The organism is Actinoplanes utahensis, from assembly GCF_016862455.1.
GTDB lineage: Bacteria > Actinomycetota > Actinomycetes > Mycobacteriales > Micromonosporaceae > Actinoplanes > Actinoplanes utahensis.
Map to the genome: position 1 here is coordinate 57,191 of NZ_BOMZ01000109.1, position 45,794 is coordinate 102,984.

A 45,794-nucleotide genomic window follows, 5' to 3' on the forward strand; every position below is an offset into this window, starting at 1 on the left:
TGCCGTCCCCTTCGGGCATCCGGCGAGACGCGCTCTCGACGACTGGCTGCGGCTGGGCCGGCCGGCGTTGATCACCCGCGCGAGCCGGGACGCGCTCTTCCTCGGTGCGAAGGGTGGCCGTCTTCAGCAGACCGTGGTCCGGCGGATCGTGGCGAACGCGGCACGCGCGGCGGGTCTGCCGCACACCAGTCCGCACGATCTGCGGCATTCGGCGGCCACCCATCTGCTCGACGGCGGGGCCGACCTCCGGGCGGTGCAGGAGCTGCTGGGGCACAGTTCGCTGGCGAGCACCCAGATCTACACCCATGTGTCGACCGAGCGGCTGCGTGCGGCTTTCAATCAGGCGCATCCACGAGCCTGACATCGTACGATCCAGAGCATGACCGCCCCGGTGAAGCCGCATCCGATTCCGGGAGCACGGCTCCTGTTCTCCCTCGACCCGGCGGTGTCCTATCTGAACCACGGCTCGTTCGGCGCGCTGCCGATCAGTGTGCAGCGCGCCCAGCAACGGCTGCGCGACGAGGTCGAGTCGAACCCGCTGCGTTTCTACGGCACCGGGCTGGTGGATCGGATCGTCCATACCCGACGGCATCTGGCCATGTTCCTCGGTGCGGATCCGGACGGCAGCGCCCTGGTGCCGAACACGACGGCGGCGGTGTCGCTGATCCTCCAATCGGTCCGGCCGGGGCCGGCGGACGAGGTGCTGCTGACCGATCACGCCTATGGCGCGGTGACGATGGCGGTGCGCCGCCAGTGCCGGCGGACCGGGGCGACGGCGCGGACGGTGGCGATCCCGTTGGGGCTGTCCGGGCCGGAGGTGGTGGCCCGGGTCCGGGCCGCGTTGCGGCCGGGCCGGACCAGGTTGCTGGTCGTCGATCAGCTCGCCTCGGCGACGGCGTCTCTCTTTCCGGTACGGGAGATCGTCGCGGCCGCCCGCGAACATGACGTCCCGGTTCTGGTGGACGCCGCGCACGTGCCGGGGATGCTGCCGGTGGACGTGTCCGCGATCGGCGCCGACTTCTGGGTGGGGAACCTGCACAAGTGGGGCTGGGCGCCGCGCGGCACGGCGCTGATGCATGTGGCCGCCCCGTGGCGCCGCCGGATCGACCCGCTGGTGGTGTCCTGGGAGCACGAGGAGGGTTATCCGCTGTCGGTGGAGTTCCAGGGGACGATCGATTACACGTCCTGGCTGGCCGCGCCGGCGGGGGTCTTCGCGTTGCGGACGCTCGGCGCGGAGGCGGTCCGGGAGCACAACGCGACGCTCGCCGCGTACGCCCAGCGGGTTGTCGGCGCGGCTCTCGGCCTCGCGCCCCGGGATCTGCCGCAGCCGGGCGGACCGGGGGTGGCGATGCGGGTGGTGCCGCTGCCGGCGGGTCTGGCGACGACCGGACCGGAAGCGTACGACCTGCGGTTGCACATCGCCGACAAGCTGGCGACCGAGGTGGCGCTGAACGCGTGGGGCGGCCGGGGGCTGCTGCGGTTGAGCGCGCAGATCTACAACCGCCCGGAGGAGTACGACCGGTTCGCGGAACGCCTTCCCGCCTTACTGCACGCCTACCGGGGTTAGCGGCAGGAGCCGGACCCGGCGCGGGCCGAGCAGCAGGAGCGGATCGAGGTAGACGTCGCCGCGCCGCAGGCCCCAGTGCAGGCAGGCGGTCACCGGGCAGCCGGGATGACCGGTTTCGAGGGCGCCGATCGGATCGCCGGCGGCGACCGTGTCACCGGCTGCGACGGTGGCGGTGACCGGCTCGTAGGTGGTCCGCAGCCCACCGGCGTGCGCGACGCTGACCACGCCGCGCCCGGCGAGCCGCCGCGCGTAGACCACGACGCCGCTGCCGGCCGACCGCACCACCGCACCGGGTGGGGCGCCCAGATCGACTCCGCGGTGCCCGGACAGCCACGGCTGGGGCGGCGGCTGGAACGGCCGCGCCACGCTCGGCGGCTGCACGGGCCATTGGTACAGCAGCAACAACGTCAGGAACGCGGCGAAGGCGGGCATGCCGGGAAGCGTGCCCGCCGGAGGACCGGCCCGCGACCGGCCCTGTGGACGACGGCCGGCTGTGGAGAACCGGGAAGGAGCGTCAGCCGCCGAAGTTGGCGTCGTCCGGCAGCGAGATGTCCGGTTTCTCCAGCTCCTCGACGTTCACGTCCTTGAACGTCATCACCCGCACGTTCTTCACGAAGCGGGCCGGACGGTACATGTCCCAGACCCAGGCGTCGTGCATCTCGACCTCGAAATACACCTCGCCGTCGGAGTTGCGCACGTGCAGGTCGACCTGGTTGGCCAGGTAGAACCGGCGCTCGGTCTCCACCACGTAGGAGAACTGGCGGACGATGTCGCGGTACTCCCGGTAGAGCTGCAGCTCCATCTCGGTCTCGTACTTCTCGAGATCCTCTGCGCTCATCGTGTCTCGCCCTCCATGGCCTTATCTTCCCCCACCGACGGCGACGGCTGAGGCTGCTCGCCCGACGCCACGCCGACGGTACCCTCAGCGGTCCCGGGAATCAGCAGCGGCTCGGTAACGGATACATCGTCGAACAATGACGGCGCCGTCGTGGAGACGGGACGCCGGGCCCGCGGCGGCCGGTTGCCCCGCCCGGAGGCGGCGGCCACGTTCACGTACGAGAAGCGGTGCTCGGGGCACGGGCCGTGCGCGGCCAGCGCCGTGCTGTGCTCCTCGGTGATGTAACCCTTGTGCACGGCGAAACCGTAGTCCGGGAACCGGTCGTGCAACTCGATCATGAGACGGTCCCGCGTGACCTTCGCCAGGACGCTGGCGGCGGCGACGCAGGCGGAGACCCGGTCGCCCTTCCACACCGCGAGACCGGGGACGCCCAGGCCGTCGACCGGGAAACCGTCGGTCAGCACGTACTCCGGGCGGACGGTGAGGGACGCCAACGCGCGGCGCATCGCCGCCAGGTTGCAGACGTGCAGGCCACGGGTGTCGACCTCGGCCGGCGGGATGATCATGACCGACCAGGCCAGCGCTTTCGCGACGACCTGGTCATAGACCCGCTCCCGGGCGGCGGCGGTCAGCAGTTTCGAATCGGCCAGGCCGGGGATCTCGCCGCGCTTGCCCTCGGGAAGGATCACGGCGGCCGCGACGAGCGGTCCGGCACAGGCGCCACGCCCGGCCTCGTCGGCCCCGGCCACATGCCGGAAGCCCCGGCGCTGGAGCGCCTGCTCCAGCGCGTAGAGCCCGGCCTCCCGCCGGACCACGGTGCGTGGTGGGGCGAGCATCACCGCGAGCCTTCCGGGACGGCGTCGACGGTCACCTGCCGCAGCAGGACCGCCAGGTCGCGGGGGAAGATCTCCTCGCTGCTCGCCTCGATCTCGGCCACCGACCACCACCGATGCTCGGTGATGGTGAGGCGCTCCTGCTCGTCCATGCCTGCCGTGTCGACCTGCCAGTCGGCCACCCGCAGCAGATAGAAATCCTGCTCCTGCCGGTAGTCGCGGCCGTCGAAGGAGAACTCGGCGATCTCGTGCCGCACCGGCTCGCCCAGGTCGCCCGGCCGCGCCCGCAGCCCGGTCTCCTCCAGCAACTCGCGGGCGGCGGCGTCAGCCGTCGTCTCCCCCGGCTCGAGACCGCCGCCGGGGGTGAACCACCAGCGCAGCCCCGGGCGCGCGGGGTCACCGCCGTGCAGCAGCAGGACACGCCCGGCCAGATCGACCAGGAGAACCCGGCCGGCGTGGCGGTCAATCACCTCGGTCACGGACCAAGCCTATTGCGCCGACGTCACTTGCCCGACTCGGGGATCGCGTCGAACTCGTCCGGCACGGACAGCCAGGTGGCCCGGCCGGCCGGCCAGAAGATGGTGAACGCGCGGCCGACGACCGAGTCGATCGGGATGGTGGCCTCGGCGATCTTGCCGGCCTCGTCGCCGCCGGCGCTGTCGCCGTAGTGCTGGAGCGAGTCACCGGACGCCTCCCGGTGGTCGCCCATCACCCACAGCCGCCCCTCCGGGACGACGATGTCGAAATTCTGGCTGGCGACCTGGTTGCGGGTGCCGTCGACCTCGGTGAAGATGTACGGCTCGTCGAGGGACACGCCGTTGACCTTGAGGCGCTGCTGTTCGTCGCAGCACACCACGTTGTCACCGGGCTGGCCGATGATGCGCTTGATGAAGTCCTCGCCGTCGGCGCCGGAGGACCAGCTGGTGGGCGCCTTGAAGACGATGATCTCGCCACGGCGGGGGTCACGGAAGTCGTAGACGAGCTTGTTGACCAGCACCCGATCCCAGCGCTCCAGGGTGTGCTCCATGGACTGCGACGGGATGTAGAAGGTCTGCAGGACGAAGGCCCGGACCAGGACGGCGACGAGGATCGCCACGCCCAGGAGGATGGGGAGTTCGCGCCAGAAGGATCCCTTGCGCTTTTCGGTCTGCTCGTCAATCACGCTCGGAGCCTACGTCGTCGAGTCACGAACGACATGCCGGAACGCGCGGATAAAACCACACCGAGCAGCAAGGGGAACATCTCCGCCGCAACGGCCGGCCGCGGTTCGCGCGCCTTCACCGGATGCGCCGCGGCCGCCGCCGGGTACTGCTCGGCGAACTGTTTCCACACGTCCGGCACGTCCAGGCCGGTGAAGTGCTCGCTCGGCCAGACCACCACGAAAGCCCGGCCGATGATGTTCTCGATCGGGACCGGACCCTGGCAGCGGGCGTCCTGCGACACGTTGCGGTGATCACCCATCACGAACATCTGCCCGTCCGGCACGGTCACCTCGGCGAAGCGGCGGCTGCCGCACTGGCCGGCGGCCGGCTGGAGGCTGAGATCGGAGTTGAACCCCTCGGCGATGTACGGCTCGTCGATGCCGACGCCGTTGACGGTTATCCGACCTCGGCTGTCGCAGCAGGCGACCTTGTCACCCGGAAGGCCGATCACCCGTTTGATGAAGTCGCGCTCGCCGGGACGACTGACTCCGACCAGGTCGCCGACGGTCCGGCCGAGCTTGGCGAGGAAGGTGTTGCTGACCGCCTCGGTCGTCTCGGGGGCCCAGTTGTCGGTGCCGCGGAACACCACGATCTCGCCGCGCAGCGGGTCGCGCATGTCGTAGACGACCTTGTTGACCAGCACCCGGTCCTTGATCTCCAGGGTGCTCTGCATCGAGCCCGAGGGGATGTAGAAGGCCTGCACCAGGAAGGTCCGGATCAGCACGGCCAGGCAGAACGCCACGATCAGCAACAGTGGAAGCTCTTGCCAGAGCGGCATCTCCTTCCGCCGCATCACGGACCGCCGCCGTCTCGCCGGCCGATAGCCTTCCATCGGATCCACGCTTCGCATCTCCCGCCGCCGACCGGCCCCGGATACAGCACTACCGCCCGAGTTTCCCGGCTAGGGGAAGTTACGAGCGGTAGGGCTGGAAAGGTTCACCTACAGCGCGCCAGGGGCAGGCGCAAGCGTAGTTCGCCCGCGCCCGTTCCCGGCACACCGCGTGGATCAGACGGTCTGCTTCTCCCGAAGCTCCTTGATCTTCGCCTTCTTGCCACGCAGCTCACGCAGGTAGTAGAGCTTGGCACGGCGCACGTCACCGCGGGTGATGACCTCGATCTTGTCGATCGCCGGGCTGTTGAACGGGTAGGTCCGCTCCACACCGACACCGAAGCTGATCTTGCGGACCTTGAAGGTCTCGCGCAGGCCACTGCCCTGGCGGCCGATCACGACGCCCTGGAAGACCTGGACACGGGAACGGTTACCTTCGACGACCCGGGCGTGCACCTTGAGCGTGTCACCGGCCCGGAAGTCCGGAATGTCGGTGCGCACCGACTGGGCGTCAAGAGCGTCCAGCGTGTTCATCGCTGCATCCTCGTACTAGAGCGCACCGGGAGTTCGATGCGCGGGTGGGTGATTCTGGCCCTCCACGACCTCGGAAGGCCCTCGCCTCACCCCACGGCGCGGGGTGGAGACGGCAACCTCACTACTCTGCCACACCCGCTGGAGGGAGCGGTAATCCGGCCTCGGCCAGCGCCTTCCGGTCCTTCTTGTCCAGATTCTCCGGCGGGTACGCGGCGTACATGTCGGGACGGCGGGCGGCGGTACGCAGCAGGCTCTGGTCCCGGCGCCACCGGGCGATCCGGCCGTGATCGCCGGAACGCAGCACGTCCGGCACCTCACGGCCGCGCCACGACTGCGGCTTGGTGTAGACCGGCGCCTCCAGCAGGCCGGCGGCGTGCGACTCCTCGGTGAGCGAGTCGGCGTTGCCGAGCACCCCGGGCAGCAGCCGGGTGACCGCCTCCATGATCACGATGACCGCGACCTCGCCGCCGAACAGCACGTAGTCACCGAGCGAGACCTCACGCACCGGCATCCGGGCCGCCGCGTCGTCGATCACCCGCTGGTCGATGCCCTCGTAGCGGCCACAGGCGAAGACCAGGTGGTCCAGCTCCGCGAGCTGGTGCGCGTCCGCCTGGGTGAAGGGTTTCCCGACCGGCGAGGGTACGACCAGGGTCGCGCCCGGCGACACCACCGCGTCCAGCGCCTGGCCCCAGGGCTCCGGCCGCATCACCATGCCGGGACCGCCGCCGTACGGGGTGTCGTCCACCGTCCGGTGCACGTCGGACGTCCAGGTCCGCAGGTCGTGCACGGTGAGGTCGAGGGTCCCGGTGGTCCGCGCCTTGCCGATCAGGGACAGGTCGAGCGGCGCGAAGTAGTCCGGGAAGATCGAGATGATGTCGACCTTCACAGCAGAGCCGTCACAGGTCGAGCAGACCTTCCGGGAGGTCGACGACGATGCGGCCGCCACGCAGGTCCACGATCGGCACGATCGCGATGACGAACGGGATCAGAGCCGTCCCGCCGTCCTTCTTGGCGAGCACGATCAGGTCCGAGGCGGGTGCGTGGTCGATGCGCTGCACCGTGCCGTACTCCACGCCGTCCCGGGACTCCACGCGCAGCCCGACGAGCTGGTGATCGTGGAACTCCTCGGGGTCCTCCGGCGGCGTCAGCTCGGAGCTGTCCACCTGAAGGAAAACGCCCTTCAACGCCTCGGCGACGTTGCGGTCGTGGACGCCCTCGAAGACGGCGATGCCGCGGCCCTGATGCCAGCGGATCGACTCGAGGACGAGTTGCTCAGGGACTTCGAAACGAGCACCGGGAGCGGGAGCGCCCGCCGGGCCGGCGCTCACCCGGCGGTCCCTGGGGACCTCCGTGATGAACACCGCCCCGGCGGTGAAGCGTTCCTCGGGCTCGTCGGTCCGCACGACCACCGAGACCTCGCCCCGGATGCCGTGCGGTTTACCGATCTGGCCGACGACGAGCAGCATCGATCAGTACGCGTCGACGATGTCGACCCGGATGCCACGACCGCCGATCGACCCGATCACCTGACGCAGGGCCTTGGCCGTCCGTCCGCCCCTGCCGATGACCGTTCCCAGGTCCTCGGGGTGCACACGAACCTCGAGCCGCTTGCCGCGGCGCGAGTCGACCAGCCGAACCCGGACGTCGTCCGGGTTGTCGACGATGCCCTTGACGAGGTGCTCCAGCGCGGGCCGGAGCGCCCCGTCAGTTCGCGTCGGCGCCGGCACCGGCCGGGTCCTGTGCGGTCTCGGCGACGGCTTCGCGGTTCGGCTCGGCCGGGTCGGCGGCCTTGGTGTCGGCCGGGCGAGCCTCGGCGACCTCCGGAGCGGCAGCCTTCTTGCTCTGCTTGCTCTGGGTGGCCGGCTTGGCGTCGGCGATGCCCGCGGCGGCCTTGGCCTCAGCCTCGTACACCTCGGTCTTGTTCTGCTTGGCCGGCGCGACGAGCAGCGGCGGCGGAGCCGGCAGGCCCTTGAACTTCTGCCAGTCGCCGGTCTTCTCCAGGATGCGCTGCACCGGCTCGGACGGCTGGGCGCCGACGGAGAGCCAGTACTGAACGCGCTCGGACTTCACCTCGATGACCGAGGGGTGTTCCTTCGGCTGGTAGATGCCGATGTACTCGATGGCGCGGCCGTCACGCTTGGTGCGCGAGTCGGCGACGACGATGCGGTACTGCGGGTTGCGGATCTTGCCCATCCGCAGGAGCCGGATCTTAACGGCCACGGTTTATTCGCTCCTGATGACTGCGTGGTTGAGCCGACCGGAACCCACGTGGGGATTGCGGGACCGATGGTTCGTGGACTGGCGTCACGATCAGGGGTTAGAGGGCGCCTGTCGCATGCCGGATACCAACAAGCCATTCTGCCAGACGCCATGCGGGAAGTGGCAATCGGCCCCGGGAGAGTCGCCGGCCGCCGGAGTGGACGACTCCCGGCCGCCGTTCACACCCGGCAGTCGCCTACTAGCGGCGGGCGACGACCGGACGGTCCCAGCCGGATGGCAGTCCGGACGGGGTCTCCCACCCCGGATCGGGCCGGAAATCGGTCCAGGTGCCGTCGAACGGGAACTCGCCCGCCTCGATCTTCTTGATCACCCGGCGGCCCTCGTCCCACACGGCCTGCTCGTCCGGCACCCAGTAGAGGTCGGGGTGGGCGAGGCGCTCGGCGAACTCGTCCTCGTCCTTCCACTCCCAGGTGCCGTCGGCGTGGCCGACGATGTCGAGATCCTGGTCGATCACGTCGATCCCGGCCGCGTCACCGTCGTCCCAGCGGACCGCGGACTCCTCGAGATTGACGTAGTACTCCTTGAAGGAGTCGTCGTCGTTGCGGAAGAGCCAGACCGAATGGTTCTCCCCCACCGGGAAGAACCGCAGCACACCCGGGCCACGCCAGTGGATGAGCCGCGACTCCCGCTCGGCCGCCATCCACTCGGGGAACGTGAACTCGCGCGGAAAGCGCCCGTCCGGCGTCGCCTCGGTGGCGATCGCCGAACCGCGGGCCACCCAGATCAGCAGCCCACGGTCGTCGTCGGAGACCACCCGGCCGGGATGCACGAAGGCGATCCGGCCGCGGTGGGTGTCCCGGTGCAGAATCAGCCGACCCGGTGCGAACCTCATGCTCAGTAGGAACGACCCAGGTAGGCGATCAGGTCGGTCTCCTCGTCGGACTCCGGCATCGAACCGTCCGGGCGGGTCAGGCAGCGGACCGTGACGGCCTTGCCGTTCGCCTCCTTCTCCCCGGCCTCGCCGACCGCCGACCACGGCACCCGGGCCCAGCCGGTCTGCGACGCCTCGATCGCCTCGCCGAGGGTCTTCACGTCGACGGTGCGCTCCTCACGGAACGCCAGCGCGTCGTCGTAGAGGCGCTGCTGGTCGGTCTTGAGCGCGGCCACCACGGCGTTCGCCACCTCGGCCAGGGCGATCGGCGACTTGGTGCCGTCGATCCGGCGGGCCACCACGGCGTTGCCGTTCGCCAGGTCGCGCGGGCCGACCTCGATCCGGATCGGGATGCCCTGCAGCTCCGCGTCCACGGCGCGACGGCCGAACGGGATGTCGGCACGGTCGTCGAGCTTCACCCGTACACCGGCGGCTTTCAGGTCGTCGCGCAGCTTCGCCGCGGCCTCCGCGACGCCCTCGCCCGCCTTGACCACCATGATCTGGGCCTGCACCGGCGCGAGGCGCGGCGGAAGCCGCAGGCCGTTGTCGTCGCCGTGCACCATGATCAGGCCGCCGAGCATCCGGGTCGAGGTGCCCCAGGAGGTGGTCCAGGCGTGCTCGACGGTGCGCTCGGCCGACGAGTAGGTGATGTCGAAAGCCTTCGCGAAGTTCTGGCCCAGCTCGTGCGAGGTGCCCATCTGCAGCGCCTTGCCGTCGCGCATCATGGCCTCGACGGTCATCGTGTTGGTGGCGCCGGCGAACCGCTCACCCTTGGTCTTGCGGCCCGGCACCACCGGGATCGCCAGCATCTCGGTCATGAACGCCTCGTAGACATTCTTGTGGATGTCGCGGGCGTGGTCCCGCGCGTCCTGCTCGGTGGCGTGCGCGGTGTGCCCCTCCTGCCAGAGGAACTCGGTGGTGCGCAGGAAGGTCCGCGGACGCAGCTCCCAGCGGACCACGTTGGCCCACTGATTCAGCAGCAGAGGCAGATCACGGTACGAATCCACCCACTTGGCCATGAACTCGCCGATCACGGTCTCGCTGGTGGGGCGCACCACCAGCGGCTCGGCGAGCTCCTTGCCGCCGGCGTGGGTGACCACGGCCAGCTCCGGCGAGAAGCCCTCGACGTGGTCGGCCTCGCGGCGCAGGTAGTTCTCCGGGATGAAGAGCGGGAAGTACGCGTTCTGAACGCCCTGCTCCTTGATCCGGGCGTCCATGTCGGCCTGCATGCGCTCCCAGATGGCGTAGCCGACCGGCCGGATCACCATCGTCCCGCGCACCGGGCCGTTGTCGGCGAGTTGCGCCTTGGCGATGAGATCCTGGTACCAGCGGGGGAAGTCCTCCGCACGGGGAGTGAGCACGCGAGCCATGACCCAGCATCCTAGTCGCGGCCCGGCTGCAACCGGCCGGGTGGGCATCCCGTGTCCCTCAACGGAGAGGGAGGGAGTGACGGACGGATTTCGATCGAGACCACGCCGGTCCGGCTCGCCGACGCCCCAGGGGGACGACCGAGGCCCATCAGCGTGTGGAGCCGGGGCGCATATGCCGGCCGACTGTCAGCCGCCAGCGTCGATCCCTTGGTGGTCACCGCCATCAGCGTGTGGGGCCGGGCGCACATGACGGCCGGAGTCCACGCGCGGGGTTGTCTGTCGCGGCATCACTTGATGACGGCGCCGCGCAGGACGATGCGGCGCGGGGCGCGGACCACCCGCAGGTCGGCGCGGGGATCGGTCTCGTAGACCACCAGGTCGGCGAGGCCGCCCTCGACCAGGCCGGGGAAGCCCAGCCACTCGCGAGCCTTCCAGGAGGCGGCGGCCAGCACGTCGACGGCCGGGATCCCGGCCTCGTGCAGGTAGAGCATCTCCTCGGCGGCCAGGCCGTGCCGGATGCCGCCGCCCGCGTCGGTGCCGACGTAGATCGGCACGCCGGCCTCGTGCGCGGCGAGGACCACGGACGGGAAACGGTCGCGGAGAGCGATCATGTGGTCGGCGTAGCCGTCGAACTTGCCGCGGGCACTGTCGGCGATCTTCCCGAACGTCCGGATGTTGATCATCGTGGGGACCAGCGCGGTCCGCCGCCGGGCCATCTCGTCGATCAGGTCCAGGCTCAGCCCGGTGCCGTGCTCGACCGAGTCGACGCCCGCCCGCACCATGATCTCCACACCCTCCTCGGAGAAGGTGTGCACGGCGGCCCGGGCTCCGGCGGCGTGCGCCGCCTCGACCGCGGCGGCCATGGTGGCGGCGTCCCAGCTCGGCGCGAGATCACCGACACTGCGGTCGATCCAGTCGCCGACCAGTTTCACCCAGCCGGTCCCGGCTTTCGCCTGCGCGGTGACAGCGGCCGCGACCTCGTCGCCCGCCACCTCGACGCCGATGTCCCGCAGATAGCGCCGCGGCGCGGCGACATGCCGTCCGGCGCGGGCGAGGCGGGGCACTCCCGGTTCGTCGTCCAACTCGGGGTACGGGAAAGGGGAACCCGCGTCCCGCAGCGCCAGCACACCCGCGTCCCGGTCGATGACGGCCAGCTCACGGGCCTGACCGACGCTCTCGATCGGCTTGGCCCCGAAGGCGATCCCCAGATGGCAGTGCGCGTCGACGAGCCCCGGCAGAACGAACCCGCCGTCACTGATCGTCTCGGCATCGGCCACCGGCTCGAAGGTGACCCGATCCCCCACCAGCCACAGATCCCGGACCTCACCGTCCGGCAGAACCGTCCCACGCACATGAAACGCCATGCACAAGTCCTACCGGATGGCTCCTCACGTCGTGCGCCGAGGCCGCCCGAACCGATCACGCCGCTCGGTCAACGCCGGAAGATCCAGCGTGATCTCCCACGGCCGCGTCAGCGTCACCAGTTCGTCGGTGCGTGCACCCTGGCGATAGACGCCGCCGGAACCGAGCACAAACTCGGTCAGAGTAACTTTCTCTGCGAGCGGATCGATGACCCAGCAGTAGGGGCCTCCGGCATCGGCATAGACCTTCAGCTTGTCTTTCCCATCGGTGACCCGGGAGGGCGGGGAAACGATCTCCGCAATAAGGATCACGTGGACCACGTCGATGGGAGAGACGTTTCCGCAGTCCACATGGACCATCACGACGTCGGGCCGCCGCTCGTTCCGGGAATCGATCTAGCCTCTCAGCAAGCTGAACCATACCTACTTGCTCAGTGTCACCTGCATGTGCGCCATCCGCAGGAAGAAACGAAAACGGGGCGGCAACCTCGCGGCTGCCACCCCGTACCGAAGACATCGATCAGTTGTTGTCGTCCTTCGGCGGCTTGCTCAGCTTGTTGAAGTCGAGCTTCGGCAGCTTGAAGCCGCCCGGCAGGCCGCCGCCGCCCAGCGCGTTCGGGTCGAGGCCCGGCGGGAGCTGCGGCATGCCGCCCGGGAAACCGGCCGGCATGCCACCGCCGGGACGGCCGCCGACGCGGGGACGGTTGCCGCCCTTCGTACCCTTGCGCTTGTTCTTCTGGCTCTTGGTGGCGCTGCGCCGCGAGCCCGGCAGGCCCATCATGCCGGTCATCTGCTTCATCATCTTCTGCGCTTCGGTGAAACGGTTGAGCAGCTGGTTGACATCCATGACGGTGACGCCGGAGCCGTTCGCGATGCGCAGCCGCCGGGACCCGTTGATGATCTTCGGGTTGGTGCGCTCGCCGGGGGTCATCGAGCGGATGATCGCGGTGACCCGGTCGAAGTGGCTGTCGTCGAGCTCGTCGAGCTGGCCCTTGAGCTGGCCCATGCCGGGCATCATGCCGAGGATGTTGGCGATCGGGCCCATCTTGCGGACCGCGATCAGCTGGTCCAGGAAGTCCTCCAGCGTGAACTGCTCACCACCGAGCAGCTTGCTGGCCATCTTCTCCTTCTGATCCTCGTCGAAGGCCTGCTCGGCCTGCTCGATGAGGGTCAGCAGGTCGCCCATGTCGAGGATCCGCCCGGCCATCCGGTCGGGGTGGAAGACGTCGAAGTCCTCCAGTTTCTCACCGGTGGAGGCGAAGAGGATGGGCTGGCCGGTGACGTGCCGGACGGACAGCGCGGCGCCACCGCGGGCGTCACCGTCGAGCTTGGAGAGCACCACGCCGGTGATGCCGACGCCGTCGCGGAACGCCTCGGCGGTGCGCACCGCGTCCTGGCCGACCATGGCGTCGATGACGAAGATGACCTCGTCCGGGTCGACGGCGGCGCGGATGTCGGCGGCCTGCTGCATCATCTCGGCGTCGATGCCGAGGCGGCCGGCGGTGTCGACGATGACGATGTCCTTCGCCGTCCGCTTGGCGTGCTCGATCGAGTCGCGGGCGACCTGGACCGGGTCACCGACCCCGTTGCCGGGCTGCGGGGCGTAGACGTCGACCCCGGCCCGCTGGGCGAGCACCTGGAGCTGGTTGACCGCGTTGGGCCGCTGGAGGTCACAGGCGACCAGCAGCGGCTGGTGGCCCTGGCCCTTGAGCCAGCGGGACAGCTTGCCGGCGAGCGTCGTCTTGCCGGAACCCTGGAGGCCGGCCAGCATGATCACGGTCGGCGGCTGCTTGGCGAACTGGAGCCGCCGGCCCTCGCCGCCGAGGATCTCGATGAGCTCCTCGTTGACGATCTTGATGATCTGCTGGGCCGGGTTGAGGGCCTGGGAGACCTCGGCGCCCCGCGCCCGCTCCTTCAGTCTGGCGATGAACGCCTTGACCACTGGAAGCGCGACATCGGCCTCCAGCAGCGCGAGACGGATCTCGCGCGCGGTGGCGTCGATGTCGGCATCAGTGAGCTTCCCCTTGCCGCGGAGCTTGCCGAAGATCCCGGAGAGGCGGTCACTCAAAGTGTCAAACACGGTGCGCGCGTCCTTAAATGGCCGTTGGTCGTAAGTGCTGGCGTTGACCGCAAGCCTAGCCGTAGCGGAACGACCTCACCGGTTCCGCATGCGGTACGTCCGGGCGGCCGCCTCGATCCGCCGCTGAGTGCGGGTGCCGGGGGCGATCGAACGCTTGACCCGTGAATAGACCCAGGCCCCGCCGCCGATCGCCAGCGCGCCCACGAGCAGGTAGAAGAGGAACGGGCCGACCAGTGAGCTGACGACCCAGCCCACCACGACCACGCCCGCGATCAGTGCCACCAGGTATGCGATTGCCTTGCCCATCTCCGGCCTCCCGCCGTCGTGGTGTCGACGCCTTCCACCATGCCTCCCGCGCGCAACACCCGCATCGGCGAAAACCCCTAGGGGCCTGGAGCCACTAAAGCCGTATAACGCCCATATAGACCGCAACTTCGGTGTCGGCGGGACGTTGGACGAACCGGATGTGCGGCGAAAGGACGACGGCGTGGCCCTGCGAGAGATCCTCCGGCTGACCCCATGGTCGGTCCGGCGACGGATCTTCGCGACGGTCCGGGCGCACGTCCTGCCCCGCGTGGCCGAGGAACGGCGGCTGCCGATCGCCCGCGCGCTCCTGCCCCTCGGCTCCGGCCGGGCCCGCCGGGCGGACGGCGCGGTGCTGCGGGTACGCACCCCGGCCGGCACGGTGACCGCCCGCGTCGACGCCGGGACCACACCCGCCGAGGTCCGCCGCCGCAACCTGGACCGGGTCGTCCGCGCTCTCGACGAGGCCGGCGCCGACTGGTTCCGGGTCCCCCACGACGATCCGATGCGGACCGCCGTGGCCGTCCCCGAGACCGCCCGCGCCACCGTCCTCCCCCTGTTGCGCCGCCTGACCGCGGCCGATCACGGCGCGCTGCGAAGCCACCCGGCCGCGACCGGGCACGGCGCGCTGCGGGAACGGCGGCGGGAGGCCGGGGCGGTGTCGGTGTGCTGGCCGGTCACCGATCCGGGCGGTGATCTGGTGCTCGGGCACGACCTGGCCTGCGAGGTGGAGTTCTGGCGCGAGCAGGACGGCGCGCTGGTCGCGCCGCGCGGCAACCCGGTGGCCGCCTCGATCCCGGCCGGTGAGCCGCCGGCCGTCGCGGCGGAGCCGGTGTTCGGCCCGTTCTGCGCACCGGACGACGCCACCGCCTACCGCACCCGGGCGATCTTCGCCGCGGCCCGCCCGGACCGGATCGATTTCGACATCGACGTGGTCTGCACGGGGACCACCGACCTGCGGCACACGCTGCGCGCCCTGCACTGCCACGCGCCGTGGGTACGCCGGGTGTTCCTGGCCACCGGCGAGACGCCGGACTGGCTGGACCTGTCGCATCCGCGGCTCACCGTGGTCGCCGGCGCCACCCGGCCGCACCTGATCGCCGACCTGGCCGAACACTTCCTGCACTTCGGCGACGGCATGCTGCTGGGGCGGCCGGTCACGCCGGACCTCTTCTTCACCTCGGACGGACTGCCCCGCTTCTTCCCGCCGGCGGACACCGGGCCGGCCGGTCCACGGCCGGCGGACCGGACCGGGAACGACCGGCGGCAGATCGGCGAGGCGTTCAGCCAGGCGCTGACCCGCCGTCTGCCACGCGTGCCCCAGCCGTCGCGGCGGGGTGTGCTGACGGAGCTCGAGAGCCGGTTCCCGCAAGTCGGCGACATGGTTCTGGAGCTTTACGCGTACCTCACCGGAAAGGCCGTGATCGGGGACATCCGTCACCGGGCCGTGGACCCCGACCCGCTGGATCTCGCCCTGCTGCTGCACAGCCGCGACGCCGACGCGCTCCACCTGGACGCGAGCGGCCCGGCCACCGATTTCCTGGCGGCGTACCTGCCGTTCGTCTCCCCCTTCGAGCTGCAGCACCGGAACACCCGGGCGATCGCCGCTCCCCGCAGGCCGGGCGACCGCCCGGTCCCGCCCGATGTGGCGCTGCCGCCCGTCGCCTGACCGGCGGATTCCTCGTGAGAAGGAGACTTCCTTGAGCTACGACGTGGTCATCCTCGGACTCGGGTACGTCGGGCTGCCCCTGGCGCAACAGGCGATCCGGAGCGGCATGTCGGTCCTCGGCTTCGACATCGACGAGACGGTGGTCCGCAGCCTGGGCGAGGGCCGCTCGCACGTGGACGACCTGAGCGACGCCGACGTGGCCGCGATGCTGGCCGGCGGCTTCCAGCCGACATCCGACGAGACGCTGATCGGGCAGGCCCGGACCGCGGTGATCTGCGTGCCGACGCCGCTGTCCGAGGGCGACGGGCCGGACCTGCGCGCGGTGCTCGGCGCGACCTCGGCGATCGGCCGCAATCTGCGTCCCGGGATGCTGGTGGTGCTGGAGTCGACGACCTACCCGGGGACCACCGACGAGGAGGTGCGGCCCCGGCTGGAACAACTCTCCGGGCTGACCGCGGGCATCGACTTCCACCTGGCGTTCTCGCCGGAGCGGATCGACCCGGGCAACGAGAGGTACGGCGCGCACAACACCCCGAAGGTGGTCGGCGGGTACACGCCGGCGTGCACGGACACCGCGGAGGCCTTCTACGGCAGGTTCATCGAGACGGTGGTGCGGACCCGGTCGACCCGGGAGGCGGAGACGGCGAAACTGCTGGAGAACACGTACCGGCACGTCAACATCGCGCTGGTCAACGAGATGGCGCGGTTCTGCCACGAGCTGGACATCGACCTGTGGGACGTGATCCACGCGGCGTCCACGAAGCCGTTCGGGTTCCAGGCGTTCTACCCCGGCCCGGGCGTCGGCGGGCACTGCATCCCGATCGACCCGAACTACCTCTCGCACAACGTGCGCAGCAAACTCGGATATCCGTTCCGGTTCGTGGAGCTGGCCCAGGAGATCAACACCACGATGCCGGCGTACGTGGCCCGCCGGGCGCAGAACCTGCTCAACACCGACGGCCAGGCGGTACGCGGGGCGACCGTGCTGCTGCTCGGCATCACCTACAAGGCAGACATCGCCGATCAGCGGGAGTCGCCGGCCGCGCCGCTGGCCCGGCACCTGTCCGCGCTCGGCGCCACTGTCGCCTACCACGACCCGCATGTGACGACCTGGGACCTGGACGGGGTGCCGGTCTCCCGGACCGAGGACCTGGAGGGCGCCGCCGCCTCCGCCGACCTGGTGATCCTGGTGCAGAACCACCGCGAGTACGACGCCGATCACCTGGCCCGGATCGCGAAGCGGTTCTTCGACACCCGCGGCGCCACCACGATCCGCGAGGCGCACCGGCTCTAAGCGGCGGTGATCCGGGCGGTGAACCGGGCCGGCTCGGTGAAGCCGTCCGGGGTGTCCCCGCCGAGCGCCTCCAGGTAGGCCTGGCGGCGCACCTCGGCGGGGGTCAGCGCGCGCGTCGCGACGGTCGCCGTCACCAGGAGGTCCACCCGGGTCACCGCGCCCGCGGTGATCGTGACGGTCCGCACGAACGGCTCCGCGTCGATCTCCGGCACGGTCACCGAGGTCCGCGGTGGCCGGGCGGTGACCACCAGCTCGTGCTCGCCGGCGGGCAGCCGGTAGCACCAGGTCCGCCAGGAGAACGGCCGCGGCGTCCCGGCCACGGTCAGCTCCGGCCACGGCACCCAGGCGCCGGCCTCGCCGGTCGGGTCGAGGACCCCGTGCCCGTTGATGGTGAGCGTCCGCCGCAGCGCGCCGGTCACCACCAGGACGCCGTGGTCGCCGGCGAGACCGTCGGGCGGCGAGCCGTCACCGAGGAACCAGCCGGGCGCGTCGTCGCGACCCGCCTCGGCCGCCTCGGTGGACGCCGCGACGCGGTAGCGGTCGTCGGCGCGGCGCTTCGACCGGGCCCACACCAGGTATCCCAGCACGGGGACGGCGAGGGCGGCGAGGACGAACGGGGCGGCCCGGCCGGCGAACACCATCGCGATGAGGCCGGCGGCCATGAAACCGAAGACGACCGGGTTGGACGGCCCCGCGCCGATCCGGTGCCGCACCGGCTCCGGCGCCAGCACGCCCTCGGCGGAACCGAGGGTCGCCGGCGTCCAGAACTCCAGCCGCGCCATCTGCCCGTCGGCCACCCGGACCCGCCGCATCGAGGCGACGCCGAAGCGGTCACGGATCTCGACCAGGTGCTCGCCCGGCCCGGTGAGCACGACCATCCGGCCGAGCCCGTGCCACATCGGCCGGTCGTCGACACCGACCGCGTAGATCTTCGGCCATCGTGGCTGGTCGCCCTGGCCGGTGCGGACCCGGACCGCGATGCCGGCCGACCCGGCGGGCAGGTCCGGTGCGGGGGCGCCGTCCGGCCAGGGCAGCACCGGCGCTCCCGGATAGGCCCTCGCCGGCCTCGACTCGCCCGTGCCCAACCGTCCACCTCCCACGCCCGACGCCGTCCCACGATCGGCGTCGATCATAGAGGCGTCAGGCCAGCAGGTCCGGGAGCGTCGGTGGGCTGTCCGGGTCGACGAAGAGGACGTGGGCCGCACCGTGCTCGGCGTACAGGCGTGACAGCCGGTCGGCGAGCACCTCGTCCCACCGGCGGTCCGGGCGGTGCCGCTGCCACGTCTCCCGGTCCGGCAGGTACTCCAGGATCAGCCCGTCGCCGCGCAGCAGCGAGAACTCCGGGTGGTCGGTGAGCACCACGGCCCGGTGGTCGGGGTCGATCAGCACCCGGCGGCGGATCGTCCGGGCCAGCTCGGTCAGCCGGGGCAGGTCGAGGCCGATCGCCACGTACAGGCGGGCCGGCAGCGGGCCGCCCACCGGACCGCGGCGCGGCAGCCGGCGGCGCCGGATCCGGTTCACCAGCCGCAGCGGGTCGCGGGCCAGCAGCACCAGGCCGCGGCCCAGCCGGTAGGAACGGCTGCGGCGCAACCGGCGGACGGTGTCCCGGTGCCGGTCCCGCTCCCCGGCCAGACCGGCGCACCGGTCCCGCCAGGCGTCCCGCTCCTGCTCGACCGTACGCAACCGCACCAGCAGGGACTGGGTCCCGTCGTCGTCAGGCATGCGCCACACTCCCCTCCCACACGAGACCGGCCAGCCAGCCGGCGGCTTCCGCGGCGCCGTTGTCCAGGGCCACCTCGGCACAGCGGCGGCGCAGCGCGTCCCGTACGTCCTGGCGCACCGCCTGCCGCAGCACCTCGTCCAGATCGTCGCCGCCGGGATCCTCGACGATCAGCGCGGCGCCCGCGGCGGCCGCGAACCGGGCCCGGTTCACCTGGTCGTCCAGGGCCGCCCCCGGGTCCGGCACGAAGACCGCCGGCACCTCGAAGCCGATCAGCTCGTGGAACAGGTCGTAGCCGGACCCGCTCACCACCAGGTCGAACCCGCGCAGATAGCGGCTGATCGGGTAGTGCCGCACCTGGTTCGGGCCGGCCGGCACCACCTGGAACCCGGCGCCGCGCAGATGCCGGGCGATCCGCCCGGCCGGCGTCGAGATGTCGTCGAGGTCCCCGTCGCCGACCTGCACCAGGGCGGCCGGGCGGCCCGGCGCCAGCCCGAGAGCGGCCCGCGCCTCCTCGGCGCCGGCCAGCTCGGCCCGGTCCAGGTAGGTGATCGGCCCGACGACCCGCACCCCGTCCCGGTCGGTCACCGTCACGCCCTCGTCGGCGGCGGACGCGAACTCGCCCGGCTCCAGCACGTGCCGGAACACCCGGCGCCGGTCGAGCCACTCGTGCCCGGCGCCGCGCCGCCACATCGACCGGCGAACCCACACCCAGGTGATCCCGGGCCGGGCCTCGGCGGCGGCGACGATGCCGTCGTGCGGGACGCCGTCCACCGCCACCACGGCCGGGCGGTGCAGGTCGATCAGGTGCTCCAGGCGGCTGCGCAGCAGCTCCGACCAGGGCTCGCGGGGCAGGCCGAGCACACCGGGCGACGGGATGTACTCGGTCAGGAAGCCCTCCCGGTGGGCGACCACGGCGCCGTGCGACTGGGTGGCGACCACCACCGGGGTCCCCTCGGGCAGCCGCCGGCCGATCGCCATCAGCCGGGACAGCGAGCTCGGGCCGGCGCCGTTGTCGCTGACCAGCAGCACACCCCGGTTCGGGGCGGTACGCGATGCGGGCAGGGCGGGCGACGGCGAGGCGCCGGGACGGACACCACGGTCGGCGAGGCGGGCCAGATGGGCGGCGGGACCGTACCTGATCCCGGCGAACTCCCGCCCGCGCAGCCCGATCGCCCGATGGTGCTCCCGGTTCCCGTACAGCCGGTGGACCAGCTCCGGCACGCCCGCCGGATCGCTGTAGAACGCGGCGTCGCCGAACATCGGCCGGAACCGCTCGTCGACGATCACCGGAACGCCGGCGGCCATCGCTTCCAGGACGGCCCGGCCGGACGCGCCGGGCCGATCCGGGTCCGGGAAGTGCACGAAGAAGTCCAAGCCCGCCAGAGAACCGGCCGCCCCGGGGTCAGCGAGCACACGGACCTGGAGATCCGGCGAATCCGGGAGCGACGAGCCGGAGGGGGCGTGCCACCCGATCACCGGAACGGGGCCCCGCGGCACCGGCTCGCCCTGCCGGACCGGCCCGTCGACCACCTCGTGCCAGTCGGCCTCCGCCAGCACCCTGCCCGGGTCGGCACGCAGCAGTTCCGCCCGGACCAGCGGGCTGACCGGCGCCCACTCGATCCCCGCCCCGAACAGGCTCGCCACCCGCCGCCGGACCTCCTCGCCGGGCTCGGTGTCCAGCACCACCACCGCCCGGCCGGACCGGACCCGTGGCTCGGGGGCCGGGTCGCCGGCCAGGACCTCGGGCCTCCGCACCACCAGCAGCCGGGCCGTGACCGGCTCGCCCTCGGCGGCCAGATCGGCCGAGCCGTCCCGGATCAGCCCGGTGATCACCGGGTCGAACGGGTGATCACCGGCCAGCAACGGCGACCGCACATGCACGAGCGTGGTGCCGAGACCGGCCCGGGCCTGGGCACGGATCTCCGCGGCGACGCCGGCCGGGGCGTCGCCGGGAAGGCGGAAGTCCGAGAGGATCGCCACGTCGTGGACGGTCGCGGTCATGGTCAGCTCAACGAACCGCGTACACCCGGCGTCACGCACGCCCACCCCGGCGCGTTGATCCTTCCGACCGGAGAGGGGGGCCATGCGCAGACAGCACACGACACCGGACGCGTACGGCACGGACCTGCTGGAACGTCTCTGGCGGGATCTGTCCGCGGTGACGCCCGCCGGTCCGGCCACGGCCGCCCTGCACACCCGCTCGGCCGGGGCGCGGACCCTGCTGGCGTACGCCGCCGCCCGCCGGTCCGCCGACGAGCTGGTCGCCGCCGCCCGGGAGAGCCGGCTCTTCCCGGACGCCGACGCGTGGGCGTTCGGCGAGCTGGCCCGGGTGGTCTCGCTGCAGGACCTGTACCCCGGCGACCGGGCCGACGGCCTGGCCCTGTTCGAGTCGCTGCTGCGCACCTTCGGCCCGGCCGGGGTGGCGCCCGAACATCAGGGGCTGCACGCGCAGATCGCGTTCGCCGCCGGTGACCCGGTCCGGGTCGCGAAACTGCTCGCCGACTACCCCGAGGTGCCCGAACCGGTCCGTGCGGCGCTCGTCGTCGACCTGGCCACCAAGGACGAGTGGCCGGGCCGGTTCGCCGCGCTGCTGCCGGAGCCCGGGCTCACTCTGGACGGGACGGCGGCGACGAGCTTCGACCGGATCCGCTCCACGCCGGCGCCCCGGCACGGATCGGCGCACCGGATCACCACGATCGTCACCACCTATCAGCCCGGACCGGAACTGATCACCACGGTCCGCTCGCTCGTCGCGCAGAGCTGGACCAACCACGAGATCCTGGTCGTTGACGACGGGTCCGGGCCGTCCGCCGACGCGGTGCTGGCGCGGGCCGCCGGACTCGACCCGCGGGTCCGGATCATCCGGATCCCGTCGAACGGCGGCGCCTACCGGGCGCGCAACGCCGGGCTGGACATGGCCACCGGCACGTTCGTCACGTTCCAGAACTCCGGCGACTGGTCGCACCCGATGCGCCTGGAACGCCAGGCCGAACCGCTCCTGGCCGGCCCCGGCCCGGTCGCGACCACCTCGACCGCGATCCGGGTCACCGAGGACCTGGTGGTGACCCGGCCCGGGTTCGGCGAGTTCCGGTCGGACGACCTGTCCTCGCTGATGCTCCGCCGCTCGGCGGCCCTCGGCCGGCTCGGCTACTTCGACCCGGTACGCAAAGGCGCCGACGCCGAGTACGCCGGCCGGGCCCGCGCCGTCTTCGGGCCGAACGCCGTCCGGAGCCTCGGCGGCGAGCCGCTCGCCCTGATCCGGCTGACCGGCCGGTCCCTCGCCGGCACGGAGACCGGGCCCGGGTGGACCCATCCGGAACGGCACGCGTACCGCTCCGCCTTCCAGGCCTGGCACCGCCGCCTCGCCGCCGGGCTCGAACCGGCCCTGCGCCCGCGCTCACCGCAGAACCGCGCCTTCGCCGCGCCCCGCGGACTGGCCGGCGACGCCGACCTGCGCCGCTGCGCCTACGACGTGATCCTGGCCGGCGACTGGAGCGGCCACGGCGACACCGCCTGGCCGATCGCCGAACGCGTCCGTGCCCTGCTCCAGCCGGGCCGCTCCGTCGCGATCCTGCACCTCGACGCCCTGGCCGGCGTGGCCGCCCCGCAGCCGCCCGGCGGCCTGGACCCGACCATCCAGCAGATGATCAACGCCGGTGTGGTGGACCAGGTGGTCCTCGCCGACGCGGTGCAGGCCCGACTGGTGCTCGTGCACGGGCCGTCGGTGCTCGGTTTCGCCCCCGGCACACCATCCGCCGTCCGGGGCGCCCGCGTGGTGATCACCTCCGACCCGGCCTGGACCCCCGCCGCCGCGCACTGCGCCGCCGAGGCCCGCCGGCTCTTCGGCGTCGAACCGCTGTGGGCGCCCACCAGCCCGGCCGCCCGCGCCGAACTCGCCGCCGGCCCGTTCGGTTCCCGCCTCACCCCGGTCGACGTGCCCGGAACCGTCAACCTGCGGCAGTGGCGACTGCACCGCTCCGGCCCGCGCGCCGACCGCCCGGTGATCGGCCGGATCCACACCGGCCGCTTCGGCGAATGGCAGCGGCTCACCTCGGCGCTGGCCGCCGCCGGCAACCTCGACATCCGCGTCCTGGACCTCGGCGACCGGGCGGCCCGGCGGGCGCCGGAGGGCTGGCTCACCTACCGCGACACGGACGTGGACACCCGCGGCTTCCTGCACCAACTCGACTTCTACCTGCATCTGCCGTCCGACGAGCCGGCCGACGCCACCTGCCCGGAGGTGCTGATCGCGATGGCGGCCGGTTGCATCCCGGTCGTCGAGCACCAGCACCTGGCAGCGCTCGGACCGGCTGCCGTCCACGCCACCGCGGACGACCTGGCCGCCACCGTCGAACGCCTGCACGCCGACCCGGCGGCCCTGCTGGCCCGGAGCGAGTGCGCCCTGAACTTCGCCGAGACCCACCATCCCCACCACCGCTACGCCGCCGCGGTCACCGCTCTGCTCACACCGTGAGAAGCGGCACGTCGCACCGCGTGACAGCGGCATCGCGGGACGCGAGAGTCATCTCTTCGGTGATCGCCTGCGCGACGAGTAGCCGGTCGAACGGGTCACGGTGATGCAGAGGAAGACGACCGGCTGCCATCGCGTGCGTATGCGACACCTGCAATTCCCGGAAACCGACATTTCATATCCGCTCCGCCATGTCAGTCGGCCCGACCAATCTTCCCGTCGATTGCTTGATGGTGATTCCCGCAGATCCGGAAATCCTTGGCGATCTCGGCGTTGGTCTCCGGCGAATCCCCATCCCCCGGCAGATCACCTGACCGGCCAGGGAACCGTGACCCGTGCGATCGACCCGGCGGACCAGCGGAACCATGCGGGCGACAGGAGTGCCGGCCCGGTCGATGACGATCTCCTCACCACGCTCCACCCGTTCGATGATGAGTGGCAGATTCGGCTGCCACCCTGACGACCCGGCCGGACGGGCGGCAACGCAACGGTGACGAGGAGGCAACCGGGTGACATTCGAGTGGGGACGGGCGGCGCCGATGAGAACGGTACGCCCGGCGGCACCGCCGGGAACGACCCGAAGACCGGGCCGGAACCCCCTCCCGGCCCGTCGCGGTGCCCCCGCACCGCGACGCGCGCCCCCGCCATCCCCCATGGCGGGGGCGCGCACTGCTTTCCGGCCCGGCCGTCGCTCAGGCTTGAACGGGCACCATCGCCGTGGTTCGGGTGAACGACAGCACCGCGTGCCGGCTGCCCGGCTCGTTCTCGGGCGTCAGGTGGGACCAGGAGGCGGGGACGTCCGGGCCGGTGGCGACCACGGTGGCCCGATCCGCCAGGCGGTTCTCGATCATGTGCAGGGCCGGGTGCCGGGTGTCCTCGCCGTCCGGCGCCGGCGGCCCGTCGATCAGCACGAAGTCGATGTCGTGCAGGTCGGCGAGAGCCTCCGGGTCGTACCACGGATGGTCGTGACCGTCGATGCCGACCGGGGTGAGCGGCGCGTCGCGTACCTCCGCGGTCTTGTCCAGGCCGTGCGCCGACAGCAGCGCGCGGGTACGCCGGGCGAAGCCGGCGTCGTGGTCCAGGGTGATCAGCCGGCCTCCCGTCTTCTCCAGGGCGTAGGCGATCCACACCGAGGACACGCCGCTGCCCAGTTCCAGCACCAGGCGCGGCTTGCGCAGCCGGATCAGGTGCAGCAGGTCGAGCAGGCCGGCCGGGTCGAGGGTGTGCTCGCCCGGCGGTGGCATCGGCGCGCGCGGGGTGAAGCCCTGGAACAGCTGCACGGTCGCCTCGAACTCGGCGGGCAGCGCGGCCAGCCGGGCGGCGCTGGCCTGGCCGCCGGTGAGCTGCCGGAGCGCCGCGATCGCCTCGGCGAGTTCGAGGTGACGGTCGCCGGCGGTGAGCCGCTCCCGTTCCACGGCGGCGACCAGGCGGCGCTGCATCTCCTCGACCGTGGTGCGCAGGTCCCGCTGGGCGATGACACCGGCCCGCTGGGCTCTGGCCAGGCGGCGGAACAACAGCATCGACGTGGCCAGGCTGATGCACCCGAGCACGGCGAGCAGGGCGACGGCGATCCCGGTGTGCCCGGTGAGCGCGGTCGCCGCGGCGGCGGCGCAGAGGACGCCGGCGACCGACATCACCGCGGTCTGCGGGCCGCTCAGGCGCGGCAGCCGGCGGTGGATTCGGCTGATTGTGCTCATCGGAACTCCCTTAGTACGACTCCCCGGAGGTAACGGGGTTGATCCCGGCGCCGTTACGCGCCCGCTGGGCCGGCGCCGGTGCGCCGGAGCAGAGCAGACGGGCGGCGAAGTCCTCCGGACGGTGATCACGGGCGATGGCGGCGCGAGCCCGGGCGCTCTGTACGGCGTACCGCGCCGGGTCCTGATGAAAGGCCCGCACCAGATCCGGGACCTGGTCGGCGGGGCACGGCACCGCGATGTCGCCGAACGCCTCGGCGAGACGCTCCGGGACGAGCACGACGCAGCCGGTCGCGGCCGCCTCCAGAGCCGGCCGGGACATCGTCTCGGCCGCCTGTTCCGGCGGGTAGTGCAGGTAGAAGTCGATCTGCGCGGCGAACGTGCGCGGGTCCACGTCGGCGGGTTCGTAGACCAGCCAGGACGCGGGCAGACCGGACGGGCGCAACGGGCTCTCCGGCAGGCGCACCCGTACGTCCGCGGTCGGGCACCGGCGCAGCACCGCGAGCACCTCGGCGAGGTCGCCGGGCCATTCCCCGGCGTCGCACAGGTCGGCGCCGACCACGGCCGGGCCGCGGGGATCCGGCAGGGGCCGGGCCACGTCGACGGATTCGGCGACCACCGGAAGGGTGAACGCGTCGGTGAGGATGTCGCGGACGGCCGCGTCCTGGGCGTACCAGACCGGCGGTGTTCCGAAGAGCCTGGTGGCCGCCTGGGTCACCGCGGTCTCGGTGTAGCGCCGGTCGCTGCCGTCGCGGCGGGACGGCGCCCGGTCGGCGACGACCACGACCCGGCGCGGGCGGATCCGGCAGCCGTCCTCGGCGGCGAACTGGAGCACCTCCGGCTGCCGGACCAGAACCACCCCGGCGTCGACCGGGTCGGTCTCCAGCACCTGATCCAGCCGACCGGTGTTGATCAGCCGCTGGATGCCGGCGCTGAGCGGCCGCCGCTGCCGGTGCACCGACCGCAGCGACTCCAGGTGCAGGATCGCCACGGTGTGCCCGGCGTCGCGCAACGCCCGGATCTCCGCGAGCGCCGACCGCTGGGCGCCGGTCAGGAACCGCCAGTCCGCGGCGACCACCACGTCACAGCGCCGGACCGGGGCCGGGAACGGCTGGTCCGCCCGGGCCCGGTGCAGCGGCCGGGCGGTGGCGTGCCAGCACCGGTACGCCGACTGGTACGCCGCCCGCGCCGGATGCATCCCATGGGCCCGGCTCTCCGAACGGGTCAGGGCCAGCGCCTGGTCGAGCCGGACCACCGAGCCGGGCCCGAACGCGGTCTCGATCCGTTCCAGGTATTCCGCGCCGACGCCGGTGCCGACCTCGTCGAAGGCGAGAGCGTCGGCACCGGTGGGCACCTCGTCGAACGCGAGAGCGTCGGCACCGGTGGGCACCTCGTCGAACCAGCCGATCCGCCGGGTCACCGCCTCCCGCCGGAACAGCAGCGACGGCACGGCGGCCCGGCGGCGGACACCCGGCCGGGTCAGCACGAGCCGCTCGGTGACGGTGAGCCGTTCCGCGGTGGAGGCCACCGCCGCGCCGGTGAGCAGCGGGCGCACCTGGAGTTCGATGCGACGCGGATGGGACCAGTCGCCGGGGTCCTGGAAGGTGACGAAATCACCGCGGGCCGCCGCCAGCCCGGCGTTACGGGCGTCGCCGCGGGGCAGCCGGATCAGCCGGACCCGCGGGTCCAGGTCCTCGGCGGCGGCCAGGACCGCGTCATGTTCCGGCGGCGACCCGCCGTCCACCACGATGATCTCCAGGTCCGGCCAGGACTGGGCGGCCACCGAACGGACCGCGGTCAGCAGCTCCTCCCCCGGCCGGCACACCGGCACCACCACCGACACCCGCTCGCCCGCCGTCTCCGCCGGATGCCCGGCGGAGCCGGTGAGCCGGTCGAACGGCGTCCGTTCCGGGGCGGCGACGAGGGCCGGGGCGGGCGCCGGGAAGAGCGCGCCGAACCGGGCCAGCCAGGTCTCCTCCTCGCCCTGCCCGCCCGCGTGCGGATTGGCCAGGTCGGTCTCGATCGCCTCCCGGGCGGCGGCCGGGATCCGCCGGTACGCCCCGAGCAGTTGCCGGGCGTTCCCCGGTCCCTGCCAGGCGTACACCAACTGGACGTGCAGGGCCTGATGCGCGGCGGGCAGCGCCCGGGCGCCACGACCGGTACGGATCAGCGCGTACAGGGCGAGCGCGTCGTCCCGGTCGGTCGGCAGCTCGTCCTGCCCCGCGATGGTCTGCGCGAGCGCCGCCAGCAGCCGCGGGTCGACCGGGCGGCGGATCCGGCGGGTGTCCCCGGCGCGGGCCGCGTCGAGGGCGTCCTCCAGGGTGATCCCGGCGGCCCGGGCCAGGACCCGCCGGGCGGCGATCGAGCGGTTGCGCAGCGCGGTGTGCGGCAGCGACACCTCCGCGCCGGGACCGGCCAGCCTGACGTGGTCGTCCAGCAACTCGACCGGCTGCGCCTCGACCATCGGCTCTCCGTCCGTACCCGGCATGCTTCCTCTTGGAGGATCAACGCGGGCCGGGCAAGCCGGTGACGTGCTGATTTCGGGCGCGGCCGGCAACAGAGGTCGGCCGGCGACAGAGGGCGCGGCCGGCAACAGAGGGCGCGGCCGGCAACAGAGAGCGCGGACAGCGGCCGGCCCCGGCGCACGGATTCAGACGGCGGCGAGCACCGCCGCCTGCACCCGATCCCGTTCCTCGGCCGAGGACCAGGCGCCGACCAGGTAGAACGCGTCGACCACGTCGCTGCCGAGGGTGGAGATGCGGGCCGCGCGGATCTCCGCGCCGGCTTCGTCGAGCGCGTGGGTCACCCGGTACAGCAGGCCGGGCGAGTCGGCCGCGCGCAGTTCCAGCACCACCGCGTCGGTGGCCACGTCGCGCTGCCACACCACCCGCGGCGAGGCGGTGCCGCCGCGGGCGCTCATCGCCCGGGCGCGGACCCGCTGGGTCACCGAGACGTCGCCGGCGCCGACCCGGCGCAGGTCGGCGGTGAGGGCGACCGGATCGTACGGCGACCCGTACCGCGGCGAGGTGTAGAACTCGACGATCGCCCGCCCGTCCACCGTGATGGTGTTGGCCGCCACCACGTCGAGCCGGTGCATCGCCAGGCAGGCCGCCACGCCGGCGAGCAGGCCCCGCCGGTCGGCTGCCGCCACCGCCACCCGGTCGCCGTCCAGGTGCACCACCGGCAGGTCGCCGTCGAGCAGTTCCGGGTCGGGTTCCGGTGGCTGGGGCAGCGCCCCGGTGTCCAGCGCGGTGTGCACCTTGGCGACGAGTTCGGCGAGCAGCCGGCCCTTCCAGTCGGACCAGGCGGCCGGTCCGGTGGCCCGGGAGTCGGCACGGGCCAGGGCGTGCAGCAGGTCCAGGGTGGCCGGGTCGCCGACCGCCTCGGCGACCGCGGAGATCGTCTTCGGGTCGCTGAGGTCCCGCCGGGCCGCCACGTCCGGCAGCAGCAGGTGCAGGCGGACCATCTTCTCGATGGTGGCCACGTCGGCGGGCGGCAGGCCGAGCCGGGTGGCGATGTCGGCGGCGATCGGGGCGCCGACGATGCTGTGGTCGCCGGGCAGGCCCTTGCCGACGTCGTGCAGGAACGCGCCGATCAGCAGCAGGTCGGGGCGGTCCACTTCCCGGGTGTGGGTGGTGGCCTCGTACGCGGTCTGCACCAGATGCCGGTCCAGGGTGTACCGGTGGATCGGGTGGTGCTGCGGCAGGCCGCGCATCCGGGCCCACTCGGGCAGCCACGCGTCGATCAGGCCGTACCTGTCGCAGGTCTCCCAGGCCGGGAGCAGGCCGGGACCGGAACCGAGCAGCGACACGAGCGCGGCGCGGGCGGCCGGCGGCCAGGGGGTGGGCAGCGGCGGGCAGAAGGCGGCGAGCCATTCGCTGGTGGCACGGGCGATCGGCAGTTGCACGACGGCGGCCGCGGCGGCCACCCGCAGCGACAGGCTGGGGTCGGGCACCGGGCCGATCGCGGTGCGGGCCAGCACCAGTTCGCCGTCCTGTTCGACGACGTCCCGGGCGACCGGGCGGCGTGACGACGGCAGGCCGGGTGGTCCGCCGCGGCGGCGCCCGCCGCGCAGCCGGTCGATGGCGCGCCAGGCGTCGTCGACGGCGTGGGCGACGGTACGGGCGTCGCCGGACACCCGTCGCAGCAGGTTGTCCGGGTCGTCGATGTCGAGCAGGTCGGCGACCGCCTTGCGCTCCTGCGCGACGAGCCGGTCCACCCGCCGCCCGACCGCCAGGTGCAGGGCGTCGCGGGTGTCGAGGAGGCGCAGGTAGGCGGCCCGGACCGCGGGCCGCATGTCGGCGATCCCGGCCCGGCCGACGCCACGCAGCAGGGTGACGTCGCGCAGCCCGCCGGACGCCTCCTTGAGGTCGCCTTCGAGCAGGAAGGCCAGTTCGCCGTGCCGGGTCCAGCGGGCGGCGGTGAGTTCGCGCAGCTGGGGCATCAGCCGGACGGCGGTGCGCCGCCACAGGTCGGAGGTGGCGGCGATGAGCTCGGCGGAGAGGGTGGCGTCGCCGGCCACGTGCCGGGCGTCGAGGAGGCCGAGGGCGACCTTCACGTCGTCGTGGGCGACGGAGAGGGCTTCGGGCAGGGTACGCACCGAGTGGTCCAGTCCGAGCCGGGCGTCCCAGATCGGGTACCACAGGGCGGAGGCGATCCGGTCGATCCCGGCGGTGCCGTTGTGCACCAGCACCAGGTCGAGGTCGCTGTAGGGGGCGCAGTCGCGCCGGCCGAGCCCGCCGACCGCGATCAGGCTGACCCCGGGCAGGTGGGACGGGAAGAGTCTGCGGAGCCAGGCATCGAGCGCCGCCGCCCGCTCGTCGCGGGCGGCGGCGCCGATGTGATCCTTCAGTTCGTCGAGCGAGCCACCGGCGGCCGGGCGTGCCGGAGGGGCCGGCGGCTCACTCAACGGGTTCGTCATGGGCTTACAGGGCGTCGAGGCCGCGTTCGCCGGTCCGGACCCGGACGACCTCGTCGATCGAGGCCACCCAGACCTTCCCGTCGCCGATCTTGCCGGTCCGCGAGGCGGTGACGATGGCGTCGACGATCTTCTCGACGTCGATCTCGTCGGTCAGCACCTCGACCTTGATCTTCGGCAGGAACTCGACGGTGTACTCGGCACCCCGGTACACCTCGGTGTGTCCCTTCTGGCGGCCGTAACCCTGCACCTCGCTCACGGTGAGCCCGGCGACGCCCAGGGCGTGCAGAGCCTCCTTCACCGCGTCGAGCTGGTACGGCTTGATGACCGCGGTCACCAGCTTCATGCTCAGTCCTTCCAAAGGAGCAGTCATCGGAGGAATCTAGCCGGAGACCTTCTGGCTGACGGAAGCCTTGCCGTCAGCGTCCACGGTCTCCTTGTTGCCGATACCGGCCAGGGCGAACGCGCCGCCCCCGCCGGCGCCCGCGGCCGGGGTGAAGTCGTAGCCGCTCTCGCCGTGGGCGGTGATGTCGATGCCGCCGACCTCGGACTCCTCGCTGACCCGGCCGAGCTTGACGGCCTTCAGGATCAGGGCGATGACCGCGGCGATCACGAACGAGTAGATGGTCACGACGCCGCTGCCCAGGAACTGACGGAGCAGCTGCTCGGCGCCGCCGCCGTAGAAGAGGCCGTTGCTGGCGCCGAGAACCTTCTCGTCGGTGATGGCGGCGTTGACCGTGTCGGTCGCGAAGAAGCCGATCGCCAGGGAGCCGATCCAGCCGCCGACGAAGTGGACGCCGACCACGTCGAGCGAGTCGTCGTAGCCGAACTTGTACTTCAGGCCGACCGCGAGGGCACAGACCACACCGGCGACGAGGCCGAGGATGGTGGCCGGGACCGGGGCGATGAAGCCACAGGCCGGGGTGATGGCGACCAGGCCGGCGACGGCGCCGGAGGAGGCGCCGACCAGGGTGGGCTTGCGGTCGCGGATCCACTCGACCGCGACCCAGCCGACGAGCGCGGCGGCGGTGGCGACCTGGGTGTTGATGAAGGCGATGACGGCGGTGCCGTCGACGGTCAGCTCGGAGCCGGCGTTGAAGCCGAACCAGCCGAACCACAGCAGGCCGGCGCCGAGGGCGACGAACGGCACGTTGTGCGGCCGCATGTTCTCCCTCGGCCAGCCGATGCGCTTGCCGAGGACCAGGACCAGCGCGAGGGCCGCGGCGCCGGCGTTGATGTGGACCGCGGTGCCACCGGCGAAGTCCAGCGCCTTGATCTGGGCGCCGATGAAGCCGCCGCCCCAGACCCAGTGCGCGACCGGGACGTAGACCAGGGTGAACCAGCCGAGGGCGAAGAGCACCCAGCCGCCGAACTTGAAGCGGTCCGAGACCGCGCCGCTGATCAGGGCGACGGTGATGATGGCGAACATCATCTGGAAGGCGAGGAAGGCGTACGTCGGGATGCCGGTGTTGGCCCCGAAGAACAGCCACTCCTCGGTGATCTTCGCGACCGGGGTGCCCAGGTAGTCGAAGTTGCCGATGAACTTGTTCGTGCCCGGGCTGCTGTTGACGCCGAAGGCGAGGGAGAAGCCGTAGAGGATCCAGAGAACGCTGACGAGCCCCATCGCGGAGAAGCTCATCATCATCATGTTGAGAACGCCCTTGGACCGGTTGAGGCCACCGTAGAACAGCGCCAGACCCGGTGTCATGAGCAAAACGAGCGCAGACGACAGGAGCAACCAAGCGGTATTGCCGGTGTTGATCTCCACGCTGCCTCCTCTCGGAATAAGGTGTCCACTCACACCGGACCTGGGGCAACGCCGCCTGTCGGCCGGTTCGGCGCGAAGCTTTCCGGCCCGCTGTTTCGAGCACGGTCTTCACGCGATTTCCGAGACGTCACGCGTTGTTTCCGACGTGTGAAGAAAACCTCACAGTGCGCGAGGGTAGCGGCTCTGAGCTGCCACGATATCGCCGCATTCGCCCCGATCGCAGCGCTTCCGGGCAGCTTCAGCGAAGCGCGTACTCCAGGGTGTGGCGCTCGTAGTCGAGGAGCCGGAGGTCGCGCATGGGGCGGCGCAGGTGGCCCTTGTGCACGATCCGGACGAAGGCCGGATCACCGACCGCGGCCATCCGCCGGATGCCCTCGACGTGGTCGACGATCCGTTTCCGTATGGTCCGCACGAGACGGTGCCGGTCCCGGGGGATCAGGCCGTAGGCGTCGGCGAACAGCCGCAGCCGGCGCGGCCGGTTCGGCCGTTTCCACCCGAGCGTGTACGAATCCCGGTCGCTGAACAGCGGCACCCAGGTCCACGCCGCGTACGCCACGTCGTAGAGCCGTGAGCCCGGCGAAGCCAGATCGAAATCGATCAGGGCGAGGGTGCCGTCCGGCCGCCAGACCACGTTGTGCGGGGCGGCGTCGTGGTGGCAGATCACCTCGGTGTCCGGCGGCGGCGGGCCGAGGGCGCGCCAGACCGCCCCGGGCGGGGGGACGAAACCGTACTGCGCGTCGTGGAACATCCGCAGCATGGTCGCGACGGTGACCAGCGCCTCCTCGGTCACCCAGTGCGGGGCGAGCGGGTACTCCCCGCACTCGCCGTCCAGGTAGGAGAGGACCTCGCGGCCTTTCTCGTCCATCCCGAAGGCGTGCGGCGAACCGGTGAACCCGACCCGCTCGAGGTGGTTGAGCAGGGCGTGCACGGCCGGCGTCCACGGCCCCGCGTTACGCCGGACCGTGTCGCCGATCCGGGAGACCGTATTGACGTTGCCACCGTGCAGCGGAATCTCGCGCACCGGCTCATGCGTCACTCACGGCCTCCCCATCACCCGACGCCCATCCCACCGCCTCGCCCACCGCCCACGAGCCGGACGGTGCGACCTGACTCTGGTGAGACTACGCGTCCCCACCAACGAGAGCCTCGACGAAGGCCCGCGGCTCGAACGGGGCCAGATCGTCCGGCCCCTCGCCGAGACCGACGAGCTTGACCGGGATGCCGAGCTTGCGCTGCACCGCGATGACGATGCCCCCCTTCGCCGTGCCGTCCAGCTTGGTCAGCACCACACCGGTGACGTCCACCACGTCGGTGAAGACCCGGGCCTGCTCCAGACCGTTCTGCCCGGTGGTGGCGTCCAGCACGAGCAGGGTCTCGTCGACCGCCCCGTGCTTCTCCACCACCCGCTTGACCTTGCCCAGCTCGTCCATCAGGCCGACTTTGTTCTGCAGGCGGCCCGCGGTGTCGATCAGCACGGTGTCCACGCCCGTCTCGATACCCCGCTTGACCGCGTCGAACGCCACGCTGGCCGGGTCTCCCCCTTCCGGGCCACGGACGGTCTCGGCGCCGACCCGCTCGCCCCAGGTCTGGATCTGGTCGGCCGCGGCGGCCCGGAACGTGTCGGCGGCGCCGAACAGCACGCTGCCACCGTCACCGATCAGCACCCGGCCGATCTTGCCGCAGGTGGTGGTCTTGCCCGCGCCGTTGACACCGACGACCAGGACCACGGCCGGGCGCCCGTCGTGCGGGGCGGTCCTCAGGCTGCGGTCCAGATCCGGCTCCAGCGCCGCGACGAGCTCGTCGACGAGCTGCTCCCGGACCTCGGTGACGGTCTTGGTGCCGAGGACCCGGACCCGCTCCTTCAGCCGCTCGACGATCACCTGGGTGGCCTCGATCCCGACGTCCGCCGTGATCAGGCTCTCCTCGATCTCCTCCCAGTCCTCCTCTTCCAGGTGATCCCGGGAGAGGACGCTGAGCAGGCCGCGGCCGAGCGCGCTCTGCGAGCGGGCCAGCCGGGCACGCAGCCGGACCAGGCGGCCGGCGGACGGCTCGGGCCTCTCGACGACCGGTTCCTCGACCACCACCGGCGCCTCGGTGACCGGCGTCGGCACGATGAGCGGGGGAATCTCCTCATCGACCGGCGGCACCGTGGGCACGGCGGGCGGCCGCTCCAGGGTGGTGGTCGAGCCCGAGGTGGGCGGCGGCGGGAGGTCCCGGCGGCGCATCTTCGGCACCACCAGGCCGACCGCGCCCACGACCAGGACGACGAGCAGGATCACTGCGGCGACCACGTATTCCATGCCCGAATCCTGACAGATGAGCCGTCCGGCCGTGGCGGAGGTAGCGCACTGGCGATTCCGTACCGAATTGGCGGAGGATGGGACGCCCCTTGAAACAGCGCGGAGGATCCCCCATGCGGCACAACCCCGGCGGCGTCCGGTGACCGCTCACCTGCTCATCGGACCGGTGCTGCGCCGCGTCGACGGCGACCGGGCCACCCTGTGGCTGGAGACCAGCGAGGCGACGCAGGCGCGGGTCGAGGTGGACGGTGCCGGTTCCGGTTCGACCCACACCTTTTCGGCGTACGGCCACCACTACGCGATCGTCACGGTCGACGGCCTCGCTCCCGGTTCGGCGAACCCGTACCGGCTGTTCCTCGACGACCGGCAGGTCTGGCCCGAGGAGGACTCGGAGTACCCGCCCCCGGTCATCCGGACCCGGGCCGCCGACGACCACGACCAACCGGTGAACCTGCTCTTCGGCTCCTGCCGCAAGGGCACGCCGGAGGCCAGTGGCCGCTGGCTGCCGCCGGACGCCCTGGACGCGTACGCACGGCGCCTGATGGCCGACCCGCAGGCCCGCCCCGATCTGCTGATGCTCCTCGGTGACCAGGTCTACGCCGACGAGACCTCGGCCCGGATCCGGCGGTTCCTGAAACGCCGCCGCCGCAACGGTCACGACGGCCCGGAGACCCAGGTCGTCTCGTTCGACGAGTACACGAAGCTGTACCTGGAGTCGTGGCGGGACCCGGAGGTGCGCTGGCTCTTCTCCACCGTGCCGAGCGTGATGATCTTCGACGATCACGAGCTGATCGACGACTGGAACACCTCGGCGTCCTGGCGTGCCGACATGGCCAGGGAGCCGTGGTGGCGGGAGCGGATCGCCAGCGGCCTCGCCTCGTACTGGATCTATCAGCATCTGGGCAACCTGAGCCCGGACGAGCTGGCCGCCGACCCGCTCTTCCAGAAGGTGAAGACGGTCGACGACGCCACCGAGCTGATGCGCGACTTCGGCCGTTCGGTCGACGAGCCGGAGTCGGCGGAGAACACCGACGTCCCGTACCAGTGGAGTTTCTCCCTCGACCTGGGCCGCACCCGCCTGGTCGTGCTGGACAACCGCTGCAACCGGGTCCTCACCCCCGGCGCCCGGGCGATGCTGCCGGCCGCCGAGTGGAACTGGTTCCTCGACCGCGCCCACGGCGACTACGACCATCTCGTCGTCGGGTCGTCGCTGCCGTGGCTGATGCCGCCGGCCATCCACTACCTGGAGGCGTGGAACGAGCGGATCGCCGAGTCGCCGCGGGCCCGCACCGCGGCGTTCGGGGAGCGGCTGCGGCGGGCCTTCGACCTGGAGCACTGGGCGTCGTTCGGCAAGTCGTTCGCAGCGCTCGGCGAGCTGTTCCGGCGGCTCGGCGAGGGCGCTCAGCGCACCGGCGACCAGCGAGTCGGCGCCGGCCAGGCGTACCCGGCGCCCGCCTCGATCAGCGTGCTCTCCGGTGACGTGCATCACTCGTACGTCGCCCGGGCCGATTTCGGGCCGGCCGTGACCACCCCGGTGTACCAGCTGACCTGCTCACCGATCCACAACGAGGTGCCGCTGCCGCTGCGCCCGCTGATGCGGGTCGCCTGGTGGCCCGGTGTGGTGCAGGCGGTCCGCGGACTGGCCCGGACCGCCCACGTGCACAAGCCCGCGCTGCGCTGGAAGAAGCTGGCCGGGCCGTACTTCGGCAACGCGGTCAGCACCCTCGAGCTGAGCGGCCGGGTCGCCAGCGCCCGCATCGAGGGCACCACCAAGGAGGGCGAGCTGTTCGACGTGGCTGCCGTCAGCTACCACGCCTGAGGTTCAGCGTGCCGGGTCCGGGCGCGACACACGCCCGCACTCGGCACGCTGATTCGGCTACGCCGGGAGGTCGAGGACCTTGCGGAGGTACGGGACGTGATCGGGCCCGATCCAGCGGTAACCGCTGAGGCCGGCCGAGCGCGCTCCCCGGATCACCCGGTCGTCGTCGTCGACGAACAGCACGTGCTTGGGCAGCGCGCCGATCGCCAGGCATGCCTTCTCGAAGAACTCCGGGGCCGGCTTGTGCACCTTCAGGTCCCACGAGTTGACCACCAGGTCGACCTCGCCGGTCAGCCCGAGCGCGTCCAGGTCGCCGGCCAGCAGGTCGGTGCCGTTGGTGGCGATACCGACCTTGCGGCCGCCGGCCCGCACCTCGCGGACGAAGGCGAGGGCCTCCGGGTCGGGCTCGCCCCGGTACTCCTGCCACTCGCCGACCGCCGCGGCGGCCTGGTCGCCGATCGGCAGCCGGTCGGCGACCAGCTTCATCCACTCGGCGTGGGTGATCTCGCCGGCCATCGCGGGCTGGTAGACGTCCCACGACATCGACGTCTCCAGCAGCGAGGCGGGTTTGAGGCCGTACTTGACCTCGACGGCGATCATCGGGGCGGGATCCCAGCGGCGCAGCACGCCGTCCAGGTCGATCAGCAGGGCCCGGGCGCGGTCACGCATCTCTGTTACTCCTCCGGGTCGCGGTTCAACCGCTGGCTGATCACCTGGGTGACGCCGGCGCGCATCGTGACGCCGTACAGGGCGTCCGCGACCTCCATCGTCCGTTTCTGGTGCGTGATGATGAGCAACTGGCTCTTCTCACGGAGCTGCTGGAAGAGGGTAATCAACCGGCCCAGGTTGACGTCGTCGAGGGCCGCCTCCACCTCGTCCATGATGTAGAAGGGCGAGGGCCGGGCCCGGAAGATGGCACACAGCATGGCCACCGCGGTCAGTGAGCGCTCACCGCCGGAGAGCAGCGACAGCCGCTTGATCTTCTTGCCCGGCGGCCGGGCCTCCACCTCGACACCGGTGGTCAGCATGTCCTCCGGGTCGGTCAGGATGAGCCGGCCCTCACCGCCCGGGAACAGCACCTGGAAGACGGTCTGGAACTCGCGCGCGGTGTCCTCGAACGCCGACGTGAAGACCTCGAGGATCCGGTCGTCGACGTCCTTGACCACGGTGAGCAGGTCCTTGCGGGTGGCTCTGAGGTCCTCGAGCTGGTCGGAGAGGAACTTGTACCGCTCCTCCAGAGCCGCGAACTCCTCCAGGGCCAGCGGGTTGACCTTGCCGAGCAGGGTCAGGTCGCGTTCCGCCTTGTTGGCCCGCTTCTCCTGCAACGGCCGGTGGTACGGCACCGGCTCCGGCGCCGGCTTGCCGTCCTTCTCCGCCTGCGCCACCTCGGCCTGGGTCGGCGGCACGAGCTGGTCCGGGCCGTACTCGCTGATCAGCGTCTCGACGTCGAGCGAGAAGTCCTCGGCGGCCTTGGCCTCCAGCTGCTCGATGCGCATCCGCTGCTCGGCACGGGCCATCTCGTCGCGGTGCACCTCGCTGGTGAGCCGCTCCAGCTCGGCGACGAGACGCTTGGCGGTGGCGCGTACCTCCTGCAACTCGGCTTCCCGCATGGTCCGCTCGCTGGCGATCTGGTCGCGGCGTTCGGCCGCGGCCACGAGGGAGACCGCGACGTGCTCCAGGGCGGCGGCCGCGCCGTGTGCGACCGCGCGGGCGATCTCGGCGCCCCGGGCGCGGGCGGCCCGCCTCGCGGCGGCCCGTTCCCGGGCCTGCCGCTCCTGATTGGCCTGACGCATCAGCGAGTCGGCACGGCCGGCGATGGAGGAGACCCGTTCCTCAGCGGTACGCACCGCGAGCCGGACCTCCATCTCGTTCTGCCGGGCCTGCGGCACGAGGGCGGCGAGCCGGTCGCGCTCCTCGGTGGACGGCTCCTCGTCGATCGGGGTGTCCTCGGCCAGCCGCAGCCGCTCCTCCAGCTCGGCCACCCGCATCAGGTCGGCCTCCCGGGCCGCCTCGGCCTTCTGCCGGGACGCGCCGAGCCGCTCGCTCTCCGCCTTCGCCGACCGGGCGGCGGCGCCCAGCTCGGCGAGCCGGCGGGCGGCCGCGTTGCGCTCACCCTCGGCGGCCCGCTTGGCCTGGGCCGCCACGTTCACCGCCTGCTTCAGCTCGGCGACCTCGGCCCGGGCCGCGCCGAGCTGCTCCTTGACCTCGGCGATGGTCTGCTCGGCGACGGCCCGCCTGGCCTTCGCCTCGTCGACCGCCGCCTGCACCTCGATGTAGCTGGTCGCCTTCGCCGAACCACCGGCCGCCGCGTAGGCGCCGAGCACGTCACCTTCCGGGGTGACGGCGCGCAGCTCGCTGTTCGCGGCGATCAGGGCGGCGGCCGCGGCCAGGTCGGGCACCAGCACCACGTCGCGCAGCGCCCGGTTGAGCGCGGGCCGGATCTGCTCCGGGCAGTCGACCACCTCGGGCGCCCACACGGCACCGTCCGGCAGCTCCGGGCGCAGGCTCTCGAGCGGGCCGCGCATCCCGGGGCCGGCGGATCCGGCGACCATCAGGTCCGCGCGCCCGGCGTCGGCGATCTTGAGGGTACGCATCGCCTCGATCGCCTCGTCCACGCCGGACAGGGCCACCGCGTCGGCCAGCCCGCCCAGCGCGGCCGCCAGCGCCACCTCATGACCGGGACGCACGGTCAACATCGACGCGAGGCTGCCCAGCAGGCCCGGCACCTGGCCGGCCCTGGCCAGCAGCGCCCCGGCGCCGTCCTTGCGCTTGAGGCCCATGGCGAGGGCTTCCTCACGGGCCTTCCAGCTGGCGGCGTCCTTCTCGGCGGCGCGCTCGGTGTCGTTGAGCTCCCGGACCACCGCGGCGGCCCGGTCGTGCGCGGCCACCGCCTCGTCGTGCCGCGCGTCCAGGTCGGCGTTGTCCCGGTCCGCCTCGGTGGACTCGGCCGACACCAGGTCGACCTCGGCCTGCGCCGCCTCGGCCCGCATCAGTGCGTCCTCGTGCGCCGCGGCCAGCCGCTCGATCTCCTCGGCCGCGCTGGTGGTCCGGGCGCGGGCCGCGTTCACGTTGCCGACGAGCTTGGCCAGGCCCTCCCGCCGGTCGGCGATCGCCTTGGCCGCCGCCCGCAGCTCACCCTCGGCCGCCGCCAGCTGCCGTTCCAGGTCCTGCCGGTGCTCGACCGCCTCGGCCAGCCGCATCTGGTCATCGGTGAGCGCCTCGCGCAGCTCCTCCTCCTGCTCGCGGACCCGCTCGGCCTCGGCCTCCAGCATCTCCGGGTCGCGGCCGGGCCGCTCGTCGTCCGGGGTGGCCGCCAGGTGCCGCAGCCGCTCGGTGGCCAGCTGCTCGGTCGACCGGAACCGCTCCTGCAGGGTGGACAGCTTGTACCAGGCGTCCTGGGCGGCCTGCAGCAGCGGCGCGTCCTCGGCGTGCGCCAGCTCCAGGTCGGCGAGCATCCGCTGGACCTCGCGGTTCTCCCCCTCCACCTGGCCGCGCCGGTCCCGCATCGCCGACTCGTCGGCGATCTCCTTGTCCAGGGTGGTGCGCAGGGTGTGCAGGTCGTCGGCGAGCAGCCGGAGCCGGGCGTCGCGCAGGTCGGCCTGGATGCCGGCGGCCCGGCGGGCCACCTCGGCCTGCCGGCCCAGCGGCTTGAGCTGCCGCCGCAGCTCGGTGGTCAGGTCACCGAGGCGATTCAGGTTGACCTGCATGGCGTCCAGCTTGCGGATCGCCTTTTCCTTGCGTTTGCGGTGCTTGAGTACGCCCGCCGCCTCCTCGATGAACGAGCGGCGATCCTCGGGTTTGGCGTGCAGCATCGCGTCCAGCCGGCCCTGGCCGACGATGATGTGCATCTCCCGGCCGATGCCGGAGTCGCTGAGCAGCTCCTGGATGTCGAGCAGACGGCAGGAGTTGCCGTTGATCTCGTACTCGCTGGCGCCGTCCCGGAACATCCGACGGGTGATCGACACCTCGGTGTAGTCGATCGGCAGGGCGCCGTCGTTGTTGTCGATCGTGAGCGTCACCTCGGCCCGGCCCAGCGGCGCGCGGCCGGACGTGCCCGCGAAGATGACGTCCTCCATCTTGCCGCCCCGCAGCGCCTTGGCGCCCTGCTCGCCGAGAACCCAGGCGATGGCGTCGACGACGTTGGACTTGCCGGAGCCGTTCGGGCCCACCACACAGGTGATGCCGGGCTCCAGCCGCAACGTGGTGGCGGAGGCGAAGGACTTGAAGCCCTTGACCGTCAGGCTCTTGAGGTGCACGGATCTCCGAGGGTCGGCGGGGACGACCGCGGCCCGCGACCGTTGTTCCGCCCGCGGCCCGCGACTGCTGTCCGTCTACAGGTTCGTTGACGGGTCTCGTCTACAGGTTCGTCTGCTGGGAGGCAGGCTACCCGCCGGTGCTTTCCCACGGCGGAATCACGTGGTTAAAAAGCTGCGCGCCGCCACGTGAGTGGAGGCGCGCTTTTTCTTTGGTGCGTCTTCCGTGCGTCTTTGGTGCGTCTTCGGTGCTTCGTCGTCGCGTCCGAGGGGAATGTGAACGCCGGTTGGTCACCCCGCGTTCGTACCGGCCGGCATTCGGGGGGAGCTCAGGTCAGGGCGGGACGACCTCAGGTCAGTGCAGGTTCAGTCAGCCGCGCGAACTCGTCTGCCTCCGCGGCCGCCGCCGCGAGACGATCGTTCTCCGCCTGAAGGCGGGTGACCTCGAACTCCAGGGACTGGACCCTGGAACGCAGTCGGGTGACCTCGTCGAGGAGGCGCCGGTCGGGCGCCGCACCTACGTGGCCAAAGAGGGCCTTCGCCATCGTGACTCCTTGTGACGCGCTGCGTCTCGTATTGTGATGCGTTGCCGGAGAAGCCGGCCAACGTGGCGCCTTTAACGCACCCCGCGGATCAGTACGCATGTGCAACTCAATGCGAACCGACGCACACAAACTCACGGGCACGCGTGAGCTCAGCGACCCATGAAGGCATCCATGGGACTCTGAAGGTGCAGAAACTCAGGCCACGAACAGAGGCATGAGGGGGCGCGACTGGCGACAACTCCATAGTCCGCTGATACCCACTCATCGTCAAGCTGAGGCCATGCCGGTTATGTGCGCGAGTCAAGTGAATCACGCCACCAGGGCACCGGAGCAGGCCTTATACATCTTTCGCGGGCATGTCGATCTCGTCAAGAGCGGCCCGTTTTCGCAAGATCTGATATGCGTGGCGGATTCGGTCCGCGCGGGTGCGGGACGGCACACCACAGACGGAGATCATCCCGGTACGGGCGGTTGCGCGCAGGAGATCGACGAAATCACGCCCGGATAGACCCGCACGTCGTGTCCTTTCGGGCAAAAACGGGCAAAGGCGGCCGACAAATCGGCCTAAAAGGTACGTAATTGTGTCGCCTAGCCGACATGCTCCGGTAACTTCGGCAGGTTGTGTCGTTGCCTCCAGCGTGAATCCGACCCCGTCGCGCGAGCGCATCTGTCTGCTCACCGGCGGCGGGTACCCGTACCGGCGGGACGCCCTCGGTGGTTGGTGCCGGACCCTCGTCGAGGGATTACGCCGGTTCCGATTCGAGTTGCTGACCGTCACGGACCGTGAACTGCCGTCCGCCCCCGCGTACCCGCTTCCGTTCAATGTCGGCTCCGCGCGCGCCGTCGCGCTCGGCCGAGAGACCGCCCGCACCGAACGCCGCCGCAACACCCTGCCCGACGGCGCCGCCGAGGCCGCCGCGCTGCTCTGCCGGGGTCTGCTCGGCGACGAGACCGCCGCCGCGGCCGGCGACGAGAACTCGGCGAACGCCCTGTTCAGCGCGGGGTTACGGCGCATCGCCGACCTGCACCGGCCGGTCGGCGACGACCCGGACCGGCCCGGCCACCCGGATCCGCTGACCGCGCTCCCGCTCGCCGACGCGCTGCTGGAGGCATGGCGGCAACGGTCACCCGGCGGGCCGGACCAGGCCCTGCCCCGGCTCAGCGTGCGCGACGCCCGAACCGCCGCGACCCTGCTGCGGCACGCGATGCGGGCGCTCGCGGTGCCCCTGCCCCAGGCGGAGCTGGTGCACTGCGTCGGCGGCACCACACCGCTGCTGGCCGCACTGGCCGGGCGCTGGCGCACCGGGACGCCGCTGCTGCTCACCGAGGCACGCGCGGCCGTGACCCGGCAGCGTCCCGCCGAGGACCGGCTCTCCGCGGGCGTGCGCACGGTGCTGCGCCGATTCCGCACGTCGGTGGCCCGCACCGGCTACACCGAGGCGGAACTGATCGCCCCGCTGAGCACCTACCACCACGGATGGGCGCTGGACCACGGGGCACAACCGGCCCGGCTCGTCCAGGTGCCGGCCGGAGTCGACCCGCGGGAGTTCCCGGGCGCGGCCGAACCGAGCGACACACCGACCGTGGTGTGGGCCGGCAGCGGCGGACCGGACAGCGGGCTGTCCAGCGTGCTGGAGGCGTTCACCGAGGTCGCGGCCGCCCTGCCCGGTGCGGTGCTGCACCTGGTCGGGGTCACCGCGGCCCACGAGGAGCACTGCGCCGAACAGATCGAACGGACCGGGCTGGGCCGGGCCGTCCGCTTGCATCCGCTGCCCGCCGACCCGCGCGACCGTTACACCGTCGGCCAGGTCGTCGCGCACGTGCCGGGACCGGCGGACCCGCCGTACCGGCTGGTCGAAGCCATGATGTCGGGCCGCGCCGTGGTCGGCGTCGACATCGGGCCGGCCGGCGAGACGCTCGGCGACACCGGCGTCCTGGTGCCGGCCGGCGACCCGTCCGAACTGGCCATCGCCATCGTCGGCCTGCTGAAAGCGCCCGGCCGGCGGCGCGCCCTCGGCGAGGCGGCCCGGCAGCGGGCCCTCAACCACTTCACCGTCGACCGGGTGGTGCGGGTGTACGGAGCGCTCTACACCGACCTGGCGGCGCCACCGCCCGCGCGGGCCTTCGAACTGGCGCTCACCGTACCCGCGCCCCGGACCACGACACCCGCCACGCTGCGCTGGCTCACCCGGGAGACCACCTCATGACCCCGACCCGCACGGCCACCGGCCGCCACCCGGCCACATCACGGCCGGCAGCCGACCGCCCCGCACAGACGCCCACGGCATCCGCCGCCCAGAACACCGGCCGCCATCCGGCCACATCACCACCGGCGGGTGACCGCCCCGCACAGACGCCTGGCGCCCACATCACCGGCCGTTGCTCGACCACGTCACGACCGGCGGGTGACCGGTCTGTCACCGGAGCGGGCGTGCCGACGAAGGAGTACCGATGACGACCACACCTCGTGGTACGGGCGCGGCCACCACACGCACCACCCGGAACCGGAACCGGCGACGGCAGAACGCGACCAGTGAGCCCCGGCACGCGGCGGACCTCCAGGCCGAACTGGCGGCGCCGCGGCGGCGCAACGGCGGGCGGCATGCCGCGCCCGAGGAGCCGGGAACGGCGACCGGCCGGCCGCAGTCCCTCGCCGACCCGCAGGCGCTCGCGCCACCGCACCCCCTCGCCGCGTCACCGGCGCTCAGCGATCCCCAGTCACTCGGCGATCCGCAGGCGCTCGCCCATCCGTACGCGCTCGACGATGTCGCGTTCCCGGCGCCGGTGTGGGATCCGTGGGCCACGAACGCCGGGCAGGATCTCCCGTTCGCCAGCATCACCGACCCGTTCGAAGCGTCCGGTGTGATCGACGGCCGCGCCTTCCAGGCGCTGAACCGGCCGGGTCCCGGCGTCTGGCCGCCGAGCCGCGACCAGGACGACAGCGGGGACGTCCGGGCGGGAAGCGCGGAACCCGGCTGGCCGTCAGTGCTGTCTCAGCCCCGTCGAGACAGCCCTGAGAGCCAGCCGGAGAAGATCGACGAGCCGGCCGGGGTACGCCCGGACGCACCGGCCTTCGCCTGGACCGGCGCACCACTCCTGGAGTCAGCGGACGACCTTCCCGCAACCTGGGCGGACGCCCCGCTCCCGGGCTCGATGGCCGAGCCTCCCGCAGCGTGGGCGGATGCGCCGTTCCAGGGCTCAGCAGACGCGCTCCCCGCAGCGTGGGCGGACGCGCCGCTCCCGGGCTCTGGGGGCGAGCCTCGCGCGGCGTGGGGGGACGAGGGCTGGGTGGAGGCGCCCGCGGTGGCGTGGGTGGATGAGCCGCCGCTGGCGTGGGCGGACGCGGAAGCCGCCGAGGCCGGGCCGGAGCCGGACGTGGAGCCGGTGGAGCGGGATGCCTCTTCCGGCGAGGCGGGCGCGCGTACGGCGTACCGGAAAGGAAGAAGTAAGAAGGACCACCGCGGAGAGGGACGGCGGCGCCAAGCCCGTCGTACGCGTTCCCGGCGCCTGCGAGGCGCCTATCTGGGTGCGGCGGCCGTGCGGTGCGGGCTCTACCTGGGGCCGTTGAGCGCCGCCGTCGCGGGTGCCGGGGCTCTGGGGCGGGTGGCGTGGCCGGTTCCGGCGGTGATGCTGCTGCTGGGCTGGACCGCGGCGCAGGGGCTGACCAGTGTCGGGGTGAGCGTGGCGGGCCGGAGTGGTCCGGCGGTCGCGGCCCGGCTGGTCGGCGCCGGGTTCGCCGCTGTGATCGGGCTCTGGTGTGCGCTCGTGTGGATCGCGCCGGACGCGCTGCTCGGCCCGGACCGGGCGCTGGCCCTGACCGTCGGTGTCGGCGGGCTGCTCACCCTGGGCAGTGTGACGGCGGCGCTGGTGACCCGGGCGGAGGGCTCGGTCGCCGGATGGTACGTGCCGTGCTGGCTGCTCGCCGCCGCGGTGATGGCCGAGGCGGGCGGGGTCGCCGAGGCCGCGCTGGTGCCGGTGGAGACGCTGTTGCCGGCGGCGATCGTGGCCACCGCGGTACGCGCTTTCCGTCCCGCCCTGCTCCCCGGCACGCTGACCGGGGCGGCCGGCCGGACGCCGCGCCTGACCGTCGCCGACCGCCGGCGCGGCGTCGCCTACCTGGTGATCGGCGCCGCGCAGGCCGTCTGTGTGGCGCTGCTCTGGCGGGGCGGGCCGGCCGTGATGCCGCTGCCCGCCGCGCTGCCGCTGCTGCTCGCCGTGCCGCTGTTGGAGGGCCTGATCGGCTGGCACACCGCGCGCCTGGACGCCGGGCTGGACTCGGCCGAGACGCCGGAGGAGTTCGACCGGCACGTCCGCAACGTCACCGCGATCACCCTCGCCGGGTTGCTGCCGCCGCTCGCCGCGGGGTGCGGTCTGCTGATCGCCGCGTATCGACTGCCGTACGGGTTGTCGACCGTGCCGGGCGCCCGGGACGCGGTGCTCGCGCTGGCCGCCGGAACCCTGCTCGGCGGGGTGTTCGCGGTCACCTTCCTGCTCGCCGCCCGTTTCCGGCACGGCATCGCCGCGGCCCTCGCCGCCATCCCGCCGGCCGCCGCCGCGGTGCTCGCCCTGTTCGCCACGCCGGCCGGGCTGCTGCCCGCCGCGGTCGCCGTGCTCGCGGCCACCCATCTCGCCGGCCTGCTCATCGTCGCCCTGACCGCCGCTGATCTACGGAGGACGCCGTGAAGACCCTGTTCCCCCCGTACGCCCACCCGTCGCCCGAACTGGAACTCGACTCCGAGACGTGGATCGTCCGGGAACGGCCCGGCGACCGCCGGACCCTGCATCAGTCGCTCGGCCGGATCGACCTGGACTGGGGCAGCCGCTCGCTGGCCGACGTGCTCGCCGATGTGGACTCGTGGCGGGCGGACGGGGTCGAGGGACTGTTCCTGGACCGGGCCCCGGCCGGGTCCGGCGGGGTCGGGCCGGTGGCGCTGACCGTCCGGCTGGCGGCGCGGCGCGGGCTGCACCGGGTGGTGCTGAACCCGGGCGTGCCGACGCATCCGCTGTACCGGGATCTCGGGGTGCGGATCTGCACGTTCGAGGGTCCCTGGTCGGCGTATCAGAGCTGGGACGGTGACGGGGTACGACCCGGCGACGGGCACATCGTGTACGGGGTGCCCGCCCCGCTGCTGACCGCCGCGCGCCGGTTGATGGGGCGGCGGGGCGCCGGTTTCGGCCTGGCCACCGACGCCGCGCCCCGCATCACCGCGAACGCCGCCTGAACCCCGTCCGGCTGGTTCTCATGGCTGTCTCGCGCCGCCGGAGACAGCCA

The 45,794-nt window shown here is 72.3% G+C and carries 39 protein-coding genes and 2 pseudogenes (1 of these 41 cut by a window edge); 9 read left to right on the top strand and 32 right to left on the bottom strand.

All coding sequences use genetic code 11. From position 1 onward, the window contains the following. On the top strand, positions 1-361 hold the end of the coding sequence (locus tag Aut01nite_RS38805; protein WP_204037902.1) for a tyrosine-type recombinase/integrase. Its footprint begins 827 nt before the window's first position; 361 of the gene's 1,188 nt are visible here — the last part of the coding sequence; the start codon falls outside the window, past its left edge; the stop codon is at positions 359-361. A gap of 18 nt (positions 362-379) precedes the next feature. Beyond that, complete coding sequence (locus tag Aut01nite_RS38810) at positions 380-1,567, top strand: aminotransferase class V-fold PLP-dependent enzyme (RefSeq protein WP_043532655.1); 1,188 nt, start codon at positions 380-382, stop codon at positions 1,565-1,567. Here the strand turns inward: Aut01nite_RS38810 and Aut01nite_RS38815 are convergent. The 17 genes from Aut01nite_RS38815 to Aut01nite_RS38895 all read right to left on the bottom strand — a co-directional run bounded on the left by Aut01nite_RS38815 (position 1,544) and on the right by Aut01nite_RS38895 (position 14,071). Continuing rightward, positions 1,544-1,999 (bottom strand): murein hydrolase activator EnvC family protein, encoded by a 456-nt coding sequence (locus Aut01nite_RS38815; RefSeq protein ID WP_084000007.1) that lies wholly within the window; start codon positions 1,997-1,999, stop codon positions 1,544-1,546. The genes Aut01nite_RS38810 and Aut01nite_RS38815 overlap by 24 nt on opposite strands. 82 nt (positions 2,000-2,081) lie before the next feature. Beyond that, entirely contained in the window at positions 2,082-2,405 is a 324-nt protein-coding gene (locus tag Aut01nite_RS38820; RefSeq protein ID WP_043532656.1) for a DUF2469 domain-containing protein, read from the bottom strand. Then, positions 2,402-3,241, bottom strand: coding sequence for a ribonuclease HII (locus Aut01nite_RS38825; RefSeq protein ID WP_043532657.1), 840 nt, complete (start codon positions 3,239-3,241; stop codon positions 2,402-2,404). The genes Aut01nite_RS38820 and Aut01nite_RS38825 overlap by 4 nt, the downstream gene beginning before the upstream one ends. Then, a complete protein-coding gene (locus Aut01nite_RS38830) occupies positions 3,241-3,717 on the bottom strand; it encodes an NUDIX hydrolase (RefSeq protein WP_043532658.1) in 477 nt (158 codons plus the stop codon). Before Aut01nite_RS38830 ends, Aut01nite_RS38825 begins: the two co-directional genes overlap by 1 nt. A gap of 23 nt (positions 3,718-3,740) precedes the next feature. After that, on the bottom strand, positions 3,741-4,400 hold the full coding sequence (gene lepB / locus Aut01nite_RS38835; RefSeq protein ID WP_043532659.1) for a signal peptidase I: 660 nt from the start codon (positions 4,398-4,400) through the stop codon (positions 3,741-3,743). Then, positions 4,397-5,290 carry a signal peptidase I gene (gene lepB, locus Aut01nite_RS38840; RefSeq protein WP_043532660.1) on the bottom strand — a complete coding sequence of 298 codons (894 nt, stop codon included), beginning with the start codon at positions 5,288-5,290 and terminating at the stop codon, positions 4,397-4,399. The genes lepB (Aut01nite_RS38835) and lepB (Aut01nite_RS38840) overlap by 4 nt, the downstream gene beginning before the upstream one ends. Positions 5,291-5,446: 156 nt before the next feature. Further along, entirely contained in the window at positions 5,447-5,803 is a 357-nt protein-coding gene (rplS, locus tag Aut01nite_RS38845; protein WP_043532661.1) for a 50S ribosomal protein L19, read from the bottom strand. A 121-nt stretch (positions 5,804-5,924) separates the two neighbouring features. Continuing rightward, positions 5,925-6,689 (bottom strand): tRNA (guanosine(37)-N1)-methyltransferase TrmD, encoded by a 765-nt coding sequence (gene trmD / locus Aut01nite_RS38850; RefSeq protein ID WP_043532662.1) that lies wholly within the window; start codon positions 6,687-6,689, stop codon positions 5,925-5,927. 10 nt (positions 6,690-6,699) lie between these two features. After that, on the bottom strand, positions 6,700-7,266 hold the full coding sequence (gene rimM, locus Aut01nite_RS38855; RefSeq protein ID WP_173476745.1) for a ribosome maturation factor RimM: 567 nt from the start codon (positions 7,264-7,266) through the stop codon (positions 6,700-6,702). Positions 7,267-7,272: 6 nt separating this feature from the next. Next, positions 7,273-7,530, bottom strand: coding sequence for an RNA-binding protein (locus Aut01nite_RS38860; protein ID WP_023561857.1), 258 nt, complete (start codon positions 7,528-7,530; stop codon positions 7,273-7,275). Beyond that, positions 7,508-8,023: a 30S ribosomal protein S16 gene (rpsP, locus tag Aut01nite_RS38865; protein WP_043532666.1), complete on the bottom strand. Its 516-nt coding sequence runs from the start codon at positions 8,021-8,023 to the stop codon at positions 7,508-7,510. Before rpsP ends, Aut01nite_RS38860 begins: the two co-directional genes overlap by 23 nt. A gap of 238 nt (positions 8,024-8,261) precedes the next feature. Next, a complete protein-coding gene (locus tag Aut01nite_RS38870) occupies positions 8,262-8,915 on the bottom strand; it encodes a ribonuclease FAU-1 family protein (protein ID WP_043532668.1) in 654 nt (217 codons plus the stop codon). A 2-nt stretch (positions 8,916-8,917) separates the two neighbouring features. After that, positions 8,918-10,324 carry a proline--tRNA ligase gene (gene proS / locus Aut01nite_RS38875; RefSeq protein ID WP_043532670.1) on the bottom strand — a complete coding sequence of 469 codons (1,407 nt, stop codon included), beginning with the start codon at positions 10,322-10,324 and terminating at the stop codon, positions 8,918-8,920. Between the two features lie 287 nt (positions 10,325-10,611). Beyond that, the gene (locus Aut01nite_RS38880; RefSeq protein ID WP_043532672.1) at positions 10,612-11,688 is read right to left on the bottom strand and encodes an amidohydrolase family protein; all 1,077 of its coding nucleotides are present in this window, start codon (positions 11,686-11,688) and stop codon (positions 10,612-10,614) included. A 24-nt stretch (positions 11,689-11,712) separates the two neighbouring features. Next, the gene (locus tag Aut01nite_RS38885; RefSeq protein ID WP_268871748.1) at positions 11,713-12,081 is read right to left on the bottom strand and encodes a Uma2 family endonuclease; all 369 of its coding nucleotides are present in this window, start codon (positions 12,079-12,081) and stop codon (positions 11,713-11,715) included. 124 nt (positions 12,082-12,205) lie between these two features. Then, positions 12,206-13,765: a signal recognition particle protein gene (gene ffh, locus Aut01nite_RS38890; RefSeq protein ID WP_043532674.1), complete on the bottom strand. Its 1,560-nt coding sequence runs from the start codon at positions 13,763-13,765 to the stop codon at positions 12,206-12,208. A 75-nt stretch (positions 13,766-13,840) separates the two neighbouring features. Continuing rightward, the gene (locus Aut01nite_RS38895; protein WP_043532676.1) at positions 13,841-14,071 is read right to left on the bottom strand and encodes a hypothetical protein; all 231 of its coding nucleotides are present in this window, start codon (positions 14,069-14,071) and stop codon (positions 13,841-13,843) included. A 181-nt stretch (positions 14,072-14,252) separates the two neighbouring features. On the opposite strand from Aut01nite_RS38895, the gene Aut01nite_RS38900 reads away from it, so the two are divergent. Both Aut01nite_RS38900 and Aut01nite_RS38905 read left to right on the top strand, forming a co-directional pair. Further along, complete coding sequence (locus Aut01nite_RS38900) at positions 14,253-15,737, top strand: hypothetical protein (protein WP_043532740.1); 1,485 nt, start codon at positions 14,253-14,255, stop codon at positions 15,735-15,737. Positions 15,738-15,768: 31 nt separating this feature from the next. After that, the gene (locus Aut01nite_RS38905; RefSeq protein ID WP_043532678.1) at positions 15,769-17,031 is read left to right on the top strand and encodes a nucleotide sugar dehydrogenase; all 1,263 of its coding nucleotides are present in this window, start codon (positions 15,769-15,771) and stop codon (positions 17,029-17,031) included. On the opposite strand, the gene Aut01nite_RS38910 is transcribed toward Aut01nite_RS38905, so the two are convergent. The 3 genes from Aut01nite_RS38910 to Aut01nite_RS38920 all read right to left on the bottom strand — a co-directional run bounded on the left by Aut01nite_RS38910 (position 17,028) and on the right by Aut01nite_RS38920 (position 20,755). After that, the gene (locus Aut01nite_RS38910; protein WP_043532680.1) at positions 17,028-18,068 is read right to left on the bottom strand and encodes a hypothetical protein; all 1,041 of its coding nucleotides are present in this window, start codon (positions 18,066-18,068) and stop codon (positions 17,028-17,030) included. The genes Aut01nite_RS38905 and Aut01nite_RS38910 overlap by 4 nt on opposite strands. Positions 18,069-18,171: 103 nt before the next feature. Then, positions 18,172-18,753, bottom strand: a complete 582-nt coding sequence (locus Aut01nite_RS38915) for a hypothetical protein (RefSeq protein ID WP_043532682.1) — start codon at positions 18,751-18,753, stop codon at positions 18,172-18,174. Next, entirely contained in the window at positions 18,746-20,755 is a 2,010-nt protein-coding gene (locus Aut01nite_RS38920; RefSeq protein WP_043532742.1) for a glycosyltransferase, read from the bottom strand. The genes Aut01nite_RS38915 and Aut01nite_RS38920 overlap by 8 nt, the downstream gene beginning before the upstream one ends. Positions 20,756-20,837: 82 nt before the next feature. On the opposite strand from Aut01nite_RS38920, the gene Aut01nite_RS38925 reads away from it, so the two are divergent. Next, complete coding sequence (locus Aut01nite_RS38925; protein WP_043532684.1) at positions 20,838-23,228, top strand: glycosyltransferase family 2 protein; 2,391 nt, start codon at positions 20,838-20,840, stop codon at positions 23,226-23,228. Here the strand turns inward: Aut01nite_RS38925 and Aut01nite_RS44670 are convergent. The 9 genes and pseudogenes from Aut01nite_RS44670 to ftsY all read right to left on the bottom strand — a co-directional run. Next, positions 23,218-23,463 (bottom strand): annotated as a pseudogene (locus tag Aut01nite_RS44670) (type II toxin-antitoxin system VapC family toxin); the annotation flags it as partial. The gene Aut01nite_RS38925 and the pseudogene Aut01nite_RS44670 sit on opposite strands and share 11 nt — an antisense overlap. After that, positions 23,420-23,730 (bottom strand): annotated as a pseudogene (locus Aut01nite_RS44030) (type II toxin-antitoxin system Phd/YefM family antitoxin). The pseudogenes Aut01nite_RS44670 and Aut01nite_RS44030, both read right to left, overlap by 44 nt. A gap of 187 nt (positions 23,731-23,917) precedes the next feature. After that, complete coding sequence (locus tag Aut01nite_RS38930; RefSeq protein WP_043532686.1) at positions 23,918-24,922, bottom strand: class I SAM-dependent methyltransferase; 1,005 nt, start codon at positions 24,920-24,922, stop codon at positions 23,918-23,920. A 10-nt stretch (positions 24,923-24,932) separates the two neighbouring features. Beyond that, the gene (locus Aut01nite_RS38935) at positions 24,933-27,383 is read right to left on the bottom strand and encodes a glycosyltransferase family 2 protein (RefSeq protein ID WP_063958885.1); all 2,451 of its coding nucleotides are present in this window, start codon (positions 27,381-27,383) and stop codon (positions 24,933-24,935) included. A 186-nt stretch (positions 27,384-27,569) separates the two neighbouring features. Further along, complete coding sequence (locus Aut01nite_RS38940) at positions 27,570-29,840, bottom strand: [protein-PII] uridylyltransferase (protein ID WP_043532688.1); 2,271 nt, start codon at positions 29,838-29,840, stop codon at positions 27,570-27,572. Between the two features lie 4 nt (positions 29,841-29,844). Beyond that, positions 29,845-30,183, bottom strand: coding sequence for a P-II family nitrogen regulator (locus Aut01nite_RS38945; RefSeq protein ID WP_043532690.1), 339 nt, complete (start codon positions 30,181-30,183; stop codon positions 29,845-29,847). 36 nt (positions 30,184-30,219) lie between these two features. After that, positions 30,220-31,605 carry an ammonium transporter gene (locus Aut01nite_RS38950; protein WP_043532692.1) on the bottom strand — a complete coding sequence of 462 codons (1,386 nt, stop codon included), beginning with the start codon at positions 31,603-31,605 and terminating at the stop codon, positions 30,220-30,222. A 238-nt stretch (positions 31,606-31,843) separates the two neighbouring features. Then, complete coding sequence (locus tag Aut01nite_RS38955) at positions 31,844-32,641, bottom strand: aminoglycoside phosphotransferase family protein (protein WP_043532694.1); 798 nt, start codon at positions 32,639-32,641, stop codon at positions 31,844-31,846. Positions 32,642-32,726: 85 nt separating this feature from the next. Beyond that, on the bottom strand, positions 32,727-33,905 hold the full coding sequence (ftsY, locus tag Aut01nite_RS38960) for a signal recognition particle-docking protein FtsY (RefSeq protein ID WP_043532696.1): 1,179 nt from the start codon (positions 33,903-33,905) through the stop codon (positions 32,727-32,729). A gap of 139 nt (positions 33,906-34,044) precedes the next feature. Here ftsY and Aut01nite_RS38965 point away from each other — a divergent pair, with 139 nt between their 5' ends. After that, complete coding sequence (locus Aut01nite_RS38965; RefSeq protein WP_043532698.1) at positions 34,045-35,724, top strand: alkaline phosphatase D family protein; 1,680 nt, start codon at positions 34,045-34,047, stop codon at positions 35,722-35,724. 57 nt (positions 35,725-35,781) lie between these two features. Here the strand turns inward: Aut01nite_RS38965 and Aut01nite_RS38970 are convergent, their stop codons facing one another. From Aut01nite_RS38970 to Aut01nite_RS38980, 3 genes are all read right to left on the bottom strand, one after another. After that, positions 35,782-36,393, bottom strand: coding sequence for an HAD family hydrolase (locus Aut01nite_RS38970; RefSeq protein WP_043532701.1), 612 nt, complete (start codon positions 36,391-36,393; stop codon positions 35,782-35,784). Positions 36,394-36,398: 5 nt separating this feature from the next. After that, a complete protein-coding gene (smc, locus tag Aut01nite_RS38975; RefSeq protein ID WP_043532703.1) occupies positions 36,399-39,980 on the bottom strand; it encodes a chromosome segregation protein SMC in 3,582 nt (1,193 codons plus the stop codon). Positions 39,981-40,327: 347 nt separating this feature from the next. Further along, a complete protein-coding gene (locus Aut01nite_RS38980; protein WP_043532705.1) occupies positions 40,328-40,522 on the bottom strand; it encodes a hypothetical protein in 195 nt (64 codons plus the stop codon). A gap of 638 nt (positions 40,523-41,160) precedes the next feature. On the opposite strand from Aut01nite_RS38980, the gene Aut01nite_RS38985 reads away from it, so the two are divergent. The 3 genes from Aut01nite_RS38985 to Aut01nite_RS38995 all read left to right on the top strand — a co-directional run bounded on the left by Aut01nite_RS38985 (position 41,161) and on the right by Aut01nite_RS38995 (position 45,744). Further along, positions 41,161-42,729 carry a DUF3492 domain-containing protein gene (locus tag Aut01nite_RS38985; RefSeq protein WP_043532707.1) on the top strand — a complete coding sequence of 523 codons (1,569 nt, stop codon included), beginning with the start codon at positions 41,161-41,163 and terminating at the stop codon, positions 42,727-42,729. Positions 42,730-42,973: 244 nt separating this feature from the next. Further along, positions 42,974-45,205, top strand: coding sequence for a hypothetical protein (locus tag Aut01nite_RS44035; RefSeq protein WP_236643148.1), 2,232 nt, complete (start codon positions 42,974-42,976; stop codon positions 45,203-45,205). After that, positions 45,202-45,744: a spherulation-specific family 4 protein gene (locus Aut01nite_RS38995; protein WP_043532709.1), complete on the top strand. Its 543-nt coding sequence runs from the start codon at positions 45,202-45,204 to the stop codon at positions 45,742-45,744. Before Aut01nite_RS44035 ends, Aut01nite_RS38995 begins: the two co-directional genes overlap by 4 nt. The last annotated feature ends 50 nt before the right edge of the window (positions 45,745-45,794 follow it).

Coding starts and splice junctions, on each gene's coding strand:
- Aut01nite_RS38810 (WP_043532655.1), top strand. CDS start 380: ATGACCGCCCCGGTGAAGCCGCATCCGATTCCGGGAGCACGGCTCCTG.
- Aut01nite_RS38815 (WP_084000007.1), bottom strand. CDS start 1,999: ATGCCCGCCTTCGCCGCGTTCCTGACGTTGTTGCTGCTGTACCAATGG.
- Aut01nite_RS38820 (WP_043532656.1), bottom strand. CDS start 2,405: ATGAGCGCAGAGGATCTCGAGAAGTACGAGACCGAGATGGAGCTGCAG.
- Aut01nite_RS38825 (WP_043532657.1), bottom strand. CDS start 3,241: ATGCTCGCCCCACCACGCACCGTGGTCCGGCGGGAGGCCGGGCTCTAC.
- lepB (WP_043532660.1), bottom strand. CDS start 5,290: ATGCGAAGCGTGGATCCGATGGAAGGCTATCGGCCGGCGAGACGGCGG.
- rplS (WP_043532661.1), bottom strand. CDS start 5,803: ATGAACACGCTGGACGCTCTTGACGCCCAGTCGGTGCGCACCGACATT.
- Aut01nite_RS38870 (WP_043532668.1), bottom strand. CDS start 8,915: ATGAGGTTCGCACCGGGTCGGCTGATTCTGCACCGGGACACCCACCGC.
- proS (WP_043532670.1), bottom strand. CDS start 10,324: ATGGCTCGCGTGCTCACTCCCCGTGCGGAGGACTTCCCCCGCTGGTAC.
- Aut01nite_RS38880 (WP_043532672.1), bottom strand. CDS start 11,688: ATGGCGTTTCATGTGCGTGGGACGGTTCTGCCGGACGGTGAGGTCCGG.
- Aut01nite_RS38895 (WP_043532676.1), bottom strand. CDS start 14,071: ATGGGCAAGGCAATCGCATACCTGGTGGCACTGATCGCGGGCGTGGTC.
- Aut01nite_RS38915 (WP_043532682.1), bottom strand. CDS start 18,753: ATGCCTGACGACGACGGGACCCAGTCCCTGCTGGTGCGGTTGCGTACG.
- Aut01nite_RS38920 (WP_043532742.1), bottom strand. CDS start 20,755: ATGACCGCGACCGTCCACGACGTGGCGATCCTCTCGGACTTCCGCCTT.
- Aut01nite_RS38925 (WP_043532684.1), top strand. CDS start 20,838: ATGCGCAGACAGCACACGACACCGGACGCGTACGGCACGGACCTGCTG.
- Aut01nite_RS38930 (WP_043532686.1), bottom strand. CDS start 24,922: ATGAGCACAATCAGCCGAATCCACCGCCGGCTGCCGCGCCTGAGCGGC.
- Aut01nite_RS38935 (WP_063958885.1), bottom strand. CDS start 27,383: ATGGTCGAGGCGCAGCCGGTCGAGTTGCTGGACGACCACGTCAGGCTG.
- Aut01nite_RS38940 (WP_043532688.1), bottom strand. CDS start 29,840: ATGACGAACCCGTTGAGTGAGCCGCCGGCCCCTCCGGCACGCCCGGCC.
- Aut01nite_RS38945 (WP_043532690.1), bottom strand. CDS start 30,183: ATGAAGCTGGTGACCGCGGTCATCAAGCCGTACCAGCTCGACGCGGTG.
- ftsY (WP_043532696.1), bottom strand. CDS start 33,905: ATGGAATACGTGGTCGCCGCAGTGATCCTGCTCGTCGTCCTGGTCGTG.
- Aut01nite_RS38970 (WP_043532701.1), bottom strand. CDS start 36,393: ATGCGTGACCGCGCCCGGGCCCTGCTGATCGACCTGGACGGCGTGCTG.
- Aut01nite_RS38980 (WP_043532705.1), bottom strand. CDS start 40,522: ATGGCGAAGGCCCTCTTTGGCCACGTAGGTGCGGCGCCCGACCGGCGC.
- Aut01nite_RS44035 (WP_236643148.1), top strand. CDS start 42,974: ATGACGACCACACCTCGTGGTACGGGCGCGGCCACCACACGCACCACC.